Origin of the sequence: Clostridium formicaceticum, assembly GCF_001854185.1 — a bacterium.
Taxonomy (GTDB): domain Bacteria; phylum Bacillota; class Clostridia; order Peptostreptococcales; family Natronincolaceae; genus Andreesenella; species Andreesenella formicacetica.
Window position 1 is genome coordinate 1268775 of record NZ_CP017603.1, and the last position, 57671, is coordinate 1326445.

At 36.4% G+C, this 57671-nt stretch carries 47 protein-coding genes and 1 other annotated feature (2 of these 48 cut by a window edge); of the genes, 39 read left to right on the forward strand and 8 right to left on the reverse strand.

Annotation, left to right across the window (positions count from 1 at the left end):
- Positions 1-359, forward strand: the final stretch of a protein-coding gene (gene rsmI / locus BJL90_RS05955; RefSeq protein WP_236905030.1) for a 16S rRNA (cytidine(1402)-2'-O)-methyltransferase. The gene continues 532 nt to the left of window position 1, outside the view; the window shows 359 of its 891 coding nt (coding positions 533-891); its start codon lies off the left edge, out of view; the stop codon is at positions 357-359.
- Positions 360-452: 93 nt separating this feature from the next.
- Here rsmI and BJL90_RS05960 read toward each other — a convergent pair whose 3' ends face one another.
- Positions 453-692 (reverse strand): AbrB/MazE/SpoVT family DNA-binding domain-containing protein, encoded by a 240-nt coding sequence (locus tag BJL90_RS05960; RefSeq protein WP_070965307.1) that lies wholly within the window; start codon positions 690-692, stop codon positions 453-455.
- Positions 693-974: 282 nt separating this feature from the next.
- On the opposite strand from BJL90_RS05960, the gene BJL90_RS05965 reads away from it, so the two are divergent.
- Positions 975-2411 carry a CCA tRNA nucleotidyltransferase gene (locus BJL90_RS05965; protein ID WP_070965309.1) on the forward strand — a complete coding sequence of 479 codons (1437 nt, stop codon included), beginning with the start codon at positions 975-977 and terminating at the stop codon, positions 2409-2411.
- A gap of 141 nt (positions 2412-2552) precedes the next feature.
- On the opposite strand, the gene BJL90_RS05970 is transcribed toward BJL90_RS05965, so the two are convergent.
- Positions 2553-3998 (reverse strand): nicotinate phosphoribosyltransferase, encoded by a 1446-nt coding sequence (locus BJL90_RS05970; RefSeq protein ID WP_070965312.1) that lies wholly within the window; start codon positions 3996-3998, stop codon positions 2553-2555.
- A 349-nt stretch (positions 3999-4347) separates the two neighbouring features.
- On the opposite strand from BJL90_RS05970, the gene BJL90_RS05975 reads away from it, so the two are divergent.
- The 10 genes from BJL90_RS05975 (at position 4348) to BJL90_RS06020 (ending at position 15622) form a co-directional block, all read left to right on the forward strand.
- Positions 4348-4923, forward strand: a complete 576-nt coding sequence (locus BJL90_RS05975; protein ID WP_070965315.1) for a nucleoside recognition domain-containing protein — start codon at positions 4348-4350, stop codon at positions 4921-4923.
- Positions 4920-5450, forward strand: a complete 531-nt coding sequence (locus BJL90_RS05980) for a spore maturation protein (protein WP_070965323.1) — start codon at positions 4920-4922, stop codon at positions 5448-5450. Before BJL90_RS05975 ends, BJL90_RS05980 begins: the two co-directional genes overlap by 4 nt.
- A gap of 77 nt (positions 5451-5527) precedes the next feature.
- Positions 5528-5779, forward strand: a binding site (T-box leader).
- Positions 5780-5884: 105 nt separating this feature from the next.
- Positions 5885-7846, forward strand: a complete 1962-nt coding sequence (metG, locus tag BJL90_RS05985) for a methionine--tRNA ligase (protein WP_070965325.1) — start codon at positions 5885-5887, stop codon at positions 7844-7846.
- A gap of 12 nt (positions 7847-7858) precedes the next feature.
- Entirely contained in the window at positions 7859-8626 is a 768-nt protein-coding gene (locus tag BJL90_RS05990) for a TatD family hydrolase (RefSeq protein WP_070965328.1), read from the forward strand.
- Positions 8627-8843: 217 nt separating this feature from the next.
- Entirely contained in the window at positions 8844-9812 is a 969-nt protein-coding gene (locus BJL90_RS05995) for a hypothetical protein (protein WP_070965330.1), read from the forward strand.
- Between the two features lie 739 nt (positions 9813-10551).
- Complete coding sequence (locus tag BJL90_RS23125; RefSeq protein ID WP_070965331.1) at positions 10552-11595, forward strand: 3D domain-containing protein; 1044 nt, start codon at positions 10552-10554, stop codon at positions 11593-11595.
- 83 nt (positions 11596-11678) lie between these two features.
- Positions 11679-12215 carry a ribonuclease M5 gene (gene rnmV, locus BJL90_RS06005; protein WP_070965334.1) on the forward strand — a complete coding sequence of 179 codons (537 nt, stop codon included), beginning with the start codon at positions 11679-11681 and terminating at the stop codon, positions 12213-12215.
- An 11-nt stretch (positions 12216-12226) separates the two neighbouring features.
- Positions 12227-13090 carry a 16S rRNA (adenine(1518)-N(6)/adenine(1519)-N(6))-dimethyltransferase RsmA gene (gene rsmA, locus BJL90_RS06010; RefSeq protein WP_070965337.1) on the forward strand — a complete coding sequence of 288 codons (864 nt, stop codon included), beginning with the start codon at positions 12227-12229 and terminating at the stop codon, positions 13088-13090.
- Between the two features lie 94 nt (positions 13091-13184).
- Complete coding sequence (locus tag BJL90_RS06015; protein ID WP_070965338.1) at positions 13185-14501, forward strand: DUF7922 domain-containing protein; 1317 nt, start codon at positions 13185-13187, stop codon at positions 14499-14501.
- Between the two features lie 116 nt (positions 14502-14617).
- A complete protein-coding gene (locus tag BJL90_RS06020; protein ID WP_070965341.1) occupies positions 14618-15622 on the forward strand; it encodes a sodium:calcium antiporter in 1005 nt (334 codons plus the stop codon).
- A gap of 34 nt (positions 15623-15656) precedes the next feature.
- Here BJL90_RS06020 and BJL90_RS06025 read toward each other — a convergent pair whose 3' ends face one another.
- From BJL90_RS06025 to BJL90_RS06035, 3 genes are all read right to left on the reverse strand, one after another.
- Positions 15657-16115: a rhodanese-like domain-containing protein gene (locus BJL90_RS06025; protein ID WP_081561862.1), complete on the reverse strand. Its 459-nt coding sequence runs from the start codon at positions 16113-16115 to the stop codon at positions 15657-15659.
- A 70-nt stretch (positions 16116-16185) separates the two neighbouring features.
- Entirely contained in the window at positions 16186-16638 is a 453-nt protein-coding gene (locus BJL90_RS06030; protein ID WP_070965343.1) for a sporulation membrane protein YtrI, read from the reverse strand.
- A complete protein-coding gene (locus tag BJL90_RS06035; RefSeq protein WP_070965347.1) occupies positions 16635-16964 on the reverse strand; it encodes a YtrH family sporulation protein in 330 nt (109 codons plus the stop codon). Before BJL90_RS06035 ends, BJL90_RS06030 begins: the two co-directional genes overlap by 4 nt.
- Positions 16965-17068: 104 nt before the next feature.
- Here BJL90_RS06035 and BJL90_RS06040 point away from each other — a divergent pair, with 104 nt between their 5' ends.
- Entirely contained in the window at positions 17069-17467 is a 399-nt protein-coding gene (locus BJL90_RS06040; protein WP_070965350.1) for a hypothetical protein, read from the forward strand.
- A gap of 26 nt (positions 17468-17493) precedes the next feature.
- Here the strand turns inward: BJL90_RS06040 and BJL90_RS06045 are convergent, their stop codons facing one another.
- Positions 17494-18735, reverse strand: a complete 1242-nt coding sequence (locus BJL90_RS06045; protein WP_070965353.1) for an NAD(P)-dependent oxidoreductase — start codon at positions 18733-18735, stop codon at positions 17494-17496.
- 355 nt (positions 18736-19090) lie between these two features.
- Between BJL90_RS06045 and BJL90_RS06050 the strand changes: the two genes are divergently transcribed.
- The 5 genes from BJL90_RS06050 (at position 19091) to BJL90_RS06070 (ending at position 26575) form a co-directional block, all read left to right on the forward strand.
- On the forward strand, positions 19091-20644 hold the full coding sequence (locus tag BJL90_RS06050) for an AbgT family transporter (RefSeq protein ID WP_081561863.1): 1554 nt from the start codon (positions 19091-19093) through the stop codon (positions 20642-20644).
- 213 nt (positions 20645-20857) lie between these two features.
- Positions 20858-21973: a M20/M25/M40 family metallo-hydrolase gene (locus BJL90_RS06055; protein WP_070965356.1), complete on the forward strand. Its 1116-nt coding sequence runs from the start codon at positions 20858-20860 to the stop codon at positions 21971-21973.
- Between the two features lie 267 nt (positions 21974-22240).
- Entirely contained in the window at positions 22241-23707 is a 1467-nt protein-coding gene (locus tag BJL90_RS06060; protein ID WP_070965359.1) for an aminotransferase class I/II-fold pyridoxal phosphate-dependent enzyme, read from the forward strand.
- 92 nt (positions 23708-23799) lie between these two features.
- Entirely contained in the window at positions 23800-24792 is a 993-nt protein-coding gene (locus BJL90_RS06065) for an LCP family protein (protein WP_070965362.1), read from the forward strand.
- 46 nt (positions 24793-24838) lie between these two features.
- Positions 24839-26575 (forward strand): CotH kinase family protein, encoded by a 1737-nt coding sequence (locus tag BJL90_RS06070; protein WP_070965365.1) that lies wholly within the window; start codon positions 24839-24841, stop codon positions 26573-26575.
- A gap of 23 nt (positions 26576-26598) precedes the next feature.
- Here the strand turns inward: BJL90_RS06070 and murC are convergent, their stop codons facing one another.
- Positions 26599-27981 carry a UDP-N-acetylmuramate--L-alanine ligase gene (gene murC / locus BJL90_RS06075; protein ID WP_081561865.1) on the reverse strand — a complete coding sequence of 461 codons (1383 nt, stop codon included), beginning with the start codon at positions 27979-27981 and terminating at the stop codon, positions 26599-26601.
- 352 nt (positions 27982-28333) lie between these two features.
- Between murC and purR the strand changes: the two genes are divergently transcribed.
- From purR to spoIIE, 20 genes are all read left to right on the forward strand, one after another.
- Positions 28334-29152, forward strand: a complete 819-nt coding sequence (purR, locus tag BJL90_RS06080) for a pur operon repressor (RefSeq protein ID WP_070965368.1) — start codon at positions 28334-28336, stop codon at positions 29150-29152.
- 176 nt (positions 29153-29328) lie between these two features.
- Positions 29329-29634, forward strand: coding sequence for a septation regulator SpoVG (spoVG, locus tag BJL90_RS06085; protein ID WP_070965370.1), 306 nt, complete (start codon positions 29329-29331; stop codon positions 29632-29634).
- A gap of 236 nt (positions 29635-29870) precedes the next feature.
- Positions 29871-31250, forward strand: a complete 1380-nt coding sequence (glmU, locus tag BJL90_RS06090; RefSeq protein WP_070973011.1) for a bifunctional UDP-N-acetylglucosamine diphosphorylase/glucosamine-1-phosphate N-acetyltransferase GlmU — start codon at positions 29871-29873, stop codon at positions 31248-31250.
- Between the two features lie 6 nt (positions 31251-31256).
- Positions 31257-32204 carry a ribose-phosphate diphosphokinase gene (locus tag BJL90_RS06095; RefSeq protein WP_070965373.1) on the forward strand — a complete coding sequence of 316 codons (948 nt, stop codon included), beginning with the start codon at positions 31257-31259 and terminating at the stop codon, positions 32202-32204.
- A 148-nt stretch (positions 32205-32352) separates the two neighbouring features.
- Positions 32353-32913, forward strand: a complete 561-nt coding sequence (pth, locus tag BJL90_RS06100) for an aminoacyl-tRNA hydrolase (RefSeq protein WP_070965376.1) — start codon at positions 32353-32355, stop codon at positions 32911-32913.
- Positions 32910-33290 carry a hypothetical protein gene (locus BJL90_RS06105; protein ID WP_070965379.1) on the forward strand — a complete coding sequence of 127 codons (381 nt, stop codon included), beginning with the start codon at positions 32910-32912 and terminating at the stop codon, positions 33288-33290. Before pth ends, BJL90_RS06105 begins: the two co-directional genes overlap by 4 nt.
- Before the next feature lie 15 nt (positions 33291-33305).
- Positions 33306-36827, forward strand: a complete 3522-nt coding sequence (gene mfd / locus BJL90_RS06110; RefSeq protein ID WP_070965382.1) for a transcription-repair coupling factor — start codon at positions 33306-33308, stop codon at positions 36825-36827.
- Positions 36828-36864: 37 nt separating this feature from the next.
- A complete protein-coding gene (locus tag BJL90_RS06115) occupies positions 36865-37824 on the forward strand; it encodes a peptidylprolyl isomerase (protein WP_070965384.1) in 960 nt (319 codons plus the stop codon).
- Positions 37825-37955: 131 nt separating this feature from the next.
- Positions 37956-38507, forward strand: a complete 552-nt coding sequence (gene spoVT / locus BJL90_RS06120) for a stage V sporulation protein T (RefSeq protein WP_070965387.1) — start codon at positions 37956-37958, stop codon at positions 38505-38507.
- A 142-nt stretch (positions 38508-38649) separates the two neighbouring features.
- Positions 38650-40251 (forward strand): putative polysaccharide biosynthesis protein, encoded by a 1602-nt coding sequence (locus BJL90_RS06125; RefSeq protein ID WP_070965390.1) that lies wholly within the window; start codon positions 38650-38652, stop codon positions 40249-40251.
- A gap of 90 nt (positions 40252-40341) precedes the next feature.
- Positions 40342-41814, forward strand: coding sequence for a bifunctional methyltransferase/pyrophosphohydrolase YabN (gene yabN / locus BJL90_RS06130; RefSeq protein WP_335617821.1), 1473 nt, complete (start codon positions 40342-40344; stop codon positions 41812-41814).
- 93 nt (positions 41815-41907) lie between these two features.
- Positions 41908-42186, forward strand: coding sequence for an HU family DNA-binding protein (locus BJL90_RS06135; protein ID WP_044824624.1), 279 nt, complete (start codon positions 41908-41910; stop codon positions 42184-42186).
- Positions 42187-42244: 58 nt separating this feature from the next.
- Positions 42245-42487, forward strand: a complete 243-nt coding sequence (locus tag BJL90_RS06140; protein WP_070965393.1) for an RNA-binding S4 domain-containing protein — start codon at positions 42245-42247, stop codon at positions 42485-42487.
- A 423-nt stretch (positions 42488-42910) separates the two neighbouring features.
- Entirely contained in the window at positions 42911-43909 is a 999-nt protein-coding gene (locus tag BJL90_RS06145) for a SpoIID/LytB domain-containing protein (RefSeq protein ID WP_070965395.1), read from the forward strand.
- Between the two features lie 113 nt (positions 43910-44022).
- Entirely contained in the window at positions 44023-44313 is a 291-nt protein-coding gene (gene yabP, locus BJL90_RS06150) for a sporulation protein YabP (RefSeq protein WP_070965397.1), read from the forward strand.
- A gap of 108 nt (positions 44314-44421) precedes the next feature.
- Positions 44422-44928 (forward strand): spore cortex biosynthesis protein YabQ, encoded by a 507-nt coding sequence (yabQ, locus tag BJL90_RS06155; RefSeq protein WP_070965401.1) that lies wholly within the window; start codon positions 44422-44424, stop codon positions 44926-44928.
- Between the two features lie 15 nt (positions 44929-44943).
- Positions 44944-45237 (forward strand): FtsB family cell division protein, encoded by a 294-nt coding sequence (locus tag BJL90_RS06160; RefSeq protein ID WP_156778720.1) that lies wholly within the window; start codon positions 44944-44946, stop codon positions 45235-45237.
- Positions 45238-45348: 111 nt separating this feature from the next.
- Entirely contained in the window at positions 45349-45768 is a 420-nt protein-coding gene (locus BJL90_RS06165; RefSeq protein ID WP_070965407.1) for a S1 RNA-binding domain-containing protein, read from the forward strand.
- A 155-nt stretch (positions 45769-45923) separates the two neighbouring features.
- Positions 45924-46829, forward strand: coding sequence for a Ppx/GppA phosphatase family protein (locus tag BJL90_RS06170; protein ID WP_070965410.1), 906 nt, complete (start codon positions 45924-45926; stop codon positions 46827-46829).
- Between the two features lie 288 nt (positions 46830-47117).
- The gene (gene spoIIE, locus BJL90_RS06175; protein WP_070965413.1) at positions 47118-49499 is read left to right on the forward strand and encodes a stage II sporulation protein E; all 2382 of its coding nucleotides are present in this window, start codon (positions 47118-47120) and stop codon (positions 49497-49499) included.
- A 282-nt stretch (positions 49500-49781) separates the two neighbouring features.
- On the opposite strand, the gene BJL90_RS06180 is transcribed toward spoIIE, so the two are convergent.
- Positions 49782-52205 carry a hypothetical protein gene (locus BJL90_RS06180; RefSeq protein WP_070965416.1) on the reverse strand — a complete coding sequence of 808 codons (2424 nt, stop codon included), beginning with the start codon at positions 52203-52205 and terminating at the stop codon, positions 49782-49784.
- Between the two features lie 273 nt (positions 52206-52478).
- Here BJL90_RS06180 and BJL90_RS06185 point away from each other — a divergent pair, with 273 nt between their 5' ends.
- Positions 52479-57671 carry the 5' portion of an IPT/TIG domain-containing protein gene (locus tag BJL90_RS06185; RefSeq protein ID WP_070965419.1) on the forward strand. 783 nt of this gene lie beyond the right edge of the window, so 5193 of the gene's 5976 nt are visible here — the first part of the coding sequence; the start codon lies at positions 52479-52481; its stop codon lies off the right edge, out of view.

A 57671-nucleotide genomic window follows, 5' to 3' on the forward strand; every position in this document is an offset into this window, starting at 1 on the left:
CGCCTCATCGTGTTATAGATACATTGCAGGATATGATGGATATTTTCGGTGATAGGAAAGCTGTACTGGCTAGAGAACTAACCAAAAGGTATGAGGAATTTATTCGTGGAAGCTTAAAAGAAGTTTATCAATATCTTCAAGAAAACCCTCCCAAGGGAGAAATGGTGCTTTTATGCGAGGGAATCAGTTTAGAAGAAGAAGTTCGTAGGGAGAGAGAAGTTTTTGAACATCTCACGATTAAAGAGCATATTCTTACCTTTATAGAGGAGGGCTTAGAAAAAAAAGAAGCCATAAAAAAAGTAGCTAAGGTGAGAAAAATACCTAAATCCGACGTATACAAAGAGTCCATAGATCTATAGATCTATGGACCCTCTTAATCACTGCACCGAAGGAGTCAATTCGGCTAAAATTCAGGGGGAGTAAAAAACTCCCCTGAATTAAGCCGAATTTTATTACTTTGCTAATTCTTCGATACAATCACTGCAAATATTTTTAGATCTATGTATTGTAATGTTCTTAGCATTACCACAAAAGATACATGCTGGCTCATATTTTTTTAATAGAATACTTTCACCATCTACATAGATTTCTAAGGCATCCTTTTCTGCAATATTTAGTGTACGCCTTAGTTCGATAGGAAGAACGATTCTCCCTAACTCATCGACTTTTCTAACAATTCCTGTTGACTTCAAACACTTGTCCTCCTTTAATTTTTGTTTCCCCTTTAGTATCTTAACCCTATTCCCCAAAACAATAGATAGATATTTTTATACAAATTTCGACAATCGTCTATTAAATAGTACCAAATATTCCATAAAAAGTCAATTAGAAAAGTTTGTTAATAATATAACTATCGTTGGATGCGTTGAATTTTTACTATATACTAAAGATAATCGAAAGTATAAATATTTTTTCTGTAGAATCAAGATACTAAGACATTATTAAGTAAGAATATATTTTTAGGAGCTGATAGAATGAATATCGTGGTTGATCGTATTCTTCAGTTAAGCAAAGAGATGGATACAGAGATATACTTGGTGGGAGGTACCATACGGGATGTACTATTAAGTAGAAAAATCAAGGATTTAGACTTTGTAACCCTTTGTCACCCTAAGGTTTTAGCAGAAAAAATTATGAATAAGTTGGAGGGAACTTTGGTCCTTCTAGATAAAGAGCGGGAAATATATCGCGTAGTTTTAAAGGATAAAAGGATGATAGATTTTGCAAGAATAAAGGGAGCCACAATACAAGAGGATTTATGCAAAAGAGATTTTAGCATCAATGCAATGGCTTACGATTTACAGGAAGGATGGCCAATAAAAAAAGAAAAAATTATAGATCCCTTTGGAGGTAAAAGGGATTTAGATAGTAAAAAAATTCGACATATAAAAGAGAAAGTTTTCCAGGAAGACCCTGTAAGAATGCTAAGAGCCGTAGCTTTTATGGCGCAGATGAAGTTTCATTTGGATGATAGAACGCAGGCACTTATAAAGAAAGAAGCTAACAGAATCATCAATGTAGCAGGAGAGAGAATAGCAGGGGAGCTATTTAAAATCCTAGAGGAGCCTATGACCTACTATTATTTTGATTTTATGGATAAACAGCTAAACTTATTAGAAAAAATTTTTCCTGAAATTATTGAAATGAAAAAAATAGGTGAATGTAAGTACCATGTGGTAGACAGTTGGACCCACTCAATTAATACGATGGAAATCGTAGAAAGCTACATATATGCCAATAAATTTTTTGAAGTTCATATAGGGCAGGCTTATGAAAAACATACGAGTGAAAAAATAGCAGGTAATCACAGTCGTTTACAGCTGCTAAAGTTAGGCGCTCTTTTCCATGACATAGGAAAGCCTTCCGCCCGTAGGATAGATAGTACAGGGAGAGTACGATTTAGAGGACATGAAATAACTGGGGCAGAGCTTATGAAGGAATATGGGGATAAAATGAGATTAAGTGTAAGAGAAAAAGAAATTCTCTATAAATATATTTATCTTCACATGTGGCCCTTAGACTTATACAAAAAAAATGACGTAAGTGGAAAAACCTTGTATGACCTTTTTAATAAAATGGGAAAAGAAACTTTGGATATTTTATTGATTGCCCTAGGAGATATTGTGGCTACTAGAAAAAGTTTAGATCCAAAGGAAGAGATGGGCATGTTTAAGGTACATATAGAATATATGGCAAACAACTACCTAACCCGCTATAAACCCATAGAAGATATAACACGTATCATTAAAGGTACAGAAGTGATGGAGGCGCTAAATATACCAGAGGGAAGTGCTGTAGGAGAAGCTTTAGAAAAAATAAGAAAGGTCATTTATTTTGGAGAAATAGAGCCCACCAAGGAGGCCGCTATTGATTATATAAAAGCTACCAAAATGAATTTCTCTGATAGCTAAAGATAGCGTAATGCTAAAGGATAGATAATGAATGAAGCTTTAAGAAAACGACAAGTTGCTTTGATAGGTGGGATCTTTAGGATTAACTTTTGCTGTCCATAATTACCGTATTTGTTATAATAGCATGTAAAAAAGGATCTTTTAAGATCCTCTTTTCGTAGCTTCCCGATACTGACTTACCATATCATTTTTCAATTTCCAGAGTTTTTCCGAAAGGTCAACTTTATAAAGTTGCGGGCGAATCATCCTCTTATATTCCGGCCATAGGCTGTCCAATTCTTCAGCCACATATGCCTTTATTTCCTTCACCGTTTTTCTAGGAGCCACCAGTTTGCCATCTATGTAAAGAGGTGCTAGCATTTCTCTTATCCTATAATTCGTGAAGGTTTTTGTTTTCCATGTATAAGTAGGATGAAAAATCGTAAGAGGTTTACTGGTATCAATTGTTTCATCCTCCAGCATAATCAAATCCCCCTGTGCATTATGATCATCAGCATGGTAAATTCTGACCACCTTTTTATAACCTGGATTCGTAATTTTTTCGGGATTCTCAGATATTTTTATTTTAGAAAGTAACTCTCCGTCCTTCTCCATAGCAGACAGTTTATAGACCCCGCCTAAAGCAGGACACCCCTTGGAGGTAATCAGATTAGTTCCTACTCCCCATCCATTCACAGCAGCTTTTTGAATCTTTAAACTATAAATAATCTCTTCATCTAAATCACTGGAGGCTACGATGGATACACCCTCAAAGCCTGCAGCATTTAAAATTTTCCGTGCTTCTTTAGAAAGATAAGCAATATCCCCTGAATCAATACGGATACCTTTAGGCTCATAACCTTTAGATCTTAGTTCATTAAAAACAGTAATTGCATTGGGAAGACCGCTCTTTAACGTATCGTAAGTATCCACTAAAAGAAGACAATTATCCGGATAGGTAGCAGCATAAGCACGGAAAGCTTCTAATTCTGTATCAAAGCTTTGTACCCAACTATGAGCTTGTGTACCTACCACAGGGATATCAAACATTTTACCAGCTAAAACATTAGAGGTAGAGGAACATCCACCAATAACAGCAGCTCTTGCCCCATAGATACCGGCGTCTGGACCTTGAGCTCGTCTTAATCCAAACTCAAATACGGGATCCCCTTCAGCCGCTTCACAAATTCTAGAAGCTTTTGTGGCGATAAGAGATTGAAAATTGATGATGTTTAAAAGAGCAGTTTCTATTAGCTGAGCTTCAAAGCAAGAAGCCTTTACTCTTAAAATAGGTTCACTAGGGAACATAATAGATCCCTCTGGTACCGCATAAATGGTTCCAGAAAATTTAAAATCTTTAACAACCTTAAGAAAATCATCATCAAAACCTAAGCCTCTTAAATAGTTTAAATCCTCCTCTGTAAACTTTAAGTTTTCAATATAATCAATGACCTGTTCGATTCCTGCAATAATTGTATAGCTACTTTTACAGGGATTTTTTCTAAAAAACAAATCAAAAACCACTGTATCTTGATGAAGGCCATGTTTTAAATAACCATTCATCATGGTGAGCTGATAAAAATCTGTTAATAAAGCAAGGTTTCTCATATTATTACCTTCCTTATCTAAATAAATTTGTTCTTCGATAGAACAATATTCTATTAAAATAACCCATTAAGATTTATTATAACAGATTTTTAAGGACAAATGAAAAAAAATATGTAATTCGACAAATTTATTTACAAACATGTCTCAATATTTCATATAGTTAAAAAATTAACAACTACCTGAGTAGAAAAAGCATCTTTGATTGCCACAAAGAAGCATATAGGAAAAGCCCTTTATCATAGGATGTAATGGTGAAAGGTAATTTCTTTAGCTAAAGGAATGATTCCAATTCACTATTTAGAAAAGCGAAGGGTTTTTTTATTTAAAATAGAGAAAAAAGAGGGGTTTTATGAGCATAATATGGTTTGCCATGATTATTTTTGGCATGGTGATGGCGATTATCAGTGGAAGAATAGAAATCATTAATGCGGTGATATTACAGGACGCACAGGAAGCTGTGGTTTTTGCTATTGGCCTTACTGGAATTATGGCAGTATGGTTGGGGCTCATGAATATTGCTGAAAAATCTGGGCTAATTGATAGCTTTGCTGTACTGATGCGGCCTATTTCAAAGCTCCTGTTTCCCTCCGTTCCTCCGAATCATCCTGCCATCAGTGCTATCATGATGAATATGGTAGCGAATATGTTTGGAGCGGGCAACTCTGCCACTGCCCTAGGTATCAAAGCTATGGAGGAATTACAAACCTTAAATAAAAATAAAAAAACTGCTACCAATGCTATGTGTATGTTTTTGGTAATCAATATGTCTTCTATACAATTGATTCCTTTAACAGTATTAAAGATTCGTGCGGATGCTGGATCACAAATACCGACGGAAATTATAACAACTTCCCTCATTGCCACTACAGTATCCACTTTTTTTGGTATACTTGCTTGTAAAATATTGGAGGGAAAAAAACGATGACGGCTATATTAACCATTATTTCTTTAGCTGCTATACCTATCATGATAACAATTATATTACTACATGGACTGATAAAAGGAGTAAATTTATATGATGCTTTTGCAGAGGGAGCAGGCGATGGTTTTAAAACCGCCATAAGAATTATGCCCTACTTGATTGCTATCTTTATTGCTATTGGATTAATGAGAAAATCAGGAGCTATGGATTTTTTAATCAGCTTCATGACGATGCCGATGACATTGATAGGTATTCCTGCAGAAGTGCTGCCTTTAGCTGTTATTCGGCCTATATCCGGCAGTGGTGCTTTGGCAGTATTAAAAGACATTATTACCCACTATGGTCCAGATTCCTTTGTAGGAAGAGTGGCTTCCACCATGATGGGTTCAGCAGAAACGATTTTTTATACCATGGCTGTTTATTTTGGAGCAATAGGGGTTAAGTATTCCCGTCACACTGTTTTAGCGGCGCTTTTATCGCATTTTGCAGCTATTATTGCATCGGTAGTGATCTGTAGAATGATCTTTTAATAATTTCATAGCAATCTCTATTGACAGATGATGTATAATCTTATATATTTATGTATAAATTAAGTAATAAAAATAAATGATAGGTAATGATGGGAAGAGTAAGTTGATGGACTTAGTAACAGAGAGCCGGGGCGGGTGAAAGCCGGTGCTAAGAAAGTTTGCTGAAGATGGCCCCTGAACTTCATGATCGAACTTTTGTAAAATAAGACTTAGATCATGACGGAAGTGCAACCGTTATATTGCAGGGTGATGAAGGTCACTTGCTGAGATTATTGCTGCGAAGTAATAATAAACTAGGGTGGTATCACGAGAAAAAGCTCGTCCCTATACTTGAAGTACAAGTATAGGGACTTTTGTTTTTTGTGAAGGGAAACGGGCAACAACGTATTATAATAACAAAAAAACCATGAAAAATGGATAAGGAGGAAAAAAACATGAGTAAAGGAACATATTATTTGACTACACCTATTTATTACCCCAGTGCAAAACTACATATAGGACATACCTACACAACTGTAGCATCCGACGTTTTAGCTAGATTTAAGCGCTTTACCGGCTACGACGTGCAGTTTTTGACGGGAACCGATGAGCATGGTGAAAAAATTCAAAAAGCTGCTAAAGAAAAAGGTATGGCGCCAAAGGCTTATGTAGATGAAATCGTAAGGGATATTAAAGATATATGGAAAAAAATGGATATATCTTATGATATTTTTATTCGAACTACGGATGAACATCATGTAAAAAGTGTTCAGAAAATTTTCCAAAAACTCTACGATCAAGGAGATATCTATAAAGGTGAATACGAAGGATGGTACTGTACTCCCTGTGAATCTTTTTGGACAAAAACTCAGTTAAAAGAAGAGAAACTTTGTCCTGATTGCGGCAGACCTGCTGAGTTAGCTAAGGAAGAGGCGTATTTTTTCAAACTATCGAAGTATCAAGACCGGTTAATTCAATATTTCGAAGAACATCCAGAAATTTGCCTTCCTGAATCAAGAAAGAATGAAATGTTAAATAACTTTCTAAAAGCAGGCTTGGAAGACCTAGCTGTATCTAGAACTAGCTTTGATTGGGGGATACCAGTGCCCTTTGACCCAAAACACGTGATCTATGTATGGATTGATGCATTATCCAACTATATTACTGCTTTAGGCTATGGTTCAGATAATCAAGAAAAATATGAAAAGTATTGGCCTGCAAATGTTCATATTATGGCAAAAGAAATCATCAGATTCCACACCATTATTTGGCCAGCAATGTTAATGGCTTTAGGCGAGCCGCTGCCGAAAATGGTTTATGGACATGGATGGATTATGTTTGGCGATGACAAAATGTCAAAGTCTAAGGGTAATATTGTTTATCCTGAACCTCTTATTGAAAGATACGGACTTGACGCACTGAAGTATTTCTTACTAAGGGAATTTACCTTTGGCTATGACGGAACCTACACTAATAGAAGTTTTGTTAATCGACTTAATGCTGATCTATCCAATGACTTAGGAAATCTAGTAAGTAGAAGTATTACTATGATTGAAAAATATAATGGGGGTATGATACCAGAAGGAAAAGTAACAGGGGAGTTTGACGAGGACTTAAAACGCGTCGCAACTACAGCTGCTGAAAAAGTAGAAAAAGCTATAGACAAACTTCAATTCCATGAAGGTTTAGAAGAAATTTGGAAGGTAATCCGCAGAGTGAATAAATATATTGATGAAACGACGCCTTGGATTCTAGCAAAAGAGGCGTCAAATAAGGAAAATTTAGGTACCGTACTGTATAACTTAGCCGATAGCCTTCGTATCATTTCTATACTAATAAAGCCTTTTATGGAAGCAACCACTACAAAAATATGGGCACAATTAGGCATAGACAAAGAACAGTGTACAAGCTGGGAGGATGCTGCTGTATTTGGCAAGATTCCTGTTGGAACTCAAGTGAAAAGAGGAGAAATTCTTTTCCCTAGACTAGAGATAGAAAAAGAAGTGGAGGAACTGGAGAAAATAAACGAAGCCTACTTTAAAAAGATTAATGGTATACCAGAAACAGGAGAAGTAGTAGAGATAGAAGCAAAAGAGGAAATTACTATCGATGATTTTGATAAGCTGGAATTAAGAGTAGCCAAAGTTTTAAAAGCGGAGAAGCATCCTAAAGCTGATAAATTACTAGTACTACAGCTACAGGTAGGCAATGAAACCAGACAAGTAGTTTCTGGTATTGCAGAACATTATAAACCAGAGGATATGGTGGGCAAATCAGTGATTCTGGTGGCAAATCTAAAGCCTGTAAAACTAAGAGGCGTAGAATCAAGAGGAATGATTTTAGCCGCTTCTAACGACGAAAAACTTGTACTGGGAACAATTGATGCTGATATACCAGCAGGGACACTGATGAGCTAAAGGAGGAATTGAATGCTTTTTGATAGCCATGCCCATTTAGACGATGGACGTTTTGATGAAGATAGAGAAGAAGTCATTATAGAGGCCCAAAAAAGGGGCCTGCAGTATATTCTCAATCCTGGGGCAGATTTACAAACATCTATGAAGGCAGTAGCATTAGCAGAAAAATATGATATGATTTATGCTGCTGTAGGGGTGCATCCCCATGATGTGAAGGACATGGATGAGAATACCCTTAGCGCATTAAAATCTTTATGTAGCAGAGAAAAGGTTGTTGCTATAGGGGAAATTGGCCTGGATTTTCACTATGATCATTCACCGAGAGAGACTCAAAGAAAGTGGTTTAGGAAACAAATAGAACTAGCAAAGGAAGTAGAGCTTCCTATCATTATCCATGATCGAGAAGCCCACGGGGAAGTCTTTGATATACTACAGGAGTATGATGCTGGAGAAATAGGATGTGTGATGCATTGTTACTCTAGTAGTGTAGAAATGGCAAGGGAATATATTAAAAGAGGTATCTATATTTCCTTAGCTGGTCCAGTAACCTTCAAAAACGCTAAAAAAACCTATGAGGTAGCGCAGCATATACCGCTGGAATGGCTACTGATTGAGACGGATTGTCCTTATTTAGCCCCAGTTCCTTATAGGGGGAAACGAAATGAACCAGCTTATGTTACTTATGTAGCCAACACCATTGCAGAAGCCAAAGGAATTTCCTTTGAAGAAGTAGTAAGAAAAACCAACGAAAATGCTAGAAGACTTTTTAAAATTATTTAAAGCATATATTATAAAAGCCTATTAAAAATAACAGCTTATGAAGAAGCTGTTATTTTGCTTTTTTGACGATCCAATTGATAAAAAACAGAAAAACTGATACAATAGATATGGTAATATTTATAAATAAATACAATATGTAGTAGATAGGTACATGAATGTATTTGCTTATCTATATAGACGGTTATTATAAAAAACTTAACCAAAGGAGTGGGGTATTGTGAAAAAAAATCATATAGGGATGATATTAGCTTTATTATTAATTTTTTCTATGACAATGATAGCTATAGCGGATTTAAATACGACAGATGCAAATTATGAAGGGTTTATAGATGATAAAAAAGAAGGAATGACTGCTGGCGAGATGCTGGAGAAGGCGACAGAAGAATTACTTGCGCTTGAGACAATGAAATATACACTTGATATGAATATGAAATCCCATGTGATAGAAAAGGCAGAAGAAGGTCTAAAGGAAGCTGATATGACGATAAAAATGTTTCAGGAGGGGGCCATAGATCTTCAAAATGATAAAGTTCATGTGATAAGCACTTCAAAGGCTATGACGGTGGAGGAAGAAATAGATACTGTTACAGAATTATTTATGGATAACTATACCATGTATATGAAGTTTCCTGGAGCAGGCAAATGGTTTAAAAATGACATCAACCCAATCAGGCAGGAACTACAAGGGTTACTGGGAAGAAATATAGAAAACAATGCAGGGATTTCTAAACAACAAATGGCGTTATTTGGTAGAAGAGCTACCTACTTACCAGATGAAAGAATGAATGAAGAAGATTATTATGTTATCCTGTTAACAGTAGATCAAGAAGCCTTTAAAGCTGCAGCGGATGAGATGACTAAAGCCACTATGGAAATTACGACACAAGCAATAGACTTAGAAGTGACATCTTCCAGCCAACAAGAAGAACTACAGGAGGAAATAGGAGCTATGATAAAGGAACTGATGCATAATATGAATATGGATATAGCGTATACATATTATATTGATAAGGATAGCAAAACCTTAGAAAAAATGGATGTTGTTCAGAGAATGTATATGATGTCGGGAATTGTAGAAATTCATACTACGAATACAGGCAGCTTTAACTACTATGCCTTTGACGAAGAAATAAGCTTTCCAAGCATTCCTCCAGAAGACATCACAGAAGGATTTATGGTGCAATAATTGAAAAAATATGCTATTTATAAAGGGTTCAGCGACAAATTGCTGAACTTTTCTCTTTTATTCGTTTAATTTCCTGGGAAATTTTCAAAAACCTGCTAACGTAGATATAATCTCTTTACAAAAAGAACGTTATACTGACAATAATTTTGTTGTTTTGATAGAAGTATGATGAAGTGATAAAACTGAAAGAGATGCATATAATGAATCATAGCCTATGGAAAGGTATTTTGCATGATGAAAAAATTTTTATGTCATTATTATATATAGATATATGCCTTTAAGCTGGAATTTTAATATCTAGGACTTATGATTTTGCCTTGGCAAAAAAACGTAGCCTTTAACAAACAAAAATTTGCAAGGGTACATATGTATAAAAAGTTATAAAAAACCATTTAAGAGGAAATAATTCATAATAACTATTAAGAAAATTCCATTTAATGGTTAAAAGTTTGACAAATACATCATAATGACATAAAATAATAGAAACTTATTCCCTAGGTATACAGTTCATTTGTTATCGTGAAAAATGAACTGCTGTAGAAAAAACTGTATTTTATTCTTTGAAATTTATTATAGGCATACGCCTTTAAGCTTGAATTTTAATATCCAGGATTTGCGATCTCACCTTGTCTAAAAAATGTAGCTGAGAATTGCAAGTGCAGCCCGTAGCATATTAAAGTTCGTAGACGCATGTCTATATTCAAGAAGAATATAATACAAGAAAACAGGAGGAATATGTATGGAAACTTTTTTAGGCGGTAAAGATTTTTTGAAGGGAGTTAATAAAAAAGCCTTTATTGCTATAGTTTTCGTAACAGCACTATGTGTTAGCCTTGGGTTAATGGCGATGCGAAAAAATGTAACAATTGTTTACGACGGAAAGGAAGAAAGGGTTGTAACTTTTGCAAGCACTGTAGAAGCCCTTATAAACAAACAAGGTATAGAAGTCCAAGAGGTAGACAAGGTTGTACCAGGGCTTCAAGAAAAGCTTAAGGAAGATACCCGAATTATTATCCATAGGGCCTTTGAAATTCAATTGATAGAGGGCCAACAGCAAAAAAGCATTACTACAGCAGAGAAAACTGTAGGGGATTTAATCGAGACGTTGGATCTAAAGCTAGGGGAGAAGGACAAAGTTCAGCCGGATTTACATACCACGCTAAATCCAGGGGATATAGTTGAAGTTATAAGGGTAACTGAAGAAGTTCTTACAGAGAATCAAGAAATTCCCTTCCAGACAACGATTAAATATAATGAAGAGTTAGAACTTGGAAAAACAAGAAGAATTCAAGAAGGGGAATCTGGCTTAAAGGAGATAAAGCTAGGAATCACTTATGAGAATAATGTAGAAGTAGCAAGAGAAGTAATAGAAGAAAAGATTATAAAAGAAGCCACCAATGAAATTGTAGAAAAAGGAACCGGCAATATTTTAGTGACCTCTAGGGGAGATACAAGAAGATATAGAGAAGTACTCATTATGGAAGCTTCTGCCTATACTGCTGGTTATGAAAGTACAGGGAAAAGCCCCGGAGATCCTTACTTTGGTATTACTGGTACCGGAACACAAGTAAGACCAGGGGTAGTAGCAGTAGATCCTAAGGTGATACCGTTGGGATCAAGTCTCTATGTAGAATCCTTAGACAGAACCCCTAGCTATGGCATGGCTAGTGCTGAGGATACAGGTGGTGCTATAAAAGGGAATAAAATAGATCTTTACTTTGAAAATCGTTCAGATGCCTTGCGTTTTGGTCGAAGAAAAGTTAAAGTTTATATATTAGACTAATATAAATGATAGCGGAGAATTTATTCTCCGCTATCATTTATAGATGGTAAGAAAACTAACTTTATAAAGAAGGAGATAAAAAGGTGATTAAAGAAATTATTGTTGTAGAGGGCAAAGATGATGTAGCAGCGATAAAAAGAGCCGTCGAGGCAGAAACAATTATAACAGGAGGATTTGCCTTACCTCCATCAACGATAGAGCGAATTAAGACAGCCGCAAAAAAACGTGGCGTTATTATTTTTACTGATCCTGATTTTGCTGGGGAAAAAATTAGAAAAACGATTGCTGCACAGGTACCTAATTGTAAACATGCCTTTCTCCCTAAAGAGAAAGCTATGAAGGAGGGAGATATTGGCATTGAAAATGCTTCTCCAGAGAATATTCTGCTTGCATTAAAAAGCGCTCGAAGCCAAATAATAGAAAAAAGGCGGGAATTCACGCAAAAAGATTTAATAGAAAAAGGCTTGATTGGTAATCCTCAAGCGGCTTTTCGCAGAGCTGAACTAGGAAAGATATTGGGTATAGGCTATGGCAATGCAAAGCAGTTTTTAAATCGTTTAAATCATTATGGTGTTACGAGAGAAGAGTGGCAAGAAGCTTTAAAGAAGTTAGAAAAGTAGAGGAGATATGTATGGATAAAATTGCATCGCCTAAAAAAACAAGAGAAATCATTGAACAATATCAGTTTAAATTTTCTAAGAGCTTAGGACAAAACTTTTTGATTGATAAAAATATACTAGAAAAAATTGTGGAGGGAGCAGGTGTCACTAAGGAAGATAATGTCATAGAAGTAGGACCGGGAATTGGAAGCTTGACACAACACATTGCAGAGAAAGGGAAGTCTGTGGTAGCTATAGAAATAGACAAAAGTCTTTTGCCCATATTAAAAGATACGCTACAGTCCTACGACAATGTAGAGGTTATTCATGAAGATGTGTTGAAGCTAGATATTCACAGTTTAATACACCAAAAGTTTCACGGGAAAAAAGTAAAAGTAATAGCTAATTTGCCTTACTATGTTACTACCCCCATTGTTATGAAGTTTTTGGAGGAAAAGGTGCCGTTGACCTCCATGACGATTATGATACAGCAAGAGGTAGCAAAACGGATGGAAGCACAGCCCTCCACCAAAGATTATGGCGCTCTTTCTATAGCTGTACAATACTACTGCCAGCCTAAAATATTATTGAAAGTACCTCCTTCCGTGTTTATACCTCAACCTAAAGTGGACTCTACGGTAATAAGATTAGATGTGTTAGAAAAACCGAAGGTTTACGTAGAGGATGAGATGTTTTTTTTCAGTCTTGTTAAAGATGCCTTCGGAAAACGAAGAAAAACCTTATTAAATGCTCTAAGTACGGGAATATTAGCAATCAATAAAGAACTGGTAAAGGAAGTGCTGCAGGAGGTAGGGATCGAGGAAAAAAGGCGAGGGGAAACATTAACAATAGAAGAGTTTGCGGCTTTATCCAATAGTTTTTCTGCTAGAGGGTAGGTATTACTGGATTTTATAGCAACTATTTCCTTCCTTTTACATATATTAATAAAAAGGTTTGAAAACTTTATGAATATATGAAGGGGGCGAATTAGTGAAAAGGCGATATAGAAGATATTTTGTTATGCTAGAGGAAGAAGACAAGGGTTATAGTATTTCAAAGTCGGAAGGCACCAAGGGCTATGGAAAAATTGAAGTGCGTAATAGCAGTGGGATCTTATCTCTATACTGTCAAAATTTAAAAAAACTAGAAGAAAAAAAAGAAAGTTATCGATTGTATTTAATCCAGACGAAGGCTACCCTAGAGCCCGTTGTTGTAGATATTGGGCCAGTGAAGGTAGAGGGTGGTGGTAAAGGGGAAATCATATGGGAGTTTAACGCGGAGAATGTAAAAGGATCCAAAAAAGCAATAGAGGATTTTGACACCCTTGCACTTGCAGTAGAAACAGTGGAGGAATCTCAGAGGGTAGTAGTACCTTTAGTGGGATATATACATAAAGAAAAAACAAACTGGAAATCAGCATTACAAAAAAACTTGTTTATCTCTAGTGAGATAAAGTCTGTTAAAAGACCAGATGAAAAATCTCTAGAAATTCAAAATGATATAGTGAGTATGAAAGAAAAGCTAGAGGAAAAACCAAAAGAAAAGTCAGAAGAAAAGCCAAAAGAAAAGACAAGAGAATCAATAAAAGAAAAAAGCCAAAAAGAAGAAAAACCAAAAGAAGAAAATTTGGAAAAGGAAAAACTAGAAAAAGAAAAGTTAGAAGAGAAGAAGACCAAAGAAGAAGTACCCAAAGAAAAAAAACCAAGGGAAGAGGAGCAACAAGAGAAGAAATCTTTAGAAATAAAGGGAAAAGAAACACTAAAGGAAAGTCAGCTTGAAGAAAAGCCAAAAAGCCCCTATAGCTTTGAAAAGGATTGGGATGCTGTTTCAAAAGAAGTACATCCTTTGCAAAAATATATCGAAAGTACCTTAAAGGTGTTTCCGAGAGTAGAGCCTTTTGATGAGAAATTATTAGATTATGAATGGTGGCAAATACAATATAATGAACAAACGATTTATAGGGCCTATTTGCCTTTTATTTCACATATAGAAATGATGAGTAACCCTTACTACTATCATTATTCTTATTATTTTTCTTCTGAATATCAAAAGCAACTATATAGGTATCAGCATTATATTTTTGGTATATGTTATGATGAAAACAAAAGAGCCAAATACTATGTCTATGGTATTCCAGGAAAAAGTAATATTACGGAACAACCTTATAGAGGCAAAACAGGATTTGTATACTGGCATCCATCACACTATGCTCAATTTAAGCAGGCGGGCTTTGGTTACTGGTTGATGCATATTGATGCCGAAACTGGAAAAGTGGTAGAAGTCTTAAGGTCTAGAGAAAATCAATGAATAGAATCAATAACTGTAGTGGAGGAAGACTCTACTACAGTTTGTTGGTTTGTTACATAGACTTTCTGTTTTTGGAAAGGCTAAAGTAATGATATCAAAAAAAGAGAGGGATAGAATTGTTGAACACATACATACTATTTATTGTGAGTGCTGTCATGGTGGTAATCTCTGGAACCAAGCTTGCAGAGTACGGAGATGTCATTGCAGCTAAGACAAAGCTAGGACATAGTATTGTAGGAGGAATATTGATTGCAGCTGCCACTTCTCTGCCAGAACTGGTCACTAGTGTAACTTCTGCTCTTATTGATGCTCCTGATATTGCTATAGGTAATGTTTATGGAAGCAATACCTTTAATATTATGATTTTAGCACTTATTGATATTTTACATGGACAAGGACCCCTAACAATTAAAGTAAAAATGAACCACATACTGGCAGGTATGCTAGGAGTATTACTTTCGGCGTTAGGGGCAATGGCGATTTTGATGAGTCAAATAGGTGGGATAGATTTTAAAATAGGGTGGACAAGCATAAGCAGTTTTACGATTTTTGCCATATACTTATATGGTTCCATTTTAATTCTGCGTTATGAAAACAAAAATCAACAGGAGGAGCCGCCTGAAGATATCGATACTGTAGATGATAAAGGTATCCCTTTAAGCAAGGCAATTATTGGATTCGGACTAGCCTGTGGGATTATTATTTGGGCGGGCATGACATTATCTCAAGTAGGAGATGTTATAGCAGTGCAAACAGGATTAGGACATACTTTTGTAGGAACACTGCTTATAGCAGCTACCACTTCCCTACCAGAATTAGTGTCTTCTATAGCAGCGATTAAGATAGGGGCTTATGATATGGCTGTAGGAAATGTTTTTGGAAGTAATATATTTAATATGCTTATCATCGTAGTGACAGACATTGTCTACTATAAGGGTTCTATTTTTACCATGATCAACATAGATCATACCATAACAGCTATGGCAGGTATTGTATTAAGTTGTATTGCTGTTATTGGGTTGTTTTATCGATCGAGAAGAACTTTTTTTACCATCGGTTGGGACTCTGTATTTATTTTAGTTTTTTATGTTTTATCTATCTATTTGATTTTTATCTCTTAAAGAATAAATGAGCTATGCTGCTTGGCATAGCTTTTTAGTCGTCACTATAAATTACTGATTTTTTTATTTCGTAGGGCCATTTTTTGTAGCCTCCAACAAGAGAGTAGACCCTGGGATAACCAGATTCAGATAAAAGTTTAGAAGCCTTTTGACTATCCTTGCCATTACCACAATAGATAAGATAAATATTTTCTGTAGCCAACTCTGATTTTCTCTGTTTTAGATCTTTTAAAGGAAGAAGAAAGGCATTTTCTAAATGCCCTTGATCATATTCCTTTTCATTTCTCACATCTAAAATAACGATATGAGGATTTCCTTCTATTAACTCCTTCGCCTCTTCTGGTAAAAGATTACTATAAGTATACTTTATGGTGGAGTAATTACTTACTGCTTTATCTCTAGTAAAAATAAAAAAGACGATTCCTATGATCAGCACCAATAGAAAGCCAAGGAGAATGTAAAGATTTCTTCTTTTTACTACAAAAATATGCATTTTTTCACCCCCTACTGAAATGAACTGTCTATTAGTAATATATTTTCTAGAAGAAACTTTTAGTACAATATTATAAACTTTCCATTATCTGTGCCTTAACAGCAATAGATATTTTTTCGCTGAGAATAATGTATTTTACTCTTAATTTGATATTGCGACCTTCAATATCAAGAATACGATCTTCTAATATTTTATAGATCATTTCACCATCAATACTCCACAGTTCCCGTCCTACTAAGTCTGCCATATAAAAGTGAATAGTCTTTTCAATTTCATCCTTAACCAAGGAATTACCATCGAATTCCACTTCTATGACAAGATCTTTAATAATAGAGGCTTTTTCTTTATTAAGACTTTCATTAAGGCGTTCTAACTTAATTTCCCGATCCAATAATTGATTATTTAATTGGTTTTGTATGCGATAAAGTCGATCCAGTGTATGCATTTGTGCTAAATTCATCACCGCCAAGCCCAGGATAAACCCTATGATAAAAATGGCAAGAACATTGTACCTTTTTTTCATAGTTTTCCACTACCCTCTAGGTAATAAATGAGTTTATAGGCAATATGAGCCCCTAAGAGGGCACTTAGTATATAAATCACTTGTTTTACTACACTTCTAATTTCTCCATTGAAGATTCCTGTATCCAAAACTTTAAAGGAGGGAAAGGTACCCCCTAAAGATACAACAATTGCCCAAATTTTAATTTGTTCACATAAATCCATCATAGTTTTAAGCGGTGGATGTCCATTTAAAGTAGCTGCTACCCCTCCCAATAAACATCCTCCTAATAGCACCCCTAAAGAAATAAAAAAGTTGTAAATGATATTTTGATAAAAAGTAAACATAGCTTCTTCACCTCGATCGCATAGTAATAAATTATATGCTGATCAGTAACAGATTTTTCATAAATTGCATAATATGTATGAAAAAAAGGAGGGAGGAAAAGTCTATGTATAACAATCCAACACATTACCCATATGCACAATACCCATACCATGGTATACCTGAGGGTTATATGGAGTACTATGATGATAGAAGTGGATTGATTGATTTATATCCAGATGTTTATCAGAGCGTTTATCCTAGAGTTCAAGAAATTTGTGGTCGCTATGATCTATATAACAATCCAAGAATGTATCCGCAGGTAGATTCTACACTTATTCAACAAATGGTGGATGAAGTTTATCAGCTGTCAACAAATGAAGTGGAGGCAGAGCAGTGGGGGCCAAGAGGAGCTTTTAGAGATTTGATTACGATTCTTATCATCAGGGAACTTTTGGCTAGACGTCGTAGGAGACCTTTCCCAGGATTTCCACCAAGGAGACCTAGATTTGGATACTTTTATTAAAAAAGGTGGAGATTTTTCTCCACCCTTTACTTTTTATCGTTATTTTTGTACTTATCATCCACGTAGCTTTCGATAGCATCACATACAAGTTTTGTATGATGAACTGCTTCAACCACCGTTTTTGCCCCTGTAACAACATCACCAGAAGCAAAGACCCCTTCCCGCGTTGTCATTCCTTTTTCATCGGTAATAAGAAGCCCTCTATCATTCACCTGTATCCCCGTAGTATGGGCGACAATATTACTTCTAGGTCCTTGGCTGGCAGCAATGATAAGAGAATCTATCTCTATAAGGAATTCTGTATCTTCAATATGACGAAGACCACCATCAGTAAGTTCATTTCTTATACATTTTACATGGTTCTCTGTAATCTCTATAGGACTAACCAAAAACTCAAACTTTACCCCATCAAGCTTAGCCAGTTCAACCTCTGAGGGAATAGCCGGCAGACTTTCTTCATCCCGCCTGTATAAAACCGTTACTTCCTTAGCACCTTTTCGAATAGCGGTTCTAGCTACATCCATTGCAGTATTGCCTCCTCCTACTACCACCACCCTACTACCTAGGGAAAAGACATCGGGGTTTTTTAAATAGGCGACGGCATAGTGAACATGTCCTAAACTTTCTCCCTTGACATTCAAGGTATTAGGATTCCACACTCCGGTAGCAATAAATACAGCATCATAACCATCACGAAATAGCGTGTCGATGGTGAGGATTGGTCCTATTAAAGTATTTGGTCTGATTTTTACACCTATTTTCACCAAGTTTTCAGTAAAAGTATCTAAAATTCTATTAGGCAATCGAAATTCAGGGATACCGTACCTCAAAAATCCACCAAGCTTTTCTTGTGCTTCAAAAAGAGTAACATGAAAGCCTTTTTCTCCAAGAAGAAAAGCAGCGGTTAAACCTGCAGGGCCAGAACCGATGATCGCAACTTTGCCAGGTTTTTTTTCAATATCATAGGTTTTAGGCGTACTTAAATAATAATCAGAGATATAATTTTCTATACCGCTAATATTAACAGGTTTTCCTTTTTTTCCTAAAATACAGCCTCCTTCACATTGATGTTCATGAGGACATACAACAGAACAGATAACAGATAAAGGATTATTGGCAAAAAGATCCTTGCCCGCCTTTTCAATATTACCCCCTAAAAAGTTCTGAATAAAACCCGGTATATCCGTAGCTATAGGGCAACCAGCTTGACATTGGGGATTTTTACAATTTAAACATCGTTTTGCTTCATGCATAATATGTTTAGCCATTTTTATGTCACCTCTGTCTACATGAATTTTAATAGTTATCTTATATCATTTTGCTAAGAATAACAAGATATAATTCTTAATTTTGTAAATAGTTAATAAATAGTCAAAGGACAGCGTTATCTATAACTTAAATGCAGGGATCTATAAAGCAATACATCCATAAATTACCTAAAATAAAATAAATTTGCTAGAGTAAAGCATAATGCCATAATACAGATTCTAATCTGAATATTAATAGGATTTCAAATATTTTTTAATTATTAAAAACCTTTGACAAGTCAACAAATTTTAATATATACTATTTCTACACGCACTTATATACGAATAATATATACTAAAGATAGGAGGTAGAATAGTGAGTACAAAAATTGTAAGCACAAAAAAGCGCGGATTTTTTAATAAGTTTTTAGATTTCGTAGAAGTAGCAGGAAATAAATTACCCCATCCAGTAACACTTTTTGTGATCTTCAGTTTAGCAGTTATTCTTATTTCGGCTATAGCTGCAGCTGCTGGTACAACTGTTGAGTTCGAGAGAATCAACACGGCTACAGGAGAAACCGAAATGGCAACGGTTGCAGCAATTAGCTTATTGACAGTAGAGGGGATTAGAAGAATTTTTGCTGAAGCAGTAACAAACTTCACGAGCTTCGCACCCCTAGGTACAGTGCTTGTAGCTATGTTGGGGGTTGGGGTTGCTGAAGGTACAGGGTTAGTACAAGCTTCCCTTAGAAAATTAGTTTTAAGTACACCGCAAAAACTAATCACAGCGGTTGTTGTTTTTGCTGGTGTTATGTCAAACGTTGCATCAGATGCTGGTTATGTTGTATTGGTACCATTAGGAGCATTGATTTTCTTAAGTTTTGGTAGACATCCACTAGCAGGCCTAGCTGCTGCCTTTGCCGGTGTATCTGGTGGTTTCAGCGCAAACTTAATGGTGGGTACGCTAGATCCACTGCTAGGGGGAATTAGTCAACAGGCAGCGCAGATGTATTCACCAGGATACACTGTAGATCCTACAGCAAATCTTTATTTCATGATTGCTTCAACCTTCCTTATCACGATTATTGGTACGCTTGTAACAGAAAAAATTGTTGAACCAAGACTTGGCCAGTATAAGGGTGAAGAGGTTGCAGAAATTAAAGGTATTACGATGGAAGAATCTAGAGGGTTGGTATGGGCAGCTATCTCATTGTTAGCATTTGTAGCAGTCATACTAGTAATGGTTGTGCCAAGTAATGGAATATTAAGATCTCCTGAAGGGGAGGTATTACGTAACTCTGCCTTTATGGCTGGATTAGTGCCAATTATTGCGTTGACTTTCTTGATTCCTGGTGTAGCTTATGGTATTGCAGCAAAAACTGTAAAAAGTGATAAAGACGTAGCGGCTTTTATGGGTAAAGCTATGTCAACGATGGGTGGGTATTTGGTACTAGCCTTTGTTGCAGCTCAGTTTGTAAGTTACTTTAACTGGACAAATCTAGGTACGATTTTAGCGGTTAAGGGAGCTAACTTTTTAAGAGCAACAGGCATGACAGGTATTCCAATGTTGATAGGATTTATTCTTGTTTCAGGATTTATTAATCTATTTATCGGTAGTGCTTCAGCAAAGTGGGCGATTATGGCACCCGTATTCGTACCAATGCTAATGGCTATAGGTTATTCACCAGAATTTACACAATTAGCCTATAGGATTGGCGATTCAACAACAAATATTATTACACCACTTATGTCTTACTTCGCAGTAATCGTAGCCTTTGCTCAAAAATATGATAAAGAAACAGGTATCGGTACAATTATTTCTACAATGGTACCTTACTCTGCACTATTTTTATTAGGATGGACAATACTATTTGTAGCATGGTTCTTCTTAGGATTACCATTAGGACCAGAAGCATTTATTAGAATTTAGTGATAAAATTCACGAGATTTTTAAAAGAAGTGAAGAAGGAAAATTCTTCGCTTCTTTTTTCTTTCAGTAGCCATTATGATATAATTATAGGCAGATTTAGCAATACTACATAGAGTACAAGGAATCTTAATGTGAACCTCAACATAAACTTCAACAGAAGCTTCAACATATAGGTGCATGCATAGGGATATAACTCTAGAAAGGAGATGGATTATGGTAAATCAAGAGCGTTTAGTACAGGAATTTTTAGAATTAGTACAAATTGACAGTCACTCTGGCAAAGAGGGGGAGATTGCTAAAGTTTTACGGAAAAAGCTTCAGGATTTAGGTTTAGAGGTTTACATAGATGATGCCAATAAAAAAGTAGGAGGAGAAACCGGCAATCTTATTGCAAAACTAAGGGGAACAGGAAAAGGAGAAACCATTTTGTTTAGCTGTCATATGGACACAGTAAAACCAGGTGAAGGCGTAAAGCCTTTAGTAAAGGATGGTGTGATCTATAGTGATGGTACCACGATTCTAGGAGGAGATAATAAAGCTGGCATTGCTGCAGTTTTAGAAGGCCTTCGAATCGTTAAAGAAAAGAACCTTTCCCATGGGGATGTGGAGGTAGTCTTCAGTATTTGGGAAGAGGGAGGACTATTTGGAGTAAAAAACCTTGACTACAATAAAATAAATGCAAAATATGGTTTTGTGTTAGATAGTGGTGGCGCTCCTGGAGAGATTATTACAGTAGGCCCTAGTCAAGACAAAGTGAACGCAAAAATCTTTGGTAAACCAGCCCATGCTGGTGTGGCACCTGAGGAAGGCATCAGCGCTATTATGATTGCAGCTAGAGCGATCGAGAACATGAAATTATTAAGAATTGATGAGGAAACCACAGCAAATATAGGGGTAATTACTGGTGGAGAAGCCACCAATATCGTGACACCTTTGGTGGAAATCAAAGCAGAAGCTAGAAGTATTTCTGAAGATAAGCTTGATGCACAAACAGAACATATGGTGCAAGCGTTTAAACAGGCAGCGGAGGAATTTGGTGGCAGAGTAGAGATGGATGTAGAAAGAATGTATCCGCCCTTTAGAATTGAAGAGGAGGAGGAAATCGTGAAGAAGATAAAGGAAGCCTTTTCCCAGTTAGGTTTGAAAGCCTATACAACTTCCACTGGAGGAGGTAGTGATACCAATATTTTAAATGGTAATGGCGTCAAATCTGTAAACTTAGGAATAGGTGAGAAGAAGCCACATACTTTGGAAGAGCATGTCTATATTGAAGATTTAGTAAATAGTGCTAAAATGGTAGCACAAATTATCCAAGTATTTGCTCAGTAGTGTTAACTTAACAAAAATGTAAAGGGTAAAAAAGGCATACAAGGACCTTATAACGTCATTGTATGTCTTTTTTATGAAAGGGGAAAATAATTATTAACAAAAAACTATTGATTTTTTTATTCAAATAGTTTTTAATAAATCTATTGTGCAAAATTAGTATAGATGTGCGCCCTTAAATTTTAATATACTAAGGGCTACATTTGCAGCCCACGGTTTTGTCTATGAATTTTAATAGACCAAATATGTTTTAAGAAAGAGGTGAATTTCATGGTGAACTTTAATCAAAATCAAACACCATTATTTACAGGCTTAAGGGATTATCACAGGAGGAATGTTATTCCCTTTGACGTGCCAGGACATAAACACGGTAAAGGTTTAAAGGAATTCACTGAGTATGTAGGTAATACTGTTATGGAAATTGATGTTAATTCTATGAAGTGTTTGGATAATATTTGCAACCCTATAGGTGTGATTAAACAAGCGGAGGAGTTGGCGGCAGAAGCTTTTCACGCAGATCATGCTTTCTTTTTAGTAAATGGTACAACTTCAGGGATTCAAACCATGATTATGAGTGCCTGCAGGCCAGGAGAAAAAATTATACTTCCTCGTAACGCACATAAATCAGCATTATCTGGCATTATTTTAAGTGGTGCAGTGCCTATTTATGTGCAACCACAGGTCAATGAGAGACTTGGTATAGCCATGGGAATTACAGTTGAAGATTTAGAAAGAACCATTGCAAGACATCCCGATGCTAAAGCGGTTATGGTAATGAACCCTAACTATTATGGAGCGATCTCTAATTTAAAAGAAATTATCCGACTAGCCCATCGCCACGGTATGGCAGTATTGGTAGATGAAGCACATGGTGCCCATTTGAGGTTTCATGAAGGCTTACCTATAAGTGGTATGGAGGCAGGGGCAGATATGAGTGCTGTTAGTACCCATAAAACAGGAGGTTCCTTGACTCAAAGCTCTTTGTTATTATTGAAGGAAGGCATGATTGGGCCTTGTGTTGTCAAGAAAAATTTAAATTTAACCCAAACCACCAGTGCGTCCTATTTATTAATGGCCAGTATCGATGTGGCAAGAAAGCAATTGGCGGTTCATGGTAATGAAATATTGGGAAAAATCTTACATCTAGCTAAAGAAGCCAGAGATAAAATCAATGAAATAGAAGGGATTTATGCTTTTGGAGATGAGTTGATAGGTACACCGGGGGTACATGACTTTGATGAAACAAAATTAGGAATATTTGTTGCAGATTTAGGCCTTACAGGTTTTGAGGTATATGATTTGTTAAGAGATCACTACAATATCCAGGTGGAGCTAGCTGATCATTATAATATTTTAGCCATACTCAGCTTAGGAGACAATGCGCTACAAATAAATGCTTTGGTAGCAGCCTTAAAAGATATTGCAGAAAATTATCGAAAAGATAAGGTAATAAAAATCAAGACCAGTGTTCTTAGAAATCCAGAAATTATTGTATCTCCTAGGGACGCTTATTATAGCAATACAAAAATTGTAAGGTTAGAAGAGGCAGCAGGAGAAATCAGCGGAGAGTCTATCATGGCTTATCCTCCAGGTATTCCTATCATTGCACTAGGAGAGCGAATTACTGAGGAATTGATAGAATATGTACTTATGATAAAGAGGGAAGGCAGTTTGTTGCAGGGAACGGACGATCCTTATGTAAACTTTGTGAAGGTCTTAGGTGAGAGGAAAATATGAGTAAATATATCGAACTATAGATTTTTCTGACTAGATTTGGTATAATCAAATACAGATGAAAATTTTCAAAACAATTTGTGGGAAGTGAATCTATGAAGATATTTTTAAAAATTTTTACCCTAGCCTTTACAAGTTTTGTCCTTCTTTTCAGCGGAGCCTTTTTATCCTTTAATACCTTCATGAGGGACAAGCATCCTAGTGCAGAGGTACCTGTAATCGTGAGACCAGACGACGAACATTTTGAAGAAACAGAACCTGAAATTAAAGATGAGCTGCTGAAGGCAGTTTCTGAGAGTAAGCGGATAAATTTTATTATGTTGGGGCTTGAGGGGATGCGAAGCGATACCATGATGTTTGTATCCTTTGATCCAGAAAACAAGGATTTAGATGTTATTTCTATACCTAGAGATACTTACTATCCGCGAGTAGGGTATAATAGCGCAGCAAAAAAGAAAATTAATGCAGCTTATGGAGATCATGGAGCAGCAGGCGTAAAGACAGTAGTCAGTGACCTGTTATTTGATATTCCAGTACATCACTATATCACAATAGATTATAAAGGGGTAGCTGCTATAGTAGATGCCATTGGAGGGGTACCTGTAACGATACCTAAGGGCGGCATGCATTATAGAGATGATTATGATAAACCGCCTCTTGTAATTAACTTTCCTGCGGGACCTCGTGTTTTAAATGGAGAAGATGCTGTTAAATTTTTAAGGTATCGTAAACCTACCCCCGGTAGCGGTGCTGCAGATCGTGACGGAGATTTAGGAAGAATTGAGGCGCAACAAGAATTTATGCAATCAGCGTTGAAAAAGGCAATGAGTTTAGGTAGCTTACCAAACTTAGTATCTTCTAGTTTCAAGCATGTAAGAACGGATATTGCATTACAGGATGTCGTACGCTATGCCTCAAATGCTGTTGGCTTGAGTATGGAAAATATTAGCATGAACATGTTACCAGGTATAGCTAGATATCAGGGAGGCGTATCTTATTATTTTCACGACCAAAAAGAAACGAGACAGCTATTATTAGATATTTATGGTGTAACTCAGAAGGAACTAGATACAATAGAAGAAGAATAATAGCGGAAAACTTTCCGCTTTTCTTTTTTTGTTTAAGGAGGGAATGATGAGAAAAAATTTTTTTATCGATAAAAATTTTGCAATTTTTGGAATGATATTTATAAGCGTTATAGCTTTTGTTTTTATTTCTAGCCGTCAGTCCTACAAAAATTTTCCATCAGATTTAGATTTTCCTACCATTTACTTATATATGGAGGAAGAAGATGTAGAAAATTTATATGAACGAGATTTTTTAAGTGACCAAAGAATACAAGGATTTGCAAAAACCTCCCCGAAGGACAAAGACGCCAAAAAGGTGGAAGTAAGATTTAGGGGAGACAGTACAAGATATTTGCCGAAAAAGTCTTTTAATGTTCGGTTTGAAGAAGAACAAGATTTTCTTTTCGGTAGCAATAGAATGAATCTAAATGCCTCTTATACGGACCCTTCCCTTATGAGGGAAAAAATCTCTATGGATATGTTTAAAGAACTAGGGTTACCTGCCCCTAGGGCAGCGTATTTTAATTTATATATCAACAATATCTATGAAGGATTGTATCTTCATGTAGAAAGAATCGATGAAAATTTATTAAGTCATTTTGACTTAAATGGAAAGGGTACTTTAGTAAGAGATACTTTTGCAGCAAATCTCCAAAAGGAGGAAATGGAGAGGGCCTCTTTGTTCGGTTATGATATTGGTAGTATAGAAAATCAAGAAGCTTTACTAAGAGAGAACTTCTCCTATAGAGGAGATCCTGATTGGCAGTCTGTTATTGATTTGGCAGATTGGGTATACAATACACCGGCAGGAGAAGACTTCTATATTGGCTTTCAAGAACGTTTTTACTTAGAAGACTTTATAGATTGGTTAGCAATACATGTATTAATAGGAGATATAGATTCCTTCGCTGATGATTACTGGTTGTATTTAGATCATGAAGATCCTGATGCAAAATGGAGGGTCATACCCTGGGATAAGGATTTAACTTTTGGGTCTACTTACCGGCCTCAAGTTTATGTAGACAATGATTATTTTGCCTATGAATATCATTTATATAGACACAGTTACAGGGATAATGATATGATCATGAAGTTTTTTCAAACCCCTCAGTTACAAGAAAAGCTTTTTAGTCGCATGGCGTATTTAATGGAGGAAGTTTTTACTTTAGAATATTTTCAAAATAAAACTGCCAGTTTAAGAGAATACATTCAGGATAGTCTTCAGATCCCTCCCTCTGACTATGCTTTTATATTACATGGCCAGAACCACCATGGAGAATTGGGAAGAATGGATGAACATATAGAGACCATACTGGACTTTATTGAGTTAAGATATCAATTTATAAGACGTCAAATGTATCCTGCAGGAGACGAAATCCATACAGCGACGGTGGATTTAATGGATGCTAGGGTGGGAGATGTCGTATATTTTACCGATGCTAAGGGATGGACAATTGGTAAAATAGATATAAGGGAAATGAAAAAGAAAGGTAAGGTTACCCTTGTAGCAGAACATGAAGAAGAAATAAAGGGAATCAATAGGATATGGAGAATAACACCAGAAAATACAGATATTCTAGGTGACCTAACTTTATATTATAGAAATGAAATTTTTGACTTTGGAAAACAAAATTGGTATGAAGAGGAAGATGCTATAGGAAATCAATGGGATTTAATTATGGGTATCTATAAAAATGATAAGGCAGTTTCTCTACCTAGTAAAATCAATCCCTATTCCAATAAAGTTACCGCAACCGTTCATATAAAAGATATAGAAGAACTTGTTATTACTTACCCAGAATAAAAAAAGGGGAGATAAGCTCTCCTCTAATTTTTATTTAAAAGTGCTTCTCCAATTTTATAAACGTCCCCTGCTCCCATAGTTAGGACTAAGTCTCCTGGCTCTAACCTGTCGTAAATGTAATCTACAATTTTTTCAAATTCAGGTATATAAAGGGCTTCTAGTGAAGGATCCATTAATTCTACGAGTTTTTTACTATTTATCTCTCCATTATCTAATTCTCTCGCAGCATAGATATCTGTAATAATGGTATGGTCAGCAGCATTAAAAGCTGTGGAAAAATCTTTTAGCAAAGCCTTTGTGCGGCTATAGGTATGGGGTTGAAAGATCGCCCATATCTTTCTATGGGGATGTTGTTTTGCTGCTTCTAAGGTGGCTTTAATTTCTGCAGGATGATGAGCATAGTCATCAACTATTTTTGCCCCTTTTACTTCCCCCAGGATGTCAAAACGACGATGAATACCTTGATAGCGGTGAATGTTTTTAGCAATTGTTTCAGCTTCTAGTCCTAATAGATGAGATGTAGTAATAGAGGCTAAAGCATTATAGACATTATGAAGCCCAGGAATATTTAAACGAAAATCACCAAAAACTTCACCTTGATAAAGTACTTTAAAATTAGGATGACCTTCTTTATCAAAAGAGATATCCTGAGCGATAAAGTCTGCAGGAGTTTTAATACCATAAGTAACAATGTTACAGTCAGCACTACTATAAATCTCTCTAACCTGCGGATCATCATTACAAGCTACTAGAAATCCTTCCTTAGGTACTAGAGCTACAAACCTTCTAAAGGCATCTTTAATATGTTCTATATCTCTATAATAATCTAAATGATCTTCATCAATATTTAAGATAATAGCAATAAAGGGAAAGAACCTTAAAAAGCTTTCCACATACTCACAGGCTTCTGTAATAAAATGATTGCTTTTACCAATTTTGATATTTCCTCCAATATCCTCCAAATCTCCTCCAACCAAGATCGTAGGATCTAAACCTCCATACTCCATTAAAAGAGATAGTAATGAGGTTGTAGTGGTTTTTCCATGGCTCCCAGCTACAGCAATAGCTTTATCATATTTTTTCATAATTTGCCCTAGCATTTCTGCTCTATCTACCTCAGGAATATTTAAGGCTTTAGCCCGAACCCTTTCTGGGTTGTAATGCTTAATAGCAGCACTATATACGATTAAATCTGGGTTTTGGATATTTTCCTCTCGATGTCCTATAAATATTTCTGCTCCGTGCTCCTTCAATTTATGGAGAAGCTTTGAGTCACTAATATCTGAACCAGACACGCGATAGCCGTGGCTTAAGAGAATTTCTGCAATTGCACTCATACTAATGCCACCAATTCCAATCAAATGGATGTGATGGATTTTATGTTCATTCAAGTCAAAAGAAATCACAATCTTCGCTCCTTTACAAATAAGTTATGAAACTTCTGCTAGGTCAAGACTCCCACTTTTACAGGTAAACTTTCAAATCAGATGAACAGCATCCATCTGATTTACTGACATTCAACGTAAGCTGGAGTAATTTACTTCTAGCCATTAGTGTTGCCAAATTTAGACATTTATATAAAACCAATACTGCTTTTCACTTACAAACTTTCTCTACTTATATTAATACGAAACTCTGTTCAATATAATAACATAAAAAGTAAATAGATGCACATTAATTTTCCCTTGTATTTATTTCAACAAACGAATAAAATAGATAATATAATCAAGAATATTCATACCGGGAGGAATTATATATATGGAGAAGTTGAAAAGAAACGAAAGAATTGCTGCTATTATAAAAATCCTTGGAGATCAACCCAATAAAATATTTACGCTTAATTATTTTACGGAAAAGTTTGCTGCTGCCAAATCTACGATTAGCGAAGATATTATGGTAGTGAAGCAGTCTATGGAAAAAATGAAACTAGGAAAAATTCAAACAATTTCTGGAGCAGCTGGTGGTGTGAAGTTTATTCCCTATACCACAAAAGAACAAAACAAACAAATATTACAAAGCATCTGTAATCACTTGGGGGAAAAAGAGAGAATTCTTCCCGGTGGGTTTTTGTATATGGCAGATATTATTTATTCTCCACAAATGATTCATCAGCTGGGGGAGGTTTTTGCCAGTCAATTTAACTATAAAGAGGTGGATTATATTATAACAGTAGAAACAAAAGGTATACCACTAGCTCTTATGGTGGCAAAAGCTATGAATTTGCCTTTAGTTATTCTTAGAAGAGATAGTAAAGTGACGGAAGGTTCTACAGTAAGCATTAATTATGTTTCTGGTTCCAGTAAAAAAATGCAAAGAATGTCTCTTGCCAGAAGAGCAATTAAGCCTAATTCTAAGGTAATTATTATTGATGATTTTATGAAGGCAGGTGGCACAGCTAAGGGTATGATGGACATGATGAAGGAGTTTGACACCCAGGTAGAAGGAATCGGGGTTTTAATAGCTACCAGAGAACCACAAGAAAAGCTGGTGGAGGATTATATACCACTATTAATTCTGGAAGAAGTAGAAGAAAAAAGCGAAGCTGTAGAAATTTATCCAAACCCTGCTCTTATATAAATTTTTGTTTGTTAAAAGGCATACTAAAAAACCATAAAAAAATTAAGAAATTTATAAATATTTAGAAGGAAATTGAAAACTTATGGAGAATAAAGGTAAATAATAGAAATTATATACATCATATATTAAACTATATACAACCCAGTATCGACATAGTGGAAGGTGGTGAGGGACAGATGCAAGTAACAGATGTAAGAGTGAGAAAGGTAGCAGCAGAGGGTAAAATGAAGGCAATCGTTTCCGTTACTTTTGATAACGAATTTGTTGTACATGACATTAAGATTATCGAAGGACAAAATGGACTATTTATCGCGATGCCTAGCAGAAAAATGGGAGAAGGAGATTTTAGAGACATAGCCCATCCTATTAATTCGGACACAAGATTCAAAATTCAACAGGCTATATTTGCAGAATATGAAAAAGTTAATGAAGAAAGTGAATTAGAAGCAGTTGAGACGATAAGCGCAGCTCATGAAGCATAATTACAGTAGGAAGAAGCCTCTATAACGATCAGGCTTCTTTTTTTTATATTTTTAGTACAGAAATTAAGCAGAGTATCATCGAATAGAAGATTTTGTTGAAAAAGGGTTTATTATTTATTTAAAATATAATAAACTATTAAAGGGATAATAATAAGTATGGAGGGTAAAGTCTATTTTGTTTATTACACAATATATATAAAGAAATAAGGAGACTTTTTATGCAGGTGGTGAAAAAAATGAAATTACAAGCAATCATATTAGCAGCAGGGGCTGGAACGCGTATGAAGTCAAAGCTTCCTAAAGTACTCCATAAGGTTTGTGGTGAACCTATGCTACAACATGTTATAGATGCTGCTTATCAGTCCGATATAGAGGAATGCATCGTTGTAGTTGGGCATGGAGCACAGACAGTAAAAAACAGCTTAACAAAGGATATTAAAACTGTTCTGCAAAAAGAGCAACTGGGAACAGGGCATGCAGTCATGATGACTTATGATCAATTAACTGAAGAAGGAACAGTGTTAATTCTAAACGGAGATGGCCCTTTGATTACAGAAGATACACTAAGAGAGCTTCTTGCTTATCATCAAGAAAAAGGATACAATGCTACAGTTTTAACAGCAGATTTAGCAAACCCCCACGGTTATGGCCGAATCGTCAGAGGTACAGATAATGGGCTAATGAAAATCGTAGAGGAAAAGGATGCTTCCCCAGAGGAAAAGATGATTAAGGAAATTAATTCTGGTCTTTACTGTTTTGATGCTAAAGCACTTAGAGAAGCTTTACCTCGTATCACGAAAGAAAATGCTCAGGGAGAATATTATTTAACAGATGCCCTTGCTATTATCGCTGGTATGGGAAAAGAGGTAGGCGTTTATAAAACAAAAGACTATGAAGATATTATGGCGGTAAACGCCAAAGGCCAGCTGGCACAGGTTGAAGAAATTATGCGCCGACGCATTGCCGAGAAGCACATGGAAGAAGGCGTTACGATTATCAATCCTAGCCATACCTATATAGAAAAGCATGTAAAGATTGGTAGAGATACGATTGTTTATCCTGGTGTCATCTTAGTGGGAGATACTGTTATTGGAGAAGATTGTACCATAGGTGCTAATACAAGAATAGAAGACTCCAAGATAGGAGATTCTGTAACCATTCACCACTCCACCATCCTGCAAAGCACCGTGGGAAAGTGTACAACGGTAGGACCCTATGCTTATGTGAGACCGAATAGTCATATTGGTAAACATGTAAAAATAGGGGATTTTGTAGAAATTAAGAACGCTTTCATTGGAGATCATTCCAAAGCTTCCCACCTCGCTTATATCGGTGACGCAGAGGTAGGTAGCCATGTAAATATAGGATGTGGTGTTGTATTTGTAAATTATGATGGGAAAAATAAACATAAGACAATTATCCGTGATCATGCGTTTATTGGTAGCAACTCTAATTTAATTGCTCCTGTAATTGTGGAAGAGTATGGATATGTAGCCAGTGGTTCTACAATTACAAAGTCTGTAGAAAAAGGAGCACTAGCCATAGCCCGGAGTCATCAACATAATAAAGCCGGCTGGGTAGAAGATAAAGGTTTACTGAAAACAAAGGAGGAATAAAACAAAATGAATACGAGTGGTAGTGAGATAAAAATATTTTCTGGCAATGCTAATGTTGGATTGGCAAAGGAAATCGCTCAGGAAATAGGTGTGCCTCTTGGAAACTGTGAAGTGGGTACCTTTAGTGATGGAGAAATAGCAGTAAATATCAATGAGACCGTAAGAGGAGCAGATGTTTTTGTGGTACAACCTACACATCCTCCTGTAAATGATCATCTTATGGAGCTCTTAATTTTAATTGATGCTTTTAAGAGGGCTTCAGCAGGAAGAATAACAGCGGTTTTACCCTACTATGGCTATGCTAGACAAGATCGTAAAGCAAAGGCAAGGGACCCTATCACAGCTAAATTAGTAGCAGACCTATTGACTGTAGCCGGAGCCGATAGAGTATTAGCTATGGATTTGCATGCTGCGCAAATTCAAGGATACTTTAATATACCAGTAGACCATCTGTTAGGAGTACCAATTTTAGCTGAGTATTTTATTAAGAAGAATATTCAAGATTTAATCGTGGTTTCTCCAGACCTTGGCAGTGTTACTCGGGCTAGAAATTTTGCTAATCACCTTGATGCGCCTATTGCCATTATCGATAAAAGAAGACCTAAGGCAAATGTTTCAGAAGTAATGAACATTATTGGAGAGGTTGAAGGAAAAAATGTTATTTTAATTGACGATATGATTGATACCGCTGGTACCATTGTGCAGGCTGCCAATGCCTTAAAAGAATTTGGAGCAAAGGATGTATATGCTGCTTGTACCCATCCTTTATTGTCTGGACCAGCCATTGAAAGAATTCAAAACTCCCAGATTAAGGAACTGATCACTACCAACTCTATCACTTTGGCAGAGGAAAAAAATATCGATAAAATTAAGGTAATGTCGGTAGCCCGCTTGTTTGCAGAAGCAATTCAAAGAATTTATAAAAATATTTCTGTAAGCAGATTATTTGATTAGACTATCTTCTATCTAAGCGAAATATAGACATACGATTGTAGCCCACGGTTTTAGGTGAAACCGCAGACCGTGTATTTGAAAAATTAGCTTTAAAAGCGTGTGTCTATCGTTTAGATTCAACAAAAGGGTGCATAGGAGGTTATTAAAAATGCACATCATTGTAGGACTAGGAAATCCAGGTAAAAAGTACGATGGCACAAGACATAACATAGGCTTTGACACCATAGACCTATTAGCCCATCGTCATGGCATAAAGGTAAACAAGTTAAAACATAAGGCGCTTTACGGAGAAGGATTTTGGGGAGGAGAAAAGGTTTTATTGGCAAAGCCTCAAACCTTCATGAACTTAAGTGGAGAAAGCCTTCGAGATATGGTGGAATTCTATAAAATAGACAAGAAAAACTTGGTGGTTATTTATGATGATATTGATATAGAAGTAGGAGCCCTTAGAATTCGTCAGCAGGGCAGTGCTGGTAGCCATAATGGTATGAAGTCCATTATTTATCTACTGCAGTCTGATGCTTTCCCGAGAGTACGGATCGGCATAGGAAAACCAAAGTTTGGGGACTTAGCGGATTATGTTTTGGGAAGATTTTCAAAGGAAGAAGTGACTTCTATGAGGGAAACTGTAGAGAAAGCTGCTGAAGCAGTGGAGACCATTGTCAAAGAAGGTATAGACCTAGCTATGAATCGTTATAATAGATCATGATACTTATAGCAGGTATATTGTCGGCACTGGTTGCTTATTTATGTAATAAGATCATATTAAAATCCTTTCAAGACGAAGGTCTCACAGTATTAGTACCTTTATTAGAGGAAATGGCGAAAACCACCTTTGCCTTTTCCCTTAAAACCAGTATTATAGGAACCCATTTTATTTTTGGCTGTATAGAAGGAATTTACGATATTTTTACCTCATCAAAAAAAATAGGAAAGTGGGCTGCTGTGGCTAGTATTTTAAGCCATAGCTTTTTTGGCATGATTACTTATCTAACCTATACAAAAACAAACATTAGTTTTATAGCAATTTTGGTATCTTGGATATTCCATAGTGGATGGAATTGGTATGTAGTTAAAAAATTGTAAAAGCAGGTGCAAAATATGAAAAAGAATGTAGTATTATCACCTTTAGAAAACTCATTGCAATATCTACAGTTAGCACAAACCTTGAGGGAAGAAAAATCTTCGGTAAGCCTTCATGGGTTAGATGATTCTCAACGGGGGCATGTTGCTTATGGGCTATATAAAGGACTAAGGCGACAGCTTTGTCTGCTGACCTATAGTGAAATAGAAGCACAACAAATTTATCAAGATTTAAAGTTTTATGTTGAAGATCAAGCCATTTTCTTTCCTACAAAGGATATTGTATTTTATGATGTAGAAGCCACCAGCGAAGAGGTTAGTGAAGAAAGAATAAAGGCTTTGAATAAGTTAGTAGGGGGGGAAGCTTGCATTGTAGTAGCATCTATTGATGCACTATTATTAAAACTTACTCCTGTAGATATCTATAAAAAATATCAACTAGCTTTTACCGTGGGACAACGTATTCACCTCCAGCAGGTGACAGAAAACTTTATTTTGCAGGATTATGAAAGAGTAGAAAGAGTAGACACAAAGGGACAGTTCAGTATTCGAGGGGGAATTATTGATATTTTTCCTCCAGCAGAAGAAAATCCTATTCGTATCGAACTGTTCGATGATGAAGTAGACTCAATTCGGTACTTTGAAGTAGAAACACAAAAATCTATAGAAAAAATTGAAAAAATAACAGTTTATCCAGCTAAAGAAATTATTATAGAAGTCAATCACCACGAAAAAACAGTACCTCAACTATCACAGGAACTAAAAAACACCTTAAAAAAACTAGACCCTGCTGCGGGAGAAAAGCTGCAGGGAAAAATAGCGGAGGCAGTGGAAAGACTTTCTAACCTTGGAAGATTTAAAGGAATTCAGAAGTTTTTACCCTATATCTATGAAAAAGCAGCTTCTTTGATAGACTATTTTCAGGAGGAAGCTATTGTTATTGTAGACGAACCGGATCGAGGAAAGGAAAAGATAAAAGGATATCTAGAGGAGTTCAGGGAAAACTTTAAAACCCTCTTAGAAAGAGGAGAAGTATTACCTAATCAAGCACACCTTTTGTTTAACTATGAAGAAATTATTAAAAGATTAAAAGACCGATCTTTGGTGACTTCCAGTCTTCTACCCAAAAATCATCCAGATTTACAGCCTAAAAAAATTATTAATTTTATCTCTAGACCAGTTCAATCTTTTTATGGTAAAATGAATCATTTTGTAAAAGAAATAAGTTCACTGCAACAAAAAGGTTATGAAATTCGAATTGTGACAACTACAAAGGAAAAGGCAATGAAATTGCTGGAGTTATTAAGGGAAGAAGAGGTGTTAACAGAGTTTTTTGTAAAAGACGATGCTAAGGCGTCTCATAAGGGTAAAGTAGTCATTCTTCAAGGAAACCTTCATCGGGGTTTTGAATATGTAGATATAAAATATATCCTTTTCACTGACTATGAAATCTACGGGGCGTATAAAAAGAAAAAGCAAAAGATAAAGAGGAAGGATACTTCCCCTATAAAGTCTTTTATAGACCTTCAGGTAGGGGATTATGTGGTTCATGAGGGGCATGGTATAGGAAAATATATAGGTATCGAAGAATTAAAGGTGGAGGGCGTAAAAAAGGATTATTTAAAAATTCGTTACTCCGGAGAAGATAATCTTTATCTTCCTACCGATCAGATGGATTTAATTCAAAAATATATAGGTGCTGATGATAAAGCACCAAAGCTCAACAAATTAGGAGGCACAGAATGGGTTAAAACGAAGGCAAAGGCAAAAAAAGCCATCGAGGATATGGCTAAGGATCTCTTAAAGCTTTATGCTGAAAGAGAAAAAAGCAAAGGCTATGCCTTCTCAAGGGATACCGATTGGCAAAAACAATTTGAATATTTATTTCCCTATGAAGAAACCCCGGATCAGATAAGGTGTATAGAAGAAATGAAAAAAGATATGGAAGTAGATCGATCTATGGATCGGTTGCTCTGCGGTGATGTAGGCTATGGTAAAACAGAAGTGGCTATAAGAGGTGCCTTTAAATGTGTTATGGACAGTAAGCAGGTGGCAGTTTTAGTACCCACCACCATATTAGCGCAACAGCACTATAATAACTTTAAGGAACGTTTTTCTGGTTTTCCTGTAACAGTAGAGATGTTAAGTCGTTTTAGGACACCGACGCAACAAAAACATACCATAGAAAGTGTACGAACGGGGAATATAGATGTTTTGATTGGTACCCATAGGCTTTTATCAAAGGATGTTGTTTTCAAGGACCTAGGATTATTGATCGTAGATGAGGAACAGCGATTTGGTGTAAAGCATAAGGAAGCATTAAAACAGCTGAAAAAATCTGTAGATGTATTAACCTTAACAGCCACCCCTATACCTAGAACCCTGCACATGTCTATGATTGGCGTGCGGGATATGAGTGTGATTGAAGACCCTCCAGAGGAAAGATACCCTGTACAGACTTATGTAGCTTCCTATAATGAATCCTTAATTACAGATGCTCTTACAAGAGAGATGGCTAGAGGAGGACAGGTATATTATGTTTACAATCGGGTACAGGGAATCCATCAAGTGGCAGCAAAATTAGGAAGTTTAGTGCCCCAAGCCAGGGTAGGGGTAGCCCATGGTCAAATGAGTGAAAGGCAGCTAGAAAAGCTAATGTTGGAGTATTATCATGGAGAATATGACGTGCTGGTATGTACCACCATTATAGAAACTGGTTTAGATATTGCCAATGTCAACACCATCATTATACAAGATGCAGATCGATTAGGACTTTCTCAGTTATATCAGTTAAGGGGCAGAGTTGGAAGGTCCAATCGCCAAGGGTATGCTTATCTTCTATACGAAAAAGATAAAATTTTATCAGAAGTAGCAGAAAAGCGTCTCAAGGCCATTAAAGAGTTTACAGAATTTGGATCAGGGTTTAAAATTGCTATGAGGGATTTAGAAATAAGGGGAGCAGGAAATTTATTAGGATCAGAACAGCATGGTCACATGGCCTCCATTGGTTATGATCTTTATGTGAAGTTATTGGAGGAGACGGTAGGAGAACTAAAGGGAGAAAAAATAGAAAAATATGAAGATACGATGATGGAGCTAAATGTAGATGCATATATCTCAGAAAAATATATTTCCAATCCAAGTCATAAAATAGAGATTTACAAGAAAATAGCTTCTATTCGTAACGAGGAAGATATGTATGCTATTGAAGAAGAGATAGAAGATCGTTTTGGAGACATTCCCCTAAGTGTAAGGAATTTACTGCTGATTTCTTATATTAAAGCCTTGGCAAAGAACTTAAAAATCCAATATATTTCTCAGAAAGAGAAAAGTATCCGTATACAGTTTAGAGAAGCTAAGGTACTAAGACCAGAAAATATTGTTGAAGTTATGGAGAGCTATCGATGGAAGGTAACGATCCATGGGGGGCAGCAGCCTTATATCACTTACAAAATACAGACACAAGATCAATATAAGGTGTTGTTAGACATAAAGGGTTTAATAGAAAAAATTAGTGGTTTAAAAAAGGCTGCCAGTTAGCTATAATAGAAGATAGACAGAAGGAGAGTGAATAAAAATGCCTTTAAAAAACAGTAAAAAATTTATGGTGGTAATAGCTGCTGTACTTATGATAGCTTTATTTTTTATAGGGTGTTCTAGTACTGCTAAGATACCACAGGATGCTGTAGCAGTGGTAAATGGTAACAGTATATCTATGGGAGAATTTGAAAAAACCCTAGCATTACAAAGAATGAGCTATGAAGCACAGTTCGGGGCGGAAATATTGATACAAGATATGGGTACAGGTGTCACACTTTTAGAGTCCATAAAAAAGCAGCTTTTAGACAAAATTGTATCAGATGAAGTTCTTATTCAAGAGGCAAGAAAAAATAATATTACAGCTACAGAAGAAGAAATACAAGCAGCTTATGAACCGTATTTAGTTTTTAAGGATCAAAATGAATCATTTCAACAGTTTGCAGAGGAAAATAATATAGACGAAGCCTATATGAAGCAACAAATTGAAAAAGATATCATTCTTCACAAATATAGAGATTTTTTTATAGAAAATCTTGAAATTGCTGAAGAAGCTGCTGAGGCTTATTATAACGACAATCCAGCCTTCTTTATACAGGAGGAGGTAAGTGCAAGACATATTCTTGTAGAGGAACTAGATACAGCGAAGGAAGTTTTGCAAAAGATTGAAGAAGGAGAAGATTTCATTGCATTGGCGGCTCAGTATTCTACAGAACCGGGGGCAGCAGAACGTGGAGGAGATTTAGGATACTTCGGTAGAGGTGAAATGGTAACAGAGTTTGAGGAAGCAGCTTTTGCTTTAGAACCAGGGGAAGTTAGCGATATTGTGGAAACTAGATTTGGATACCACATTATTCTGGTAGAAGATGTTATTCGGGAGACCCAAAAATATGAAGATGTTAAATTGTATTTAATTGAATTTTTAAAGGAGCAAGAATATCAAGAGCACGTTGAAGCATTGATAGAAAAAGCAGAAATTAATAAAAGAGAAGAATTTTAGGTAAAAACAGGTATTAAAGATACCTGTTTTTTTTTGTGTAAAAAGCAAATCCTTCCAATGAATAAAAAACAAAGATTGGTAAAATACTATGATTACACTAAAATTTTACTTTAACTTAGGAGGGAATCATATTGAAGGCTACAGGAATAGTAAGACGTATAGATGACTTAGGCAGAGTAGTAATTCCCAAGGAAATTAGGAGAACTCTTAGAATTAGAGAAGGAGATCCTCTTGAAATATTTACAGATCGAGAAGGGGAGGTTATACTAAAAAAATACTCTCCTATAGGAGAATTAAGTGAATTTGCTACAGAGTATGCAGAATCTTTACAAGAAGCTTTAGGACACATTGCAATTATAACTGATAGGGATACGATTATAGCAGTAGCTGGTCATTCTAAAAAAGAATACTTAGAAAAACGTATAAGTAAGGCTTTAGAGAGAATAATGGAAGAAAGAGAGACAACATTATTTAACGAAGGAGAGCAGATGCACCCAATCGCTTCTGATGAGGGAGATGAAGGGGAATATACAGCTCAGGTGATAGCCCCTATTGTCACTCAGGGAGATCCCATAGGAACAGTGATTATTTGTTCTAAAAACAAAGGCGTGAATATGGGAGAAGTTGAGAAAAAAATAGCTACAACAGCTGCATCCTTCTTGTCAAAACAAATGGAACAATAGAAATGTTAAAGCTCCGCAATGTCGGGGCTGTTTTTTTTAGTAAAAGTTTGTTATAATCAATTAGGAAATTATTAAGTTGTGTTCTTCAGGGACTTAATCTTCAAAGCAATAAAGCATAAAGTAGTATATGGAGGAATGAATAATGAAGAAGGATACCTTTTTAAAAGGAGCAGTTATTTTAGGAGCTGCAGGAATGATTGTAAAGGTAATGGGAGCGTTTTTTAGAATCCCTTTGGGCTATATTATTGAATCAGAAGGTATGGGCTATTATCAAGTAGGCTATACGGTTTATAATTTTTTGCTGGCCTTTACTGCTGCTGGGTTTCCTACAGCTATATCCAAATTAGTATCAGAAAAGAGAGCGAGAGCAGACTATCAGGGGGCTCATAAGGTTTTTAAGACTTCCTTCTACCTACTATTAGCTTTAGGGACTGTGGGATCGGTGGCTTTAGCGCTGCTAACTACCTTTTTAGTAAACAATGTGTTTGAAAGTCCAAATGCCTACTATGCAGTAGTGGCACTGGCGCCGGCGGTATTTTTTGTTGCTGCTTTAGCCGCTTTTAGGGGTTATTTTCAGGGCATGAAGGATATGATGCCTACCGCTGTTTCTCAGGTAATAGAACAGGCAGCTAGGGTATTGTTTGGTTTTTCCTTAGCATATATCTTTTTAAGACGATTTGGCGTAATCTATGCAGCAGGAGGTGCTGCCTTCGGTGCTTCTATAGGAGCCGCTTCTGCTCTGGGCATGATGGCATTCCTTTATAAAAAAAGAGAAAACAATATTCTGCCTTTAGAGGGACAGGCTATTGATGCTGAAGAAGAAACTTCTCAACAGATTATCAAAAGACTTTTAAGAATTGCTATCCCCATTGCGATTGGAGCGGCTGTAATGCCACTCATTAATATGATAGATACATTTATAGTATTAAGAAGGCTGCAGGCCACAGGTTTTAGCTATCAAGAGGCGAATAGCTTATATGGACAGCTGCAGGGGATGGCAGCTGCACTTGTAAATCTGCCACAAGTATTAACGCTGGCATTGGCTACCAGTATCGTGCCGGTAATTTCAGAATCGGCGGCTCAAAATGACTGGGATAGCGCAAGACAAGATATACGGTCAGCTCTTCGGGTAGCTTTGCTGATTGGTTTACCAGCATCTGCAGGATTGGCGGTATTATCTACCCCGATTATGGCAATGCTTTATCCTAGGGAACCAGCTACCATAGGTAGAATACTCTTATTCTTAGCCTTTGCTGTAACCTTTTTAGCACCACTACAAGCTTTGACAGGTGTACTACAGGGGTTAGGAAAGCCTGATATTCCTGTTCGAAACCTCATGGTGGGGGCTGGGTTTAAATTTATTACTACGTATGTATTAACAGGAATCCCTGCTTTAAATGTAAAAGGTGCTGCGATAGGAACTGTGATTGCTTACTTTGTAGCTTTTCTTTTAAACTTTATAGCAGTAAAGAAAGAGACAAAGGTGGCTTTTGAGCCAAAACAGTTTATTATAAAACCAGTTTTATCTGTAACAGTTATGGGAGCAGTTGTTTTTATTCTTTACAGACAGCTATATAACTTCCTTGGGAATAGTCTTTCTACTGTGATATCTATTGCTATAGGAGCAGCTGTTTATGGTGTGATGCTTTTAAAAACAAAAACGATTATTGAAGAAGACTTTGATCTATTACCAGGAGGCAGCAAACTATTAAAGTTGCTCCGTAAACTGAAGCTTATGCATTAAAGTTAAAGTTCAAGTTCAAAGGCGTATATAGATGTGTGCCCTTAAAATTTAACTTTAGAAGCGCGCATCTATACGTACCTTAAGAAGGGAGTGATTAAGATAGCCAAACTTACTATTGTGGGCTTAGGACCTGGGGCGAAGGAACACTTAACCTTAGCTACATTAACAGCCATGAAACAACATAAAAAAATATACCTCAGGACAGAAAAGCATCCTGTAGTAGCTTATCTCAAGGGAGAAGGCATCGTGTATCAAACATTTGATGCTGTTTATGAGGAAAAAGAAGATTTTCAAGAAGTATACCAGCATATTGTAGATGACCTTGTAAACAAAGCAAAAAGAGAGGATATTTTGTATGCGGTGCCGGGACATCCTTATGTAGCAGAAAATACGGTGCAGATGTTAATAGAAGCCTGTAGGAAAGAAAAAGAGATAGAAAAGATAGTATATCCTGCCATGAGTTTTATAGATGCCATGTTTATGGCATTAGAAGTGGACCCTGTTAATGGATTCAAGTTACTAGATGGCCTACAGCTAGAGAAGCAGGAACCGGATACAGCCATTGCCAATATTATTACCCAGGTTTATGATCCCCTGATTGCTTCTGAGGTGAAATTAAGACTAATGAACTATTATGAGGATGAACAGGAGATATTTGTAGTGAAAAATGCTGGTATTCCTCAACTCCAAAGGATAGAAAAAATACCTCTTTACATGCTAGACCGCCTAGATTGGATTGATTATCTTACAAGTCTTTATATACCAGGGATTGACACGGAACAAAAAAAATACTATAATGTGAATAATTTGGTGGAAATCATGGAAATATTAAGAAGTAAAGAGGGCTGTCCTTGGGATATCAAGCAAACTCATGATAGTCTGAAGCCTTATCTCATAGAAGAAAGCTATGAAGTATTAGAGGCAATTGATAAAAAGGATGATATATTGCTGGAGGAAGAACTAGGAGATTTGCTGCTACAGGTAATATTTCATAGTCAGATTGCAAAGGAAAGAAATGTTTTCACCATGGAAGATGTAGTACAGGGCATTTGCGAAAAACTGATTTTTAGACATCCACATGTTTTTAGAGGGGTAAAGGCAGATACCTCAAAAGAAGCACTGCAAACGTGGGAACAACAAAAACAACAAGAAAAACAAATTAAAAGTATAGCAGATTCTATGACAATGATACCAAAAGAATTGCCAGCCTTGTTGAAGGCGGTGAAGGTTCAGAAAAAAGCAGCAAATGTTGGTTTTGACTGGGATGAGCTAAAGGATGTTGTCAGTAAAGTAAAAGAAGAGTTACAAGAGGTCCTCGAGGCTGAAAAAGCGAAGGATGCTGCTAAGCTTTCAGAGGAAATAGGAGATTTGATTTTTGCAGCAGTAAATTTAAGTAGGTTCTTAAAAGTAGATCCAGAAGATGCTTTAAACGCTACTTGTAGAAAATTCATCAATAGGTTTCAGTACATAGAAATGACAGCGGCTAAAGAAGGAAAAACTTTAGAGGAGATGACGCTAAAAGAAATGGATTTACTATGGGAGAAAGCGAAGCAAAGAAGCTGAAAAAATGTGAGCAATATTAGTAAAAAAGAAGGATTTTGCAAACTTTCAGAGAATATGCTATACGTACTTTAAAATACGAAGGAGGTAATTTAAGTGAATAAAGCTGAATTAGTAGCAAGAATAGCTGAAAAAAGTCAATTAACTAAAAAGGATGCTGAACTTGCGTTAAATGCATTTATGGAAAGTGTTGAGGAAGCATTAGTAGAAGGAGATAAAGTACAACTAGTAGGATTTGGTACTTTTGATGTAAGAGAGAGAAAACCAAGACAAGGTCGAAATCCAAGAAATCCTGAACAAGTAATAGATATTCCAGCTTCAAAAGCTCCTGTATTTAAAGCAGGTAAAACATTAAAAGAAAAAATGAATGATTAATAAAAATCAGGGCTGACCCTGATTTTTATTTTATAATGGAGTGAGGGGAGGGTGCTAAATGCGTTTAGATAAATATCTTAAAGTTTCAAGAATCATAAAACGAAGAACAGTAGCTAAAGAAGCTTGTGAAAAAGGCAGAGTTTTTATCAACGGAAAAACAGCGAAGCCGGGAACAGAAGTGAACATAGGTGATGAAATAGAAATACAGTTTGGCGACCGTTCCCTAAAAGCAGAGATTACACAGGTTTCTGAACATGTGAAAAAGGACGAAGCGAAGGAAATGTTTCGGTTGGTTGAGTAAAAAGCATGATTTTGTTGCATAATATTATAGAAAATGGTATATTATAATTAATACAAGAAGTATTTAGTGTAGCAGATGGGACAATTGTATTCATAAGAAAAACAGGTGGGTGGCACCTGTTTTTCTTTTTTTGTCATCTTAGAACATTGATTAAGGTAGCTATTGCTGTAATGAGAGCTGCGATGGCGGTAATAAACTTTACTATGTATTCTATCTTGTCTTTTGTTTGATGGGACAATTATACTCACCTCCTTTCATGGAGGATAGGTATATTATACCATAAACATTTAATTTCAAGGAACAAAAACAAACATACGTTCAAGGTATATCAACGAAAAATTTGCATAGGAATCCCTTTTATCTCAAATACTAAGAACATCTAAAACTTGCAAAATCTAGAGAAATTTTATAAGGAGGATTCCTATGAAAGGATTAAAAAAATACGGGGTATTACTATTGGTGATTATGTTGATAGTAACATTAGCAGGATGTCGGGTTGAAAGACGTCCAGAAGGACCTGAAGGGCAGGAAACACCCCAGAGAACAGAAGAAGCTCCGGAAATTCCTGAATCTATCAGCCAAGGAGAGGGACAAGAGCCTAGATTGACGGTACATATTGTAGAGACTGAAGAATCTAGAGAAATGGACTTTGAAGAGTATCTACAGGGAGTATTAGCAGGAGAGATGCAAAATGATTGGCCGATGGAGGCCCTAAAGGCGCAAGCTATTTTAGCTAGAACCTTTGTTATGGAGTTTGTTACAGATATAGGAGGTTCCAAGTACGAAGGAGCAGATGTATCTACAGATATTGAAGAAGCTCAGGCATGGAATGATGAGGGAATCAATGAGAGGATCATACAAGCCATCAATGATACAAGAGGGCAAGTGGCTGTACATAATAATGGATATATTAAAGCATGGTTTCATGCCCATGCAGCAGGACAAACAGCTATGGCTGTAGAAGGTTTGGGACTAGATGAGGAAGATCCACCTTATATTCATTCCGTTGAATCACCAGACTCAGAGAAAGCACCAGAGGATGATGTCAATTGGAGTGAAACCTTTACAAAGGCAGAGATTATTGAAGCCGTTCAAACCACAGGACAGGAACCGGGAGATTTTAATAGCATTGAAGTGGTAGAAACCGGTCCTTCCGGAAGGGCCTATAAACTACAAATTGGAGAAGCTGTTGTCATGGCACCAGCCTTCAGGTTGGCACTAGATAGTACAAGAATGAAATCTACGCAATTACAAGATATCTCAGTGGAAGGAGATCAAGTGACCTTCTCCGGTACAGGTTATGGTCATGGTGTAGGTATGAGTCAATGGGGCGCCTATCAAATGGCGGAAGAAGGAAAAAGTGCAGAGGAAATCGTGAAACATTATTTTAAAGACATAGAAGTCATAAAATTATGGGAATAAAAGCCGCAGTTGCGGCTTTTATTTTATAAAAAATATTTTATACATAATGGACGAATCCTTTGGAATACACTGGAATTAAGGGAAAAGCATCTTAGCTAAAGGTGGGTGATATGATGGAGGAGCGGAAAACCAATCGTTTTAAAGGCCATAGTCTTATATTAGAAAACAGAGAAAAACTTTCTGTTTCTGGGGTAGAACATGTTAATAATTTCAACAGTGAACTAATCGTAGTAGATACTATAGCAGGAGTCATTACAATCAAGGGAGAGGGTCTGGATGTAAAAAAATTAAATCTAGAGGAAGGCCAGGTAGCCATCACCGGCACAGTTCACGCTATGACCTACAGTAGCAGAGATACCTTGACAGCCAAAAGTTCTGGTTTTTTTAATAAAATTTTTAAATAACTGCCGAAAAATCCTTCGGCAGTTTTTTTATGAGACAGTCACCAAACAAGCTGTGAAGGAATATAATTACTATAAGTCCTTAATATTAATTTACAAGGCGGTGAAATCATGATTTCCATATCACAAGAAACCTACATACTGTTGGCCACCATCTATGGGGGAATTTTAATCGGCTTTATCTACGATCTATATAAAATATTTAGAAGAATTTTTCATCCAAAAAAAATCGCCACTTTTATACAAGATTTTTTCTTTTGGATGATCATATCGATTGTGGCCTTTTATGTACTGATTATCAGTAATCAAGGTGCTTTGCGATTTTATAACTTTCTAGGATTTTTAATAGGTGCCTCCACCTATACCTTCCTTTTAAGTCATATTGTTATAAAGGGCATATTATTTTTATCGAGAATAATAAAATGCTTTCTTTATGACCTCTATCAAATCATCATGTATCCATTTCATGTAGGATTATGTCTAATAGAGGTGCCCTGTTCCTATTGCAAAAGAAAAACAAAGCCTATATACTATAAAACAAAGAAATATTTTAAACTACCAGGGAGAATGATGGAAAGAACCAAGAAAAACATCTCTACCTATTTTAAGAAAAAGTAAACAAGGGGTGTTGTTGTGCAGAAGAAAAAGAGAAGTAATAAAACAAAACGAATAGGAATCCTTGTATTATGTTTGGTGGGTTGTTACATGATGATTACACTGTATCAACAAAAACAAGAAATGGAGTGGCTAAAGCAACAGGAACTTAGCTATTTACAACAAGTAGAAGAAATCCAAAGAGATATTGAGAGTCTGCAACAACAGCTGGAAATCAGCAATGATGACGAGTATATAGAAAAAATAGCAAGACAGCAGTTGAAGATGATTGGATCAGAAGAAATGTTAATTATAGACATTGGACAGCAGTAAAAATATTTTTTCTCTCTACTTGAGTCATTACATAGAATCTGATATAATATAAGTGGCAAATTACAATCATTTGGTTTGCAAATCAATTGCTCAAGGAGGAATATTATTTTTATGCTGGCAGAGGAAGGTAAGATTGTAGAGGGCACAGTGTCAGGGATTACGAACTTCGGTGCTTTCATTGATCTTGGAGAAGGTAAGACAGGACTAGTACACATTTCAGAGGTTGCAGATGACTACGTAAAAAATATTCATGATTATCTAAAGGATAAACAAAAAGTAAAGGTAAAAGTACTATCTATTGGTAAGGATGGCAAGATTAGTCTATCTATTCGACAAGCTGCTGCACAAAATAAAAAGTCCGTTAGACCTGTAGAAGTAGATTGGAGTGTAAAGGAGGATGACTCCTCGAGAATGTCTTTTGATGACAAGATTAGCAAGTTTATGAAGGAAAGTGAAGAAAAGATGCAAGTATTAAAATCCAAAAGTAAGTCCAATGGTCGAAAGGGCAATGGATTTAGAAATAAAATATAAAATCACTGCCAGGGAGAAGCCTGGCTTTTTTTATACACACAAGTTATGGAAATAAAAATGAAAATAGCAGAGTCATGGGGACGGTTCCAGCGTTTCCGAAGCGAGCGTAGGGAAAACGATGGAACTGTCCCCGTGGCGTAGCGTGGGAGGAAAACATGAAAAAATATGCTGCTATAGATATAGGTACAAATTCTATGCGACTACTATTGGCGGGAATAGAAGAAAATAGCATCATACATAGAACAAAAGAGATCAACACTACCCGTATAGGACAAGCGGTAGATCAAGGGGGTTTTATTACAGAGGAAGGCATGGAAAGAAATCTTCAGGCTTTTCAAGATTTTGTAAAAAAGGCCAAAGAATACGGTGTAGAAAAGATTTTTGCCATTGCCACCAGTGCGGTAAGAGATGCTAAGAATGGCGGGGACTTTGTTCAGGCTGCTTTTGATGAGACAGGCATCCTTATAGAAGTGCTGACAGGGAAGCAAGAAGCAGAAATGGGCTATAGAGGAGTATTGATGGGTTTAGAAAATTCAGATGTAGAAACCCTTGTTATAGACATAGGGGGAGGCAGCACAGAATTTATTTTAGGAAAGGGTACAGATCTTCAGGAACGCATCAGTGAAAATGTAGGTGCTGTCAGAATAACAGAGCGGATAGGGGAAGAAGGGGAACTCCAGGAAACCGTCGAGAAGATAATGAAAACTACCTTTAATCGTTTAAAGAAAAAAAAGATTCAACAGTTAATAGGCATAGGCGGCACCATCACCACTTTAGCAGCCTTACATCAAGAGCTTGACCCCTATGATATGGAAAAGGTTCACAATTATTCTTTGGGTTTAAAAGATATTAATAGCATAAAAGAAAAATTAACTGGCCTCACAATAGAAGAAAGAAAAAAACTAAAGGGTCTCCATCCTAAAAGAGCAGATATTATTGTGGCAGGAGTAGCGATTTTACAAGCTATTATGAAAAATTTAGCCATAACATCTATTACCGTCAGTGAATATGATAACCTAGAGGGACTCATGTATAAAAATTTGCAACTTACTATTCTATAGCAGGTTGCAAATTTTTATACATAAAACTTTTCTTCATAAACCACAAGACTTCGCCAAAAAAACATGTCTTCTTATAAGCACGCCTCATGATATCATGTATTGAAAATGTAGTACCTACCATATATTTCAATTTTCTTGTCAAAAACGTCAAAGGAATTGTCAAAAGGTTTTTTTAAACAGTCTCCTATTCTTGACAAATCTTTTAAAAATTCTCTGATAAAATGACCCTAACAAAACAAGAGGAGGTTTAACTTTTTAATTTTAGTTTTAAATTGGGGGGATTTATCCATGGCAGAAAAGCCGACAGTATTACCAGTACACTTAAGTAGAGAAAAGAAAACGATATTTACATCTTTAAAAGCAAGTAAAAAACTTATTTTATTAAATATGATTGCTTTTTTATTAGGAAGAGCGGGCATTCTTCAGGGACTTACTCCCTTTGGCATAGGTTTCTTCACAGCCTTCAACCACAAGGATAGAAAATATGCCTCTTTAGGGATTACCACCCTGCTGGGAATTATCACTGTCAAGGGAATTTATGAGAGTGTTCCTTATGGCATTACACTGGGGATTGTTTATCTACTATTTCAGTATGCGATGGACCTACGAAAATTAAAAACCTTAAAAGCCGCCTTCATTAGTGGATTTACTTACTTAACGGTGAGCATCATTTTTTTAAGTTTTCAGCCCTTCTATCTTTACGATGTGATGATGGTGGCCTTTGAAGCCTTAGTGATTTTCGTTATAGTATACATCGCATCCTACGCCTTACCTATCATGCTGGAAAGTAAAAACAGAAAAATTTTATCAACAGAAGAGATTATTTGTGTGGCGATATTAATGGCTATAGGTTTAACAGGTATTCAAGAAGTATCTATTTTTCAGTTGTCCTTACGAAATAGTATCGCCATACTCTTGACCATTTTATTTGCATATAATGGAGGTACAGCAGTAGGGGCATCAGTGGGAATCACTTTGGGGTTAATCACCAGCATGTCCATTGCTGGTATACCACCAGTGGTTATAGGAATTTTTGGATTTTCAGGTTTATTAGCGGGAATTTTTAAAGATACGGGAAAACTTGGAACAGGTTTAGGGTTTTTAATAGGTAATGCTATTTTAACCTTCTATATCAATGGATATTATGAAGTGTTTATTCAGTTTAGAGAAATCTTTTTAGCTTTTGCTTTGTTCTTATTGTTGCCAGCAACATGGATTCAGCATCTAGAAAAGTTTACGAATAATCCTAAAAGTATCATTTATGCTGATCAAAGTCATAGCGAAAGAATGAAAAAACAAACTTATGAAAAACTCATGGAGTTTTCTGGAGCATTTCACGAGTTGGCGGCAACCTTTGAAAAAATTTCAGACAAATATGAAATTTTCGAAAAGGATGATTTGACAAATCTCATTCAAGAGGTGGCGAATTATACTTGTAGCAACTGTGGTATGAAAAGAAGTTGTTGGGAAAAAAATTTTAATGCCACTTATCAAAGCATGGCAGATTTATTGGTTTTAATAGAAACGAGGGACAGTATTGAGGTAGAAAGCTTACCAGAGGAAATCCGAAAACGTTGTATCCATCCTCAAAAAGTAATGGAAAAAATGACGCATCTTTACGAGCTAAACTATTTAGATATGACCTGGAAACAACAGTTTATTGAAAATAGACAATTAGTAGGAGAACAGTTCAAAGGGGTGGCAGAAGCTGTCCGACACATGGCAAAGGATTTGAGTAGTGAAACCACTTTTGATATAGATTTAGAAAATGATTTGTATGTAGCCTTAGATAAGGCGGGTCTATCGGTAAAAAATATTATGGTTACTGATCACCAAGGGGGTAACCTAGAAATAACGATAGAGAAAAACCCTTGTTATCATAGAGAGAGCTGTATTAACAACTTCATACCGGTTATTTCTGAAGCAGTAGGCAGTAAACTTGTCAAAAAACCCGGTACCTGTAGTTATCAAAGGGATGGAAAGGGCTGTAGCTTCACCTTGGTGAAAGCTAATCAGTATACCGCCGTCACAAAAGTTGCGAAGATGACGAAGGCAGGAAATCTTTTATCGGGGGATACTTACACCTTTATGGATATCAAGGACAACCAATATTTAACGGCTATAAGCGATGGAATGGGTACAGGAGATAAAGCCCATCGCCAATCAAATGCAACAATCACGATGCTAGAAAAAATGATGGAGGCAGGATTTGATCGGGAGGTGGCAATAAAAACAATTAATTCTATGTTAATGTTGAAATCGTCGGAGGAAATCTTTTCAAGTTTAGATATGGCACTATTAGATTTATGTAACGGGAGGGTAGACTTTGTTAAAATAGGATCGGTTCAAAGTTTTATCAAGAGAAGTCAGACAACGGTAGAGACCATACATTCCTCTACTTTGCCAATAGGGATTTTAAAGGATATCCAATATAATGAAAATGTGCAAAAAATTGAGGACGGAGATTTTATTGTTATGGTTTCTGACGGTATACTGGAGGTGAGCAAAGAAGAAGGAGAACAGTGGTTGGAGGATTTCCTGGCTAGTACAGAAACAAGAAATCCCCAGGACTTAGCGGATAAAATATTAGAAAAGGCACTGAATCTAAATAATAATAAAGTGAGGGATGATATGACAGTACTGGTAACAAAAGTTTTTAAGGCAGCGTAGGTTAGGAAAAAGAAGAATTTTCTGATGCTTAGCTGATATATTTAAGAGGGTTTTATAAATCATTAAAATAAATAATACCTAGGGATAAGGGAATAAAATACATAGAGAAGGGGTGAAAAATAAGCCATGCAGGAGACTGCATGGCTTTAAATAACTCTAGGCATACTTTATAGCTTGTAGCGAAGCCAAGGGGACTAGCGGAGTCATGGGGACTGTCCATCTGGCACGCGTTTTCCAGTGTGCCTGAGGGACTGTCCCCATGGCGTAGCGATATTACAGAATCTAAGGTACTGTCTTAATCATCACAGGCGAATAAGCCTTATCCACAACTTCTCCTTGTACATCTGCTTCCCAGAAGTTAGAAATAAATGCTAAGGCATCCACAAGGAATGCTTCAAATGCTTGTAAACCAGTGTCATTACCAGCAATATTCCTCCACTGATTTTCTTCCTGGAAGAAGTCTCCCTCTAGTTTTATATCAAAGGTGTTATCATTCTTTTCATGAATCTTATAAGTAAACGTAAAAGTGTTATTGTTATAAGTAAACCTTCCATAATTTTTATCCAAATAATCCTCAACATCTCTTAATAAGTCATAAGAACGAATTTTACCGTCTTTAAAGCTAAAGTCTAAAGCAGTTTTATTTCTAAAGTCATCAATCACCCTGCCGCTCACTGTTAAATTATCATATACATCCTCTGCTTCTTCTAACAACTCTTTTAAATAATCCATTTTTTCGAAAATATCCCAATCGTAGAATCTAGTGTTACTAAAATAGGCATTTATATCAATATTACTGCGGTTTCGTAAAACTTCATATCTAAAAGAAACGCCAGTAAAACGCCATAAGTTTTTATCTAAAGCTCTTTCTAGTCTTTGAGGATCTAGATTTCTATAAGAAGTTGCTTGATTTTCATGATCCTCAAAATCAAAGAGCAATTCTCTATCCTCTACATCGAAGGTAATGTAAGTAAAGTTATTTTCATCATAAGGTGTACTTCTGATGGAACCACTTATTTCAGCATAGGGATCATATAACTCTTTTATGGCATGGAACATATCTTCAATCCAGCCTTCTATAGTATTTCTCCTTATGTTTTTAAATGTAACATAATCACTGGCAGGATAAGTAATCCTCAAACGATATGAATGTTCTCCTATATCGCTAAAACCAATACTTGTTTCAATGCCTTCAAAGTCTTCAAAATAATCTTTTAAGTAAGATTGCATCCTACCGGAAGTTTCAATGTTTTGGTAATGAGAAGGTAGTAATTTTTGTTTTTCTGCCTGTTCTTTTATAGAAGCTAGATTTTCATAAAGTCTTTCTTCTTCAGCTCTTTTCTCAAACAACAGCGTAGCCTCTAAGAAGGTATTCTGTTGACTATAGTAGTTATTATCAAGAATATGCAACTGATTTTTTTCTGAATGATAGTCAAAAGCCCAATACAAAGCATCTGCTAAATCTGATAAAGCAATATATACTTCGTCTCCCATCAAGAAGATTTCCTTTAGCAAAGAAAAGGATCTTCCATCCACCTCTAATTGAGGATAAAGAAACCAAACATTCATACTACGATGCAAAATGGTACCTTGTGGGGTAGATTTTTCCTCCTCTCGTCTAGATTGTACTGTAGAGGGCTTATCTGATAAATTGTCATGAAAATTGATTGTACCTTCATCGTCAAAAACAAAATATAGGATTTCTTCGTCAGCAGCATCATCTATAACAGTACCATACACGTAAAGCCCTTCTTCAAAGGAATTGATTTCTCTTTTGAGACGTTCCAAGTAGTTTTTTCGTCTAGAAGATCCCCATTGATAGAAATCTCTGTCATTAAAATAAACAATTAAATTAATATCATATTGGTTTGTACGGACGGTATAATCAAAATTTATATTGTGGTAAGAAGACAAATTCTTTTCTAAATGATATTCTAGGCTTCTTCGATCAACTTGTATGGGGCCAGTACTACTTTCGTTATCAGCTCGAAAATTAAAAGCTAAAGTATCATTCTTTGTCTCAAAGGTTACATAAGTGTTATAGGAAGGAGCACCGGAACGTACAAAGCCTTCTACTTCAGCTTTAAAATCGTAGAATTCTCTTATAGCATAAAAGATATCTTCTAACCAATATTCTACTGAACGTCTAGCAATACCTTCAAAAGCTGTTCTGTCTTTAGGAGCAAAGCTAATATAGAGCAAGTAATCATTATCACGGGGATTCCTAAAATCAAAAGTAACAGGGACACCCTGTATATACCCATAGCGATTTTCTAGATAGCCTACTATATCAGCAGCAGCATCTATTTTGTTGGAGGAAGTTTTAGATACTTCTCCTCCTAGGCTTTCAATTTTCTGTGATAGGGCAAAAATAGAATAATCTCTTTGCAATGCTTCAACAGAAAAATTTTGTGATGTTTGATGATTTAGTGTGCCATTTGTATTGATGGCTATTTTTTGAGTAGTTTCATCATAGTCGGTTGAGAAGTACATTTGCCTAGCCAGGTTATTTAAAGGAAGATAAACTTCTCCTTCATAAAAAAAAGGTTCTTCAGATAAATATAAAGGAATGTTGTTAAGAAAAATATCCATGTTTGTGAAGGTTCCTGTGATGGTTCTACTATATCCCTGACCAAAAACCGGAAAATTTACAAAAGATAAAAAGCATAACAATGTACTTAACAAAAAACAAATTTTTTTCTTCATAAAATGTCTGCCTCCTTGAAATTTTGTTTCAATTTATATCTATTATATCGGAGAATAGATGGAAAAACTATAGAAATTTTCCATAACTTAACGAATCAGTATGTTAGATAATCCATATTTTTCATTTATATTACAATTAAGTGGAAAGAAGAGAAAGCATAGGAAACATATGTTATAATTAGCATAATTAACTTTGGTAAAATGTACTACTAATACCTTGGCGAAATTTGCCGATATAAGAATATAAAGGTAGAAAACAAAGGAGGGAAAAAAATGCAAAAGAAAATGGCATCCATACTTTTAATAGCAATGATAATGCAATGGATTGTCAGTGGTAGTCTCATAGACTACAGCTATGCTAATATAGACCCTAGCATTGACAGCATAGAAGTAGAACAAATCGTAAGGGTAGAGAACGATAAGAAAACCTACTCCTATCGTGTTATTTTTAATGGTTATAATGTTAGGCAAATACAAGCTATTCGTGTAAGGAGGAAAGATGCACCAAATACTGTTGTCAGGACGATACCCTCTAGCCAGTTAACCGTTGTGAATGATGCAAATATAGCAGCAGAAAACATTACAACTTTAACAAGTTTTTTTGGAAACGTCTTAGATGAGGATATTCAGCTTACTCTGGTCTACAATGGAGGGGAAACGGAGGTCGAATCCAGTAATGTGTTTATGATTTCCAGTGAAAACCTTCCAGACATAGATCGTATTCATAATGGAAATGAGTGGATCAACCCTCCTTCATGGCCTGCCTACGTCATAAAAGAGACGGGAAGCATCTTTCGATTAGAGGGCAGCAACTTTGACAGCTTATCAGGCTACACTCTTTGGATGCAGGGGGCAGGAGCGCCTAGTAAGTTAGAGAAGGATACGGATTACACCATTAGTGGAGATATCGTAACAATAGGGGCCGGTGGTTCACGTATCCCTATAGGAAATGACATGAGAATTATTTTTGAGAAAGGGATAGGCGCTGTTACTATGCGCTATAGATTGGAAAAAGCTGTTAGCATTATTAAGCCGTTAGACCTTGGAGACCCTGAAAAAATAGATATCTCCCCCTTAAAAGGTACACAGGGAACTTTAATAAGGATTAAAGCTCCAAACCATCAGGAGCTTACCAATAGCCAAACAAAGATCTATATAGGAGGTTTAGAGGCTACCAGAAACATTATAGAGGCAGAAGGAAGAGATGGTACATTTCTATACGATGGGGATAAAAAAGGATTAGAAGTAATTGTGCCGCGAATGACAGCGGGACCAAAGCAAATTGTGATTCAAAACTACCTTGGCGATACCTACGTACATAATAAATTGTTTCAATATTACGAATCGAATTATCCTACATTACAGGTAGGGGATATGGCGCCAAACTCAGGACCAGTAGGTAGAAAAAATAGTATTGATTTTATCACGATAAACAATGCTGTGGCGGTACACACCCTAGAAAATATAAATCAAGAAGAAGAAGTCACCGTACGCAAGGGGACAAAGGAAAACCTAAAATATCCCTCTTTTCAACAAGAGATAGAGGCAGCAGGAAATAATCAAAATGTACTTTATATACAATATGACTTAGGAAACGGTAGATATATAGAGAGAAGAATTTCTTTAACGATTGGCTTGCCAGGAGAAATTACAGAAATGACCTGGTTAAACAATAACGATGGCAACACCCGTAAGCTTTCTGATCTCCCCCCCTCTACAGACATTACCGCAATGACTGCTGCTGTAGGAACACCAGGTCAAACTGTGGTGCGTCTTCGTACAGAAACGGTACTATTGAGGGTAAATGGAAATGTTGTAGAAGAGGTAGAGTATGTAGTGGAGCAAGCCCCTTATACGGCAGGGGAGACAAAGTATTATACCTTCACTGCGGACCAAACCACACCAGTAATTAATAATATCATACCTAAGCAGGGTCCCTATGACAAAGATATCATTATAACCTTAGAAGGGCAAAATTTTCATGTCCGCAACATTAATGGAACAATTCATTATCCAACAGTGGTTATTGGAAAAAACGGACAATATAAGGTAATTAATAAAGAAGGTATGTTTTATAGTACCACCGCAGATGGTAACTATGATGCATCAAATCCTGCAAACAGGTTTGAAAACCCAGAAAACTATATCCCTATGACGGTTTTGGATCAAAACAACAACATCGTGGATGGACAGATTCGTACCACTGGAACCCGTATAAAACTTACGCTTCCCGGCGATAGTATACGAGGTTATTATACAGGAGCTGCCGATGTCATCGTAAGGAATCCTACTGCCACTGGAGATTTAGGAGCAACTGCTATTCGCCAAAACTTTTTTGAATATCTTCCTAAGCCTAGTGTGGAACCTTATATAGATTCCGTAGTGCCAGACAAGGTAGGGGTAGGAAGTCAGGAGAGAGTTACCGTTACAGGCCGTAATTTTCAACCGAATATGATCGTTACCATTGATGGAGAAATTGTTCAAAATCCTACAATCAATGTAGCCGCAGGAACCATACAATTTAATGCTCCTGTCGGTAGAGCCGGAAAAACCTTTTTGCAGATCATTAATCCTGCAACAGGGGGTATGGCTAGTCATGATTTTGAATACATACGTACCTATAGTAGTCCTTATATTGAAAAAATTATTCCTAATGCAGGTGGTAAGGGAAGTCTTGTTATTATCAAAGGAAACAATTTCTACAAAACAGATCATCAAGGATCTACCCCGGAGTTCAAGATAGGTACCAGTGTATTGATCGATGGAAAAGACGTCAATAAAACCTACTTTCCTATAACAGAAGAGCCTAGAAATTTTACAAACCCCTTTGATGGGCAAGAAATCAAAGACAGTAATGGAAACCCAATTAAAACTTATAGTTCCAATATAGCTGTAGTAGATAATAAGACGATTTATATGATTGTTCCTGACCCCTATGATCCAGATACCAGTTTTTTTGAAGGTCAACCTCTGGATGTAGAGGTAGTGAACCCTGATCTTGGAAAATATAAACTAGCTAAAGGCTTTGAGTTTGTCAATATAGGAACGCATCCCACCATCACAGCTATCACGCCTAGGAGAGGAGATTATAGAGGAGGAAACATTGTACAAATAGAGGGAAGTGGTTTCGCAGCAGGAATAAAAGTATACTTTGGAACCCAAACGGCACAGGTATATGATATAGATGATGACGGTCGAACCCTGTGGGCATATGTGCCAGCTTATCCTGATAGCCTTCAGGACAACAATAGTGCTATTGTTCCAGTAACCGTGCAAAATACCGATAGTGGTTCCTTTACAAAATATGATGGCTATACTTATGTCAATCCAGGTTACACCCCTAAAATCACAAGGATTGAACCAAATACAGGAAGTACAGCAGGCGGAGGCAGGGTTTTAATTACAGGAGAAAACTTTAGAACCGTCACCGGCGCTGTATATGCAGGAAACATGGTGAAACCAGAGGTGTATTTTGGTGGCGTGAAAGTACCGCCTGAGGATATAACCTTTGTACTGCCTTCAAATGATACTACGGAAGGCATGAAAACCTCTAGTTTAATTGTTGTCGAGAAGACCCCTAGAAATTCAGCCGGCAGGGTTGATGTTACTGTTATTAACTATGATGGTGCCACTGCTACTTTGAAAAATGGCTTTGAGTATCGTTCTAGAAACCCTGTCATTACCCAGATTCTTCCTAATCAAGGAGGTATTTTAGGAGGAGACGAAATTACCATTGTAGGGAGAGATTTTGTGGAAAGTGGACTGCATGTTGTCTTTGGAGATGAGAAAGGAAGACAAGATGTTTTGTCAGGGCAAGCTACTGTAACGGTGGGAGATATCATCGTACACTACGACGCTTTTTCCTCTGGGGATAATATTAAACTGTATTATAAAAACTATAATGCACAAAATCCTGAGGAAAATCAATTGAAGGGTTACCTAGAAAGACAGAGTACAAAAACCCACAGTTTCAAATTAGCAAGGCAAGATGGAAACGCTGCAATTTTCCGTATTCCGTGGCAGGATATAGCAGAAGAGTACGGAGACACCACAAAAGCAGCATGGGGAGATGAGCAGATCAAAGTAGAATTAAAAGGCACTGAGGTACCTGAATTAATCGTCACAAGAAGGTTGGGGATTGTCCAGCGGGTAGAAAACGCTCAAAGGGTGACGGTGAAGATCCCTCCTGGTATAGCCATAGGAAGAACAAGGCTTACCCTATATAATCATGACGGTACCAATGCTTCTGGAGATTTTACTTATACAAGCCCCTATAGATCTCCAATCATTACAGAAATTATTCCTGCTACAGATGTAGAAGTGACGAATGTGGAAGGGATTCCTAATCTCATTAGCCTTGCAATTGCTTCTCCTAAAGGAGGATCTCCTTTGATAATTAAAGGACAAAACTTTAGGGCTGGGGTAAGGGTCTTTATTGGAGATAAACAGGCAGAAGTAAAAAGTAGAGGACTGAATGATGATGAATTGCTGATCACGGTACCTGCTGCTGCCACAGATGCAATAGGACCTTATTTAAGAATCTTAGTCATTAACGAAGATGGAGGAAGAGCCTACGGTGATACAGTTCCAGAGGGAGCAAGTAGACGTCCCTATTATTTTCAGTACATTATAGAGGGCAGTAACCCTATCATTAGTTTGGTAAACCCTAATAAAGGACCAACGATTGGTGGTACAAGAGTTACGATTAAAGGAAATGAGTTTAAGAACGAGGATTCTCTTGGGGCTCCAAGGGAGGTGGAAGTCTTTATTGGTGGTATCCCTATACCCCAGGTGGATGTGACCTACATTGACTATAACACATTAGAAGTTATTGCTCCTGAAGGAAAAGTAGGACCCCAGACGATAGAAGTGGTAAACTATGATTACGGTAGAGCCATAGGAAACGACATGTATACCTATATCAGTCAACCGAAAATACTATCGGTAAATCCAACCAAGCTCTTCAGCAATGATACAGAAACAGAAGTTACCATAACAGGACGAATGTTTCTAGCAGGAGCCAAAGTAGTTGTTGGTGGAGAAGTTATCAAAGAAGAAGAAATCACAGGTGGTATGGAAGTACGGGGTACAGGTATAAGAGGTGTAGATAGTGAAGGGAACAATAAAAATGTTGCTGTTATCGGAGGTATAGAAGCAACATCTGTCCAAGTAGAAAATCAAGAAACCCTGAAGGTAAAACTACCAGAGGCTTTTGATCTAAAGAGCAATGATATCATTGTCATTAATCCTGACGGAGGTGTTTCCGAACCTTATAAAGATTTTGACTATCAGATTCCTATTCCAACAAAACCACTGGTGGTAGAAGCTATTCCGGGATATGAATCAACTGTACAGTTATTATGGTCTGATTCAGACCCAGAAGTGCTAAATGCTGCAGATAAATATGAAGTTTATGGAAAGAAATCTACTGATAGAAGCTATAGTTTCATAGGAGATACCGAGGGA

What these genes read in the sequence shown, in the direction of transcription:
- BJL90_RS05965 (WP_070965309.1), top strand. Translation starts at nt 975, where the DNA reads ATGAATATCGTGGTTGATCGTATTCTTCAGTTAAGCAAAGAGATGGAT.
- BJL90_RS05970 (WP_070965312.1), bottom strand. Translation starts at nt 3,998, where the DNA reads ATGAGAAACCTTGCTTTATTAACAGATTTTTATCAGCTCACCATGATG.
- BJL90_RS05975 (WP_070965315.1), top strand. Translation starts at nt 4,348, where the DNA reads ATGAGCATAATATGGTTTGCCATGATTATTTTTGGCATGGTGATGGCG.
- BJL90_RS05980 (WP_070965323.1), top strand. Translation starts at nt 4,920, where the DNA reads ATGACGGCTATATTAACCATTATTTCTTTAGCTGCTATACCTATCATG.
- metG (WP_070965325.1), top strand. Translation starts at nt 5,885, where the DNA reads ATGAGTAAAGGAACATATTATTTGACTACACCTATTTATTACCCCAGT.
- BJL90_RS05990 (WP_070965328.1), top strand. Translation starts at nt 7,859, where the DNA reads ATGCTTTTTGATAGCCATGCCCATTTAGACGATGGACGTTTTGATGAA.
- BJL90_RS23125 (WP_070965331.1), top strand. Translation starts at nt 10,552, where the DNA reads ATGGAAACTTTTTTAGGCGGTAAAGATTTTTTGAAGGGAGTTAATAAA.
- rsmA (WP_070965337.1), top strand. Translation starts at nt 12,227, where the DNA reads ATGGATAAAATTGCATCGCCTAAAAAAACAAGAGAAATCATTGAACAA.
- BJL90_RS06025 (WP_081561862.1), bottom strand. Translation starts at nt 16,115, where the DNA reads ATGCATATTTTTGTAGTAAAAAGAAGAAATCTTTACATTCTCCTTGGC.
- BJL90_RS06030 (WP_070965343.1), bottom strand. Translation starts at nt 16,638, where the DNA reads ATGAAAAAAAGGTACAATGTTCTTGCCATTTTTATCATAGGGTTTATC.
- BJL90_RS06035 (WP_070965347.1), bottom strand. Translation starts at nt 16,964, where the DNA reads ATGTTTACTTTTTATCAAAATATCATTTACAACTTTTTTATTTCTTTA.
- BJL90_RS06040 (WP_070965350.1), top strand. Translation starts at nt 17,069, where the DNA reads ATGTATAACAATCCAACACATTACCCATATGCACAATACCCATACCAT.
- BJL90_RS06045 (WP_070965353.1), bottom strand. Translation starts at nt 18,735, where the DNA reads ATGGCTAAACATATTATGCATGAAGCAAAACGATGTTTAAATTGTAAA.
- BJL90_RS06055 (WP_070965356.1), top strand. Translation starts at nt 20,858, where the DNA reads ATGGTAAATCAAGAGCGTTTAGTACAGGAATTTTTAGAATTAGTACAA.
- BJL90_RS06060 (WP_070965359.1), top strand. Translation starts at nt 22,241, where the DNA reads ATGGTGAACTTTAATCAAAATCAAACACCATTATTTACAGGCTTAAGG.
- BJL90_RS06065 (WP_070965362.1), top strand. Translation starts at nt 23,800, where the DNA reads ATGAAGATATTTTTAAAAATTTTTACCCTAGCCTTTACAAGTTTTGTC.
- BJL90_RS06070 (WP_070965365.1), top strand. Translation starts at nt 24,839, where the DNA reads ATGAGAAAAAATTTTTTTATCGATAAAAATTTTGCAATTTTTGGAATG.
- purR (WP_070965368.1), top strand. Translation starts at nt 28,334, where the DNA reads ATGGAGAAGTTGAAAAGAAACGAAAGAATTGCTGCTATTATAAAAATC.
- spoVG (WP_070965370.1), top strand. Translation starts at nt 29,329, where the DNA reads ATGCAAGTAACAGATGTAAGAGTGAGAAAGGTAGCAGCAGAGGGTAAA.
- glmU (WP_070973011.1), top strand. Translation starts at nt 29,871, where the DNA reads ATGAAATTACAAGCAATCATATTAGCAGCAGGGGCTGGAACGCGTATG.
- BJL90_RS06095 (WP_070965373.1), top strand. Translation starts at nt 31,257, where the DNA reads ATGAATACGAGTGGTAGTGAGATAAAAATATTTTCTGGCAATGCTAAT.
- pth (WP_070965376.1), top strand. Translation starts at nt 32,353, where the DNA reads ATGCACATCATTGTAGGACTAGGAAATCCAGGTAAAAAGTACGATGGC.
- BJL90_RS06105 (WP_070965379.1), top strand. Translation starts at nt 32,910, where the DNA reads ATGATACTTATAGCAGGTATATTGTCGGCACTGGTTGCTTATTTATGT.
- mfd (WP_070965382.1), top strand. Translation starts at nt 33,306, where the DNA reads ATGAAAAAGAATGTAGTATTATCACCTTTAGAAAACTCATTGCAATAT.
- BJL90_RS06115 (WP_070965384.1), top strand. Translation starts at nt 36,865, where the DNA reads ATGCCTTTAAAAAACAGTAAAAAATTTATGGTGGTAATAGCTGCTGTA.
- BJL90_RS06125 (WP_070965390.1), top strand. Translation starts at nt 38,650, where the DNA reads ATGAAGAAGGATACCTTTTTAAAAGGAGCAGTTATTTTAGGAGCTGCA.
- BJL90_RS06140 (WP_070965393.1), top strand. Translation starts at nt 42,245, where the DNA reads ATGCGTTTAGATAAATATCTTAAAGTTTCAAGAATCATAAAACGAAGA.
- BJL90_RS06145 (WP_070965395.1), top strand. Translation starts at nt 42,911, where the DNA reads ATGAAAGGATTAAAAAAATACGGGGTATTACTATTGGTGATTATGTTG.
- yabP (WP_070965397.1), top strand. Translation starts at nt 44,023, where the DNA reads ATGGAGGAGCGGAAAACCAATCGTTTTAAAGGCCATAGTCTTATATTA.
- yabQ (WP_070965401.1), top strand. Translation starts at nt 44,422, where the DNA reads ATGATTTCCATATCACAAGAAACCTACATACTGTTGGCCACCATCTAT.
- BJL90_RS06165 (WP_070965407.1), top strand. Translation starts at nt 45,349, where the DNA reads ATGCTGGCAGAGGAAGGTAAGATTGTAGAGGGCACAGTGTCAGGGATT.
- BJL90_RS06170 (WP_070965410.1), top strand. Translation starts at nt 45,924, where the DNA reads ATGAAAAAATATGCTGCTATAGATATAGGTACAAATTCTATGCGACTA.
- spoIIE (WP_070965413.1), top strand. Translation starts at nt 47,118, where the DNA reads ATGGCAGAAAAGCCGACAGTATTACCAGTACACTTAAGTAGAGAAAAG.
- BJL90_RS06180 (WP_070965416.1), bottom strand. Translation starts at nt 52,205, where the DNA reads ATGAAGAAAAAAATTTGTTTTTTGTTAAGTACATTGTTATGCTTTTTA.